This is a genomic window from Photobacterium sagamiensis, from assembly GCF_050337085.1.
Classification (GTDB): domain Bacteria; phylum Pseudomonadota; class Gammaproteobacteria; order Enterobacterales; family Vibrionaceae; genus Photobacterium; species Photobacterium sagamiensis.
The window spans coordinates 1-44392 of the sequence record NZ_JAKJSP010000058.1 but is presented as its reverse complement, the minus strand read 5'-3'; the positions used below and the strand labels follow the sequence as shown (position 1 = coordinate 44392).

General features: G+C 42.6%; 35 protein-coding genes and 1 pseudogene. 13 read left to right on the top strand and 23 right to left on the bottom strand.

Annotated elements, in window-relative coordinates:
* The coding region (locus tag L4D76_RS23475; protein WP_428443288.1) for a transposase at positions 1 to 299 on the top strand (299 nt) is incomplete at its 5' end.
* Between the two features lie 93 nt (positions 300 to 392).
* Here the strand turns inward: L4D76_RS23475 and L4D76_RS23470 are convergent.
* Positions 393 to 668, bottom strand: a complete 276-nt coding sequence (locus L4D76_RS23470; RefSeq protein WP_428443287.1) for a hypothetical protein — start codon at positions 666 to 668, stop codon at positions 393 to 395.
* Positions 669 to 1073: 405 nt separating this feature from the next.
* Here L4D76_RS23470 and L4D76_RS23465 point away from each other — a divergent pair, with 405 nt between their 5' ends.
* A complete protein-coding gene (locus L4D76_RS23465) occupies positions 1074 to 2135 on the top strand; it encodes a hypothetical protein (RefSeq protein ID WP_428443286.1) in 1062 nt (353 codons plus the stop codon).
* A 69-nt stretch (positions 2136 to 2204) separates the two neighbouring features.
* On the opposite strand, the gene L4D76_RS23460 is transcribed toward L4D76_RS23465, so the two are convergent.
* A complete protein-coding gene (locus L4D76_RS23460; RefSeq protein WP_428443285.1) occupies positions 2205 to 3467 on the bottom strand; it encodes an autotransporter domain-containing protein in 1263 nt (420 codons plus the stop codon).
* A 458-nt stretch (positions 3468 to 3925) separates the two neighbouring features.
* On the opposite strand from L4D76_RS23460, the gene L4D76_RS23455 reads away from it, so the two are divergent.
* Both L4D76_RS23455 and L4D76_RS23450 read left to right on the top strand, forming a co-directional pair.
* A complete protein-coding gene (locus tag L4D76_RS23455) occupies positions 3926 to 5239 on the top strand; it encodes a winged helix-turn-helix domain-containing protein (RefSeq protein ID WP_428443284.1) in 1314 nt (437 codons plus the stop codon).
* Between the two features lie 103 nt (positions 5240 to 5342).
* Entirely contained in the window at positions 5343 to 5540 is a 198-nt protein-coding gene (locus tag L4D76_RS23450) for a hypothetical protein (RefSeq protein ID WP_428443283.1), read from the top strand.
* 553 nt (positions 5541 to 6093) lie between these two features.
* Here L4D76_RS23450 and L4D76_RS23445 read toward each other — a convergent pair.
* From L4D76_RS23445 to ppiC, 3 genes are all read right to left on the bottom strand, one after another.
* On the bottom strand, positions 6094 to 6333 hold the full coding sequence (locus L4D76_RS23445; protein ID WP_428443282.1) for a hypothetical protein: 240 nt from the start codon (positions 6331 to 6333) through the stop codon (positions 6094 to 6096).
* A 255-nt stretch (positions 6334 to 6588) separates the two neighbouring features.
* Complete coding sequence (locus L4D76_RS23440; RefSeq protein WP_428443291.1) at positions 6589 to 8418, bottom strand: methyl-accepting chemotaxis protein; 1830 nt, start codon at positions 8416 to 8418, stop codon at positions 6589 to 6591.
* An 892-nt stretch (positions 8419 to 9310) separates the two neighbouring features.
* Positions 9311 to 9592, bottom strand: a complete 282-nt coding sequence (ppiC, locus tag L4D76_RS23435) for a peptidylprolyl isomerase PpiC (protein WP_107283071.1) — start codon at positions 9590 to 9592, stop codon at positions 9311 to 9313.
* 215 nt (positions 9593 to 9807) lie between these two features.
* On the opposite strand from ppiC, the gene L4D76_RS23430 reads away from it, so the two are divergent.
* From L4D76_RS23430 to L4D76_RS23420, 3 genes are read left to right on the top strand one after another with little or no spacing between them, the layout of a single operon-like run.
* A complete protein-coding gene (locus tag L4D76_RS23430; protein ID WP_428443281.1) occupies positions 9808 to 10158 on the top strand; it encodes a PepSY domain-containing protein in 351 nt (116 codons plus the stop codon).
* A complete protein-coding gene (locus L4D76_RS23425) occupies positions 10155 to 10814 on the top strand; it encodes a response regulator transcription factor (protein ID WP_428443280.1) in 660 nt (219 codons plus the stop codon). Before L4D76_RS23430 ends, L4D76_RS23425 begins: the two co-directional genes overlap by 4 nt.
* Complete coding sequence (locus L4D76_RS23420; RefSeq protein ID WP_428443279.1) at positions 10804 to 12141, top strand: ATP-binding protein; 1338 nt, start codon at positions 10804 to 10806, stop codon at positions 12139 to 12141. The genes L4D76_RS23425 and L4D76_RS23420 overlap by 11 nt, the downstream gene beginning before the upstream one ends.
* A gap of 93 nt (positions 12142 to 12234) precedes the next feature.
* Here L4D76_RS23420 and L4D76_RS23415 read toward each other — a convergent pair whose 3' ends face one another.
* The gene (locus L4D76_RS23415) at positions 12235 to 12477 is read right to left on the bottom strand and encodes a hypothetical protein (RefSeq protein ID WP_428443278.1); all 243 of its coding nucleotides are present in this window, start codon (positions 12475 to 12477) and stop codon (positions 12235 to 12237) included.
* Between the two features lie 276 nt (positions 12478 to 12753).
* Here L4D76_RS23415 and L4D76_RS23410 point away from each other — a divergent pair, with 276 nt between their 5' ends.
* Positions 12754 to 14400 (top strand): P-loop domain-containing protein, encoded by a 1647-nt coding sequence (locus L4D76_RS23410; protein WP_428443277.1) that lies wholly within the window; start codon positions 12754 to 12756, stop codon positions 14398 to 14400.
* A 121-nt stretch (positions 14401 to 14521) separates the two neighbouring features.
* Here L4D76_RS23410 and glgB read toward each other — a convergent pair whose 3' ends face one another.
* The 3 genes from glgB to L4D76_RS23395 form a co-directional block, all read right to left on the bottom strand.
* Positions 14522 to 16669 (bottom strand): 1,4-alpha-glucan branching protein GlgB, encoded by a 2148-nt coding sequence (gene glgB / locus L4D76_RS23405; protein ID WP_428443290.1) that lies wholly within the window; start codon positions 16667 to 16669, stop codon positions 14522 to 14524.
* 356 nt (positions 16670 to 17025) lie between these two features.
* The gene (gene malQ / locus L4D76_RS23400; protein ID WP_428443276.1) at positions 17026 to 19212 is read right to left on the bottom strand and encodes a 4-alpha-glucanotransferase; all 2187 of its coding nucleotides are present in this window, start codon (positions 19210 to 19212) and stop codon (positions 17026 to 17028) included.
* A gap of 149 nt (positions 19213 to 19361) precedes the next feature.
* Positions 19362 to 21824 carry a glycogen/starch/alpha-glucan phosphorylase gene (locus tag L4D76_RS23395; RefSeq protein WP_428443275.1) on the bottom strand — a complete coding sequence of 821 codons (2463 nt, stop codon included), beginning with the start codon at positions 21822 to 21824 and terminating at the stop codon, positions 19362 to 19364.
* A 482-nt stretch (positions 21825 to 22306) separates the two neighbouring features.
* Here L4D76_RS23395 and malT point away from each other — a divergent pair, with 482 nt between their 5' ends.
* The 3 genes from malT (at position 22307) to L4D76_RS23380 (ending at position 26307) form a co-directional block, all read left to right on the top strand.
* Complete coding sequence (gene malT / locus L4D76_RS23390; RefSeq protein ID WP_428443274.1) at positions 22307 to 25015, top strand: HTH-type transcriptional regulator MalT; 2709 nt, start codon at positions 22307 to 22309, stop codon at positions 25013 to 25015.
* 51 nt (positions 25016 to 25066) lie between these two features.
* Complete coding sequence (locus L4D76_RS23385; protein WP_428443273.1) at positions 25067 to 25765, top strand: DUF4336 domain-containing protein; 699 nt, start codon at positions 25067 to 25069, stop codon at positions 25763 to 25765.
* Between the two features lie 341 nt (positions 25766 to 26106).
* Positions 26107 to 26307 carry a D-fructose-6-phosphate amidotransferase gene (locus tag L4D76_RS23380; RefSeq protein ID WP_428443272.1) on the top strand — a complete coding sequence of 67 codons (201 nt, stop codon included), beginning with the start codon at positions 26107 to 26109 and terminating at the stop codon, positions 26305 to 26307.
* 291 nt (positions 26308 to 26598) lie between these two features.
* Here the strand turns inward: L4D76_RS23380 and L4D76_RS23375 are convergent, their stop codons facing one another.
* The 3 genes from L4D76_RS23375 to L4D76_RS23365 form a co-directional block, all read right to left on the bottom strand.
* A complete protein-coding gene (locus tag L4D76_RS23375) occupies positions 26599 to 28302 on the bottom strand; it encodes a M16 family metallopeptidase (RefSeq protein ID WP_428443271.1) in 1704 nt (567 codons plus the stop codon).
* The gene (locus L4D76_RS23370) at positions 28302 to 29621 is read right to left on the bottom strand and encodes a M16 family metallopeptidase (protein ID WP_428443270.1); all 1320 of its coding nucleotides are present in this window, start codon (positions 29619 to 29621) and stop codon (positions 28302 to 28304) included. The genes L4D76_RS23375 and L4D76_RS23370 overlap by 1 nt, the downstream gene beginning before the upstream one ends.
* A gap of 473 nt (positions 29622 to 30094) precedes the next feature.
* Positions 30095 to 30748 (bottom strand): CAP domain-containing protein, encoded by a 654-nt coding sequence (locus L4D76_RS23365; protein WP_428443269.1) that lies wholly within the window; start codon positions 30746 to 30748, stop codon positions 30095 to 30097.
* A 655-nt stretch (positions 30749 to 31403) separates the two neighbouring features.
* On the opposite strand from L4D76_RS23365, the gene L4D76_RS23360 reads away from it, so the two are divergent.
* Positions 31404 to 32528 carry a hypothetical protein gene (locus L4D76_RS23360; protein ID WP_428443268.1) on the top strand — a complete coding sequence of 375 codons (1125 nt, stop codon included), beginning with the start codon at positions 31404 to 31406 and terminating at the stop codon, positions 32526 to 32528.
* A gap of 9 nt (positions 32529 to 32537) precedes the next feature.
* On the opposite strand, the gene modC is transcribed toward L4D76_RS23360, so the two are convergent.
* The 6 genes from modC to L4D76_RS23330 all read right to left on the bottom strand — a co-directional run bounded on the left by modC (position 32538) and on the right by L4D76_RS23330 (position 40334).
* A complete protein-coding gene (gene modC / locus L4D76_RS23355; RefSeq protein ID WP_428443289.1) occupies positions 32538 to 33617 on the bottom strand; it encodes a molybdenum ABC transporter ATP-binding protein ModC in 1080 nt (359 codons plus the stop codon).
* 35 nt (positions 33618 to 33652) lie between these two features.
* Complete coding sequence (gene modB / locus L4D76_RS23350; RefSeq protein WP_428443267.1) at positions 33653 to 34339, bottom strand: molybdate ABC transporter permease subunit; 687 nt, start codon at positions 34337 to 34339, stop codon at positions 33653 to 33655.
* Positions 34339 to 35154 carry a molybdate ABC transporter substrate-binding protein gene (gene modA, locus L4D76_RS23345; protein WP_428443266.1) on the bottom strand — a complete coding sequence of 272 codons (816 nt, stop codon included), beginning with the start codon at positions 35152 to 35154 and terminating at the stop codon, positions 34339 to 34341. Before modA ends, modB begins: the two co-directional genes overlap by 1 nt.
* Before the next feature lie 963 nt (positions 35155 to 36117).
* Positions 36118 to 37902 carry a BCCT family transporter gene (locus tag L4D76_RS23340; protein ID WP_428443265.1) on the bottom strand — a complete coding sequence of 595 codons (1785 nt, stop codon included), beginning with the start codon at positions 37900 to 37902 and terminating at the stop codon, positions 36118 to 36120.
* Positions 37841 to 38965, bottom strand: a complete 1125-nt coding sequence (locus L4D76_RS23335) for a mandelate racemase/muconate lactonizing enzyme family protein (protein WP_428443264.1) — start codon at positions 38963 to 38965, stop codon at positions 37841 to 37843. The genes L4D76_RS23340 and L4D76_RS23335 overlap by 62 nt, the downstream gene beginning before the upstream one ends.
* A 13-nt stretch (positions 38966 to 38978) precedes the next feature.
* The gene (locus L4D76_RS23330) at positions 38979 to 40334 is read right to left on the bottom strand and encodes an FAD-dependent oxidoreductase (RefSeq protein WP_428443263.1); all 1356 of its coding nucleotides are present in this window, start codon (positions 40332 to 40334) and stop codon (positions 38979 to 38981) included.
* 146 nt (positions 40335 to 40480) lie between these two features.
* Here L4D76_RS23330 and L4D76_RS23325 point away from each other — a divergent pair, with 146 nt between their 5' ends.
* Positions 40481 to 41134 carry a GntR family transcriptional regulator gene (locus L4D76_RS23325; protein ID WP_428443262.1) on the top strand — a complete coding sequence of 218 codons (654 nt, stop codon included), beginning with the start codon at positions 40481 to 40483 and terminating at the stop codon, positions 41132 to 41134.
* Positions 41135 to 41535: 401 nt separating this feature from the next.
* Here the strand turns inward: L4D76_RS23325 and L4D76_RS23320 are convergent, their stop codons facing one another.
* The 5 genes and pseudogenes from L4D76_RS23320 to L4D76_RS23300 all read right to left on the bottom strand — a co-directional run.
* Entirely contained in the window at positions 41536 to 41697 is a 162-nt protein-coding gene (locus L4D76_RS23320) for a hypothetical protein (protein ID WP_170107620.1), read from the bottom strand.
* A 268-nt stretch (positions 41698 to 41965) separates the two neighbouring features.
* Positions 41966 to 42685 (bottom strand): methyltransferase family protein, encoded by a 720-nt coding sequence (locus tag L4D76_RS23315; RefSeq protein WP_428443261.1) that lies wholly within the window; start codon positions 42683 to 42685, stop codon positions 41966 to 41968.
* Positions 42686 to 43308: 623 nt separating this feature from the next.
* On the bottom strand, positions 43309 to 43599 hold the full coding sequence (locus tag L4D76_RS23310) for a hypothetical protein (protein ID WP_428443260.1): 291 nt from the start codon (positions 43597 to 43599) through the stop codon (positions 43309 to 43311).
* 219 nt (positions 43600 to 43818) lie between these two features.
* A pseudogene (locus L4D76_RS23305) lies at positions 43819 to 44070 on the bottom strand (MBL fold metallo-hydrolase); the annotation flags it as partial.
* 92 nt (positions 44071 to 44162) lie between these two features.
* A partial coding sequence (locus tag L4D76_RS23300; RefSeq protein WP_428443259.1) for a DUF2459 domain-containing protein occupies positions 44163 to 44392 on the bottom strand: 230 nt, incomplete at its 5' end.

Below are 44392 nucleotides of genomic sequence, written 5' to 3'. Positions count from 1 at the left end.
TCCATATCATCTTAGATGGGGCGGGATATCACCGTAGTGATTTGGTCAGGGATGCGGCTTTCGTTCTCAATATTAAGCTTCATTATCTTCCGCCTTACAGTCCGAACCTTAATCCGATAGAACGACTTTGGAAAGTGATGAACGAAAAGTCGAGGAATAACGTTTACTTCAAAAGTAAACGTGACTTCAAGGAAGCTATAGACCAATTTTTTACTGTCACTCTTCCAGAGATCGCAGGCTCATTGACGTCTCGACTTAATGATAACTTTCAGGTACTCAAGTCTGCATCTTCAAGTTGATTGGGTATAACTACCCTCTCGATCAGTAGCTACCACCAAAAAGCTAAGTAACCTAATTTGTTACCAGCAAGGGCCGACTAAATAGATATATTATTAATAAGAGCGTAGAAAACGTTGTTCCGCTTCTAGTTCATTTACCGCACGCCAAAGATCCTGCTCTCTTAACTCTTGTTTATCAAAGCTTTTTTTTATTCCTTCGACAGTCAGATCATCTAGCGGGCCTAAATATTGCTCCGCGTGATTTGAAAATATAGTACTAAACTCTTCGACTGTAGGTAATCTATTATTATTTTCTTCAAAATTTTCAAAAATATCGTTTACAGTCAATGAGATCTCACGCTTTATTCCATCAAGATCTGAACTAACCATCTTATCCTCACTGATAATTTAGCAACACTATAAACCTTTACTTTGATGTACAGGTTTAGATTAGATTTAATTGTAGCTGAATTTTTATGATATAATTGTTATTTATTTTACTTGCTCATAAGCACCTATATACTAAGGAAAAATAGTACTTTGCATTAAAAGTGCAAAAAATTAACACTAAAAACTTCTCATTTAAATATTATATTTAGATGAAAAGCTTGATAGAGCTCTCCTTTTAGGGATAAATTGCCCGCCTTTCAGACCGTCAGCCTATATGCTTCTATACTTAAGCTAGTATAATAATGAAATATATAGCTTTTTGCTTGAGGCTATGGGATGGGAATTGGATCGTGTTTGTATGTTAGAAATACATCTTTAACGTATCGTTTCAAACGAGTATCGTTCTTGTGTTTTACATTTACCGCTTGCCTCTTCTGTTCTGGCTTAGCTCATTCTAATACCATTTTTGAGCCCAATATTAATTTCATATCTAACTCACTTGATATAGAACAAACTGAAAACCAAGATGATAGTATCTTACTCAGCTGGTTAGATGAATCACAATACTCGGTATCTGATACGATCAATGAATATAGCACTTCAGTCGACCATTTCATTGGAAAAAAAGAAGATGAAGAAGCTTTAACGAACCGCAGCTATTTACGAATTCGATTTAGACCAAGATACACACACAGAGAATATTTTGATTTTGATCCAAACATTTACCTTAAGCTAGACCTTCCTCACACTAAAAAAAACTGGAAACTAATTCTTGAAACCGATCCTGATGATTATGACAGTCTCGAAAACAAGCAACGTGGCATATCAGAAAATAGTGATAGTGGGATTGGTGGTGCTATCGGTGGAGTTAGTCTGCAAGACAAGCAACTGGGGCAATGGAAAGTCGATTTTGGTGTTGGCTTAAAGATAAAACTGCCACTGGATCCCTTTACTAAAGCTAACCTGCAGCGTATTGATGCATTAAGCGAAAACTGGACCAGTAGAATTTTTCAAGAAATATTTTACTATCACACTAAAGGTCCTGGATTATTAACGTCTCTGGATTTTTATTATGCTGTCAACAAAGAACACTCAAAAATCATCAAATCAAGTACCAGTGGCCAATTTCTTGATTCCGACAATAACTGGGAGTTAGTTCAACAGCTTGAATATTATCACCGGGTAAATGAAAACAATTCAATTGAATATGAAATAGGTGTCAGTGTTGATACCGGTGGTGAAGAAGAAAATACAAACTATTGGATATCTACAGCATGGAAACAGCGTTTATATAAGGACTGGCTTTATTTAAAGATAAGCCCTGATATAAATTTCCAAAACAAGTTTGATTATAAAGCAAATCCTGGGATCATGATGGAGTTGGAGCTTTTCTTCGCTGTTAATGGCGATATAGACCGATTAAATAAATACATCCCCCAACCAGATCAGATCGATTCAGAGCAATAAACACTACGATAAGCCATTTTCACACATCATAATAAAATGGCAATTTACAATTATTATAATGTGTCAAAATCAATCGAGATCAATACTCACCCCAATCATAAATGTATATGCTGACAGATCATCTAACCCGATTAAAGAACTCGCTTCTGCGTAGCCATGCCAGTCATTATTAAATGCTCCCGAAATACCAAGATGCATACGGCCATATAGCTGATCATCCGATTGGGTAATTATAGGTAATATGGCACCTGAATTGTCAGCCTGAAGTTGGCTGATAACTTTTTCTGAACTGGCATCAAAATCATAATGTACGTAACTCCTCAGATATGGCTGAAATACTCCCAAGCTTGTACGGAATGGATAAAAGAAGCTTGCACCCGCAATAAACACGGTCGATTCCAAATCATTGATATCATCCACTTTCGATATCAGGTAGTTAGAATTACCTTTTGAAGGCCGTTCAGTATACCTGTCGGTATCAGAGACTGTATGTTGAATCGAACTTTCAAGCGCGACATTCCAATATTTATCGTGGATCAGATAACCTGAACCCAGAGAAAACACCCAGATATCTGAATCAACATCATCAACATTAGTAATAACACTATCACTGTAATGAGTGATTTTACGTTCGATGTCGGTGTCAACTAAAGCGTAACTTGCCGTAAAATCAAGATACCAATTATCATGAAAATAACTAAAATATCCGGAGGCAACTAAGCCATCAATTTCACTTTCTGTATTCTCTTCATCTGAGTCGTACAAAGGTAAACCGAGAGCTAAACCAAAAAGATAATGATCATAAAAGAGATAATCACCACCAAGGGTAACCGATGAACCTTCGCGATCATAATCCTTATCTATGCTTAATGTGTCTTTTTCAGAACCATAGCTATCCTGTTCAACACGAACATATGCTCCTAGCCTTGAGTAGCTCTCTTCACCCAAATAACCATTTTGGTATAACGTCAATTCTGAAGATTGAGGGATCGAAGGTTGCGGTTGTAGTTTAACTTTTGCAGCCTGCCTGACATTGTTTGCTCTCGCAGTTAATTCAGCAGTATTTAAATTATTCTGGTGCAGCAGTGTATTTTTACTTAAGCCGGAAGCACGACGCTCCAGTTTCTTTTGCGTAAATTTATCTCCTCGAAAATCAGAGCCTAATCCCTTCATCGTTGATATTGTTGCGGCATAAATTTCCTGTGTCAGGCTTGCAAATTCAGTCTTAGTGTTGCTAACTTCCTCAGCAGAAATCGCCGCCATAGGGATAAATACAGCCGTTATAACAACAGTTAGCGCCAACCCGAAGATAAAAAAACTTTTATTATGCATATCCCCCCCTAATAATCATTGGCACTTTCACGCTGTATATTTTTATGTTGTGCACAGCATGTGTTCATCGCTTTTTAATCATAGAAAAGGAGTAATTTTTCCGGTGTCGCAAAAGTAATTATATCAACAAAAAAATCAGATCACTTTAAAACATACAGATAAACTGATTATCAACAATGACTTAGGTGTTATCCATTGTTCTAATAAAAACATTTTTCTACTGGACAAATTTGCCATGGCCTCGACACAAAGTGACACTGCCAATTCATCCATAGCCCTCTCAAAATTATTCGATAAAGCAATAAATACAATCAAATAGCCGTCATTACCATCTGGTATAAAAATGTGAGGTATGGCATTATTGTTCTAACAGACTGACAAACTTCATCTTACGAAGTAATTTATGATAAAAACCAGATTTCAATCACTCTAAAATCAATTTTTTGAGCAATCAATACATGCCTAATAACAATGATACAACAAATACAGTCAAATTAGGAAAAGGGTTTAAGTTTGACTGCTCAAAAAAACAGCTATTCAATGGGCAGTATTGCATAGAATTAAACCGTGCTGAGAGAGATATTTTATGCTATTTAATTCAACATTCGCCTCGGGTTGTATCTAAAAAAGAGCTCATAAATATTGGTTGGAGCCAAAAAGAAATAACAAATACATCTCTATTCCAGACCATTCGTATATTACGAATAAAGCTTAAAGAAGAAGAAAAAGGGCAAATCATTGAAACAGTCCCTCGTCTCGGATATATAATAAAGGTTACTCCTATAGAGCCAATCAATCCACATGATGAAAATACTGCAAAATCTAATACATCTAAAAAACGATTTAATTACAAATACCTATTCGTTATTATTTTGGCGTTCTTTATAACCAGTATTTGTCTATATACATTCACCCACAAAAAAACATCGTACTATCATGAAATAAGTTATGACCACGACAATAACACCTTCATTTATCTGACAAAAAATGAAGATGACTTGACTTTTTTACGATCCTATGGCAAAACGTATATCACACCAACTGAAATGGATAACAAGTTATTTTTTATTGCTAAGATAGATAAATATTACTCTGTTGCCTTTTGTGACAAAAATGAACAAGGTAGTTGCATCCCTTCCAGTTCACGCGCAGTTACTTTTGACCAATTTGAACTGGAATTATTCTGGCCGATATTATCTTCGCATACAAACTCTATTCAATCAGTTTCATTACTTAAACATGACAATATAAGTAGCACAACGGCTAAAACATATAACCTATATGTTGAGGATGGCAAGCTCTCCCCCAACCTAGTACAATCTTCTTTGCAAAAAATCAGTGATTTGAAATGGTCTTTCAGCAGTATCAGTTATAAAATTAATCAAGAAAAAACAGAATTAACTCCTGTTTATTTTAAGGGTGGCGAATTTACCTTATTTAAAACAAACACAGCACCTTTTATTGCCGAAATATCGACAACACCGAAATATTTTAATTGGGTGATGTCAGAGAGCGAATTGGAACGAAGTGGCATAAGTAAGCCAGGTAAAATGCAAACTAATTTAAATGCGATTTTTGAAAAACAAAAAAAACATACAAGCTATATTGTTTTCCGCCAACAAGAACTTATTTTATGGTTTTCAACAGATATTGGGTTCTATTGGTTTAACAAAGATCAAATCGAAAACTCCAACTTCTCTGAACTGAGTGACTTTGAAAAATGTAAGGATATTCTAGGATTGAATCCACGACCTGACTGTAATATAAAATAGCATCAATTCATCACCGTATAGTGACAATTACCAACGCCCCGTCAAGTCGACTATAATCTTTAGACTCAATACCCTCACCTTCAAAGTGTTCGTGGAGTTAGCCATGAAAATACGATTTTTCCTAATTGCAGGGGCAGTACTTATCTTACCTTCATCTCTCTTTGCAGAATCGGCGCTAAATGCTGCAGCAGACGATGCTGACAAGAACTTACAGCAAGAAGTGATAAACCTGACTAATGAAAAATGTCCGAACCCGGCTCTTGAATTCAAAACCCTTCAGAAGTCTTCTGACGTCAATTAACCTCACTTCCAAATAAATTACCGTATTCTTAACTGTCTTACTGGTACACGAACTTCAAATGTTGCATTATTGTTAACTTGACGCATTCGGAAGGAATTATGCCATGAGGATACTAAAACAGGGACTATTTCCCTTACTCATCAACCTTAAATCATTTTTCTATCTATCCTACCCTATGTTACAAGCACTGTGTGGTTTAGGTATCACCATTGGGCTACTGCTCAGCTCTACCCCTTCAAATGTTAGAGAACACGGCTATCTAATTATATTGGCTTTTACAGGCTTTGCTATGTACTTGTTTTGTCTTAAATACTATTACCAGAATGCACTTGCATGGTCAGATACCCGTTCAACAAATATAGTCACTATTAAGTTAAAATAGCCAGGTCGGCTAATAATGCTTTTGGTTAATAAAACTCATTGCCGCATTTGGCACATTTGTAATGGCTGGTGTCATGACTGGCTTGCGATGCGCTACTTAATATGTCAATAAACAAGCCAATAACTTTGTTCATTGCTTTAAGATAGACATTTGATGACCCCATATTTTGAGCTACACCGTATTGACAATACCGATAGTCAAAAGTAGGAAGGCAATCGTAGCAAGACCAAGAAGATTGATTTTTAACCGACTATCATCATCGATAGGTTTTTTTGGGTATTTGCCAAAAGTAATTACAGTTATGGTGAATCGACCGACATTGAAACATAATGCATCAACAAACCATAACCCTATAATAAACCTAGCCAACATCAGAAGTAACCGAAGCAACCCTGTGATAAATTCTTCCATTTCTTTTCCTTGAAATTACAAAATCCACGGTAATTTTTTTAGCTTATAGAGCAATTAAGCGGTGCACAACGTTGAACCAAAAAAGCTTCAAATGAAGCTGCCGAGTATAACTAAACCGCTAGAGTAAATAATGACTTCTTTTTTGTAAATATGCGAAAGGCCACTACAAAGTGGCCTTTCAATAGATGTTGCTACTCGATTGGTGAAGACTAGATATCTATACCGGCTAGCATATTTCTTTGTCTAATAGACGTCTTACTGCAATCTGAATTTACTAACAACAGATTTCAATTGACTGTTCGCAGCAGCAAGATTGATGGTTTCATTTGCTGTAGCTTCTCCATTTGTCGATAACTCCCCCACTATTTCACGAATAGCAGCCATGTTACGGGTAATTTCATCCGCAACAGTACTCTGCTGTTCGGCAGCGGTAGCAATCTGCGTATTTAAGTCATTAATATGCGTCACAGATTGAGCGATAGTATCGAGGTCATTTGCGATCAAAGACGTATTTTCCACCGTTTGCTCACATGTTGCTTTAGTGATGTCCATTGCAGAAATTGCTGCACTTGATCCATTACGTAACTTATTTAGCGTCTGTTCAATCTCAGCTGTACTGGTTTGCGTTCTGGCAGCAAGCGCCCTGACTTCATCGGCGACAACGGCAAAACCGCGACCTTGCTCTCCGGCTCGGGCCGCTTCGATGGCAGCATTTAACGCAAGCAAGTTCGTTTGGTCTGCAATTTCACCGATTACTTGCAGTACATTGGTGATATCTGAGGTGTCTTTTCCAATTTCTACAATGCTGCTAGACGTGTTTTCAACTTCTTCAACGAGTTGAGAGACCGTATTTGTAGCACTGGTTACAACATTCTTTGAGTCCGTAACTTGCGAGTTTGTATTATGAGTGAACTGGGACGCTTCAGATGCATTACTCGCTACATCATTTGCAGTGGCACTCATTTCCTCAATAGCGGCAACAATTTGTGTAGTTTCCGTTGTGTGAGCTGTCAGTACTTGGTTGTTCGCGTCTGTTTGGTTTTTAAGTTCATCAACGCTGCTAGCAATGTGTTCAGAAGACTGCGAGACTTCCAGCATCAAAGATTGCAAGTTTGCAATAAAGGCATTGATCCCTCCTGAAATTTGACCCAAGTCATCATCGCTGGTAACCGGCAGTCGTCGAGTGAGATCGCCGTTGCCTTTTGATAGATCGAGCACGACTTCTTTGAGTGTGACTATTGGACGATACAGAACATTTAATATTGCAATGACAAGAATAATCGCAATGGCAAGCATAACCAGTGAAGATATGATCGCATCAGTCAGCGCCTCATCGACGGCGGCATAGGCGATTGACTTATCAATTCCGATAAATAGATGCCATTTCTGCCCATTAGCTAACTCTATCTTTTTGGTGAAAGACAGCTTATCAACGCCATTAAGCGTATAAGGCTGAACGCTCTCGTCTTGAGATAGCATTGCATTATGTACTTCTGCCATTCCAACCTCGGTAAATCGAGTTCCTACAGTTAGTGCTGATGAGTTGGACGCTAACCCTTTCCCTGTTTCGTCTAAAATTGCAGTTACTGCACCGGGGAAGTTAACGTTTTTTACGGTATCGGCAAGGATAGACAGTTCAATGTCTCCCAAAACTACACCATTTCCAAATTTTTTCACAATAGAAACAACAGGTTTTCCTGTAGTTGCATCATTATAGACATCCGTTAAATCTAAACCATTTGCATCCTTTCCTTGTTGATACCAAGGACGAGTGCGGGGGTCATACTCATCAGGATCTTCAACGCCATCATTCGAGTATGAACGGCCATCATCAAAGCCGTACATCACCGTAGTTAGAGCGCTGGCATCTTTGGTTAATTGGGCTGTTTCTACATAGCGTTCACTCGGCTGACCAGCTTTATAGTGGTTAACCAGTGAGTCGATTGCGCGAGTTTTGCTTTTAAACCATGTTTCAATTTTATTAGCTTCATACCTGACTGTGGATATTGATTGCGCATTTATGTTCTGAATCGTGTGATCTCTTAGATCGGCATAAGAAAGCCAGTTAGCTGCCAACAAGCACACGCTAACTAACACTATTACCGAGGTTATTATAGTAGTTTTGAATCCTAGAGATTTCATTTTTTACTTGACCTATATCAGGATGAAAAATGGTAAAACCACAAGTGTTATCAGACCTGTCGGTTCGGGGGGAGTGAATAAAGCGGAAGATAATATGCGATCACAGATGGGAGAGATAGGTCTATTTTCAACAAGCATTAAATTTGTGAAGCAGTATCAACATCGAGAATTGGTTACTTTGTTTTGAAATATTACCAAGAAAAAAGTAACGCTCGAAGTTGTACCACGTAAGGTAATGATAAACCTAAAAAGATACGAATATTTCCTCCTATCAATGTAGCCAGAGCGAGTGCACCAGCACCAATATGATTATTTTTCCTTTTATTTTTAGTGTGTTAACTCTATTTCATTAATTCTGCTCAAATAAAACACAACGCTAGATTTTGGGGTGGCAGAAATACGACATTCTCGTACATGTAAATCATTTACATCAAATTTCTATCAGCCTATTAGGGGGTGAGCACACTTTGTAAAAAGCTGGAACAAGTGCTTGGCGCACAATCATTCAGCGCATTTTATACCCGAACGGCATAAGCATTAAAACAGAGCGAACGCATTTATATTCACTTAATAATTCTAAGTACGCATTGTTAAAGCACTTTAACCATGGATAGAGTTGGCAACGCCAACATCGTTTAGTAAATAGAGTATTTAGCAGTTATGTATCGATTGTTGATATTACCTGAAGGGTGAATAGATGAGGCCTGAATCAAAATCAGAGCCAAATAAAATGTGCTCTGAAATGGAGAAGATTGAGCACAATAGCAATCAAATTGCCCCAATCTTTCCCCATGAAATCAGCAAACGTACATAGCCGATTGATTTTAAATATTATTCAGGTGCGATATAACACCTTGATAATGTGATAGCCAAACTTGGTTTTAACCGGACCGATTGGCTCAAGTACTTTTCCGGAAAACACCGCTTTATCAAATGCAGGGACCATTGCCCCTTTACGAAATTCACCTAAATCACCACCACGGTTCTTGGATGGACACGTGGAGTATTTTTTCGCTAGGGTTTGAAACTTTGCACCTTTCTTCAACTGTTGAAGAATGTCATCTGCTTGTTCTTTATGCTTCACTAAAATATGAAGCGCTGCTGCTGTTGAAGCCATAATTTACGACCCAATGTTACTGTAAACAATTTATACCCAAACTACTTCAAGATGCATGATTCAGAGTTCCAGAGACGCTCCCAAGGGGCAAGTTCCGTGGTTTGAGTATGTCCGAATTCAGCGAGAAAGTGTGCGATAAATCACTAAAAGTAGCAAGCTTAAACATCAGTACGAATTCATTCTCTGTTCAGATTACTTAAGATAAACTATGAGGTATGAAAATACACAATCGATTTCTCTACATCCTTGGTTTTCTCTGTCTACTGGCTTTTAATGCCAGTGCCTCCCCGACGTTGGAAATTGAAGAAGATCATGACGAAGTCATGGAAGCCGTTCAACAAGGTTTAATCCAGCCTTTCTCAGCCCTGCAAGCAAAAGTCAATGCTCAGCTGAATGGACGGATCATCAGAGTTGAATTAGAAGAAGATGATGACATTTGGATTTATGACTTAAAGCTACTTGATCCCCATAACAACATTGTCAGAGTCGAATACGAAGCACGCACATTATCAATCATTGAAATTAAAGGCCGCGGGCTTGAAAACATCATCAAGGTATCAGAATGAAAATACTCGTTGTTGAAGATGAACTCACACTGGGTGAACAAATTGTCGCGGGTTTAGAACAAAATGGTTGGGTTGCAGAACTCTCTGCTGATGGCATTGATGCACTCTATCGGGCTACATCTGAACCTTGGGATGCCATTGTCCTCGATTTAGGCCTGCCTAAACTTGATGGACTTACGGTGCTTAAAAGTCTCCGAGATGAAAACGTTAATACCCCTGTTGTTATTTTAAGTGCCCGGAATGAGTTAACTCAGCGGGTTGATGGTCTGAATGCAGGTGCCGACGACTACCTGACTAAACCTTTCCAGATGGTTGAACTGATCGCACGTTTGCGTGCGCAATTACGTCGCGCTTCGGGCAATGCCTCCCCTGTTATTCAAGTAAGTGATCTCAGCCTCGATACCCGCACGTCTAAAGTCACAAAACAAGGCCAGGTGGTTGACCTTACTGCACTGGAGTTTAAGGTTTTATCGTATTTAATGCATAACACCGATAAGGTAATTTCTCGTTCAGTGCTTGTTGAGCATATTTATAAGCAAGATTTCGACCGTGACTCCAATACCATCGAAGTATTCATTGGCCGTATTCGCCGAAAGATTGGTAACGATGTCATAAAAACAGTCCGTGGTCTTGGATATCGTATCAATGCCGATTAATTATCGAGACAAGCACCTTCCAAGCATTCGCAGCCGCTTGCTTATTGCAGCGGCTGTGTGGCTACTGGCAATTACACTTTCAGCGGGATATCTACTTCCCAGCTTCATTAAAAGCTATTTGGTTGATCAGGAAAAGCAACAGCTATATCTATATCTTGATGAATTAACCGCGCGCGTTGATGTTAACCAAAGTGGCAAGATCACCTTGTCTGATAAGCTTTCCAATCCAAGATTTCAATCACCCTACAGTGGGCTTTACTGGTCACTAACAGTAAATAACCAGAAGCTTCGTTCACGATCGTTATGGGATACACAGATTAATGGCAATGAATATGAAGGTTATAAAGGCCCAGACAAACAATCACTGATTGTCGTGACAAGAAATTTTTTGCTGCCGGAGCTGGATGATCCTGTCGAACTATCTGTTGCCGTCAATCAGGATAAATTAGCAAATACCCTTGAACAGCTAACCCATGGATTATGGTTAATTCTGTTTACCATGGCGATGGGAATGCTGGCCTTAACCTGGTTGCAGGTTAGCTGGTCATTATGGCCACTGAGAAAGTTACAAAACAACCTGAAAAGTGTACGCGATGGTAGTGTGAGTGAGTTGACTGGTTTTTACCCATCGGAAGTAAAGCCTGTTATTGATGATCTCAACGCCCTGCTGTTCCACTACCAGGAGTTATTAGAGCGTGCGAGAAATCATTCAGGAAATCTTTCCCATGCGCTGAAAACCCCAATCGCAATTCTGAATAACGAAGTAACCTTGTTAAATGAGCCTGACAAGCAAAAGCTTTCACCGATTATTCAGCAGCTTCAGCAACACATTGACTACCATTTAGCACAGGCAAGAATGGCTGGTGCCGCTAATATTTTAGCTGCAAAAACAGCACCTTCCACACGTGTCGATGCTATATCTATGGCAATGGATAAGATCTATGCACAACGCAATGTTGTACTCGTAAATGAACTCGATAGTGAATTAATGGTTGCCGTTGAAAAACGCGATCTCGATGAGATTATCGGTAACCTTATCGAAAACGGTTACAAGTGGGCGAATAGTTTGATTCGAATCCATCATCAGTACAGTGACGATCAGCAAATCTACATAGTGATCGAAGATGATGGCCCGGGTATTGCCGAAAGCGAATGTGAAGAAGTGCTAAAACGTGGTGTAAGATTAGATGAGACAACATCCGGCACTGGCCTTGGGCTCAATATTACCTATGAACTGGCACATAGCTACCGAGGTAAACTGACATTAAGCAGAAGTGCGCTTGGCGGACTGAAAGCGGTATTAGTGCTGCCGGCACCGAGGAATTAAACCAAGAGACACATGTTTAGGATCTTCAACTATTCATCATTTATGTGAAGAGAACTAACCTTGTCTCTCATATCCGGCCACATTCCTCTCTAGTTAGAATTGAGGCCAGAAAATCATATTAGCGATACGAATGACAACGCCAACGACAAAACAGCCGACACCCAATCGGTACCAACGATATTCGGCAGCATCCATACCGACGCGCTTAACAATCATAATCGCCACACCCGACCAGTCTCTGGTGCGCAGCCCGTATTGAAACATACTCTTAACGATAAGCAGCAAGCCCGTTACCAAGAGTATTACTTCAGCAAAATTCATAGTTGTTTGCAGCATAGTGGCCATCCTTCTATCTTAGAATCCTTTTCAACTACCCTCGAACAACACGGAATAACATTAAATCTCGACGACAATCATGTTGAGCGGATAACTAAACGACTACTTTCATAAGATACAAGATCAGGATATAGGCTCAATTAGACCTTAGTGTAATCTTGCAACAGCTCGTACAGACAGAAGAATTCCTTTTTATAGCCAAAGTTTGAATGCTAACGGTCAGACTTTAGTGTAAAATCCAGCCCCCAGAATTATAACGCACGATATCGAGACGACATGCAATTACTCGAAGCCAAATTACACAAAATCGACCGTCACAACTACCGCAGCTACTCTAGTATGCGTGGCGAATACAACTTCGTTGACTTCGACTTTTATATCGACACTATTCAAGCAGACCCATACGCACCTGCTTCTCGTGTTCGTGCTCGTCGTAAATGGGCTCTGACAGATTTAGCCTGGTTGAAAGATCAATCTCAGGATTATCAACGTGCAGCACGTGATTTCATTGCACGTCAATTTGCCGACCTTTCCCAGCAAGAAAATGCGATTCAAATTGATCGTCCTGGTCAGGTTATTCTTGATCGCACCGCTGTTGTCTTTAATGAAGAAGGTATCGAGCTACGCTTTCGCGTTAACCTACCCGCTGACAACCGTAAGATCATTGCTAAAAAAGCAATGAACCTGCTGACGTTCACTATGCCTAAAATCATTCGTCGTTCTACGATTGCACGTGAACTACCGATTGAAGAAATGAAGCGTCACTGTGAAGCGGTTGAAGATCAGGTCGCTCTGCGCAGCCAGCTAAAAGAAAACAACTTACTTGCATTTGTTGCCGATGGCAGCGTATTACCTCGCCTTGCCGGAAACGTCGACTTACCAATGGCGGATGCCATTCCATTCGTTAGCCCCGACGCACTGGCTATTGAACTTGAAGCGCCACATAAAGGCAAAATACGTGGAATGGGAATCCCTGAAGGGATCACCATGATTGTGGGCGGCGGCTTCCACGGTAAATCAACCCTGTTGAATGCGATTGAAAACTCGGTATATGACCATATTCCGGGCGATGGTCGTGAATACATTGTTACCAATGATACTGCGACTAAAATCAGGGCTGAAGATGGCCGTTGTGTGCACAATGTTGATTTGTCACCGTACATCAGCAATCTGCCAATGGGTAAAGATACAAACTCATTTAGCACACAAGATGCATCTGGTTCTACGTCTCAGGCTTCATGGCTGCAGGAATCACTAGAAGCAGGTGCTCAAGCTCTACTTATTGATGAAGATACATCAGCATCTAACTTTATGATCCGTGACGAGCGCATGCAGGCACTGATTGCAAAAAATGATGAGCCCATTACGCCATTAGTCGATCGCATTTCACTTCTTCGAGATCAACTGAATATTTCTGTATTACTGGTGATGGGTGGCTCTGGTGATTACCTAGATGTCGCTGATACTGTTATCCAAATGCACAACTATCAAGCAATTGATGTCACAGAAAAAGCAAAAGAAGTAATTGCAACACACCCGACTCGTCGTGCTCACGAAGGTACTGAAATACTGTCATTACCTCGTACACGCCAGGTAAACCGTAGTACGTTAAAGGCCATGCTGGAAGACGGTAAATTCCGTATTCAGGTAAAAGACAAGACATCGTTACGTTTTGGACGTGAGCTAATTGACCTAAAGGCATTAGAACAAATTGCTGATTCAAGCCAGCTATATGCTGTTGGTTGGTTGTGGTTCCAGCTTGCTCAAGGTAAAGGCTGGGAAAAGAGCCCATCAAAAGCATTTGAGCAGATGCTGAATGATGACTGGTTCCGTTCAATGCCACACTACGGCGACTTAGCGAAACCTCGGGCTATTGATGTGATGGCCGTACTGAGCCGTATGCGTAAAGCTGACTTTAAGTAAGCAAAAAACTTACATCTATTCAAAACGAAATAAACTTTGCCCAAACGCTGAGTTCTATAAAAAAGCCCGTAACATTCGTTACGGGCTTTTTCGTTAAGTTTGTGATGATTCTGATAACACTTTATTTCTTGGTAAATACCATGAACATTGTTGATAGCGGAGGTAAGTTCAAACGGATTGAATGATCTAATCCGTGGCTTGCTACTTTCTCTGTTGCCACAACAGGCTTAACTGGCGCATTACTACCCCAATATTTATCATCATCAGTGTTCAGTATTAGTTCATATTCGCCCTCAGTTGGTACACCTAATGTGTAACCTTCGCGAGGTACTGGCGTGAAATTAGAAATAACTAATACTTTGTCGCCATTCAGTGCAATACGTTCATGCGCTAATACACTTGTTTCGGCATCATCTTGAACACGCCATTCAAAACCTTCTGGTGAACAATCTTGCTCATGCAATGCTGGTGTTGAGGTGTATAGCTTATTCAGATCACTCACTAACGCTTTCATACCGCTATGACGAGGATACTGTAACCAGTGCCACTCTAATTGACCTTCATGTGCCCATTCTGCGCTTTGTGCAATCTCTGCACCCATGAAGTTCAGCTTCTTACCTGGCTGGCCATACATGTAACCCATGTAAGCACGCAGGTTAGCGGTTTTCTGCCACTCATCACCCGGCATCTTATTCAGTAATGAACCTTTGCCATAAACCACTTCATCATGCGACAAAGACAGTACGTAATTCTCACTGAATGCATAAATTAGCGGGAAGGTAATCGTGTTGTGGTGGTATTTACGGTGCACTGGCTCTTCTTGAATATAAGAAAGGCTGTCGTGCATCCATCCCATATTCCATTTAAATCCAAAGCCTAAACCACCCATATCAGTCGGACGAGAGACACCAGAAAAAGCGGTAGATTCTTCAGCAATCGTCATCGCATTCGGATAATGAGAATAGACCTCTTCGTTCATCCAGCGCAGCAGGCTAATGGCATCGTAGTTCTCGTTGCCACCATCATGGTTAGGGATCCACTGGTCGTGTTCACGCGAATAGTCGAGGTACAACATAGACGCGACTGCATCAACACGCAGACCATCGATATGATAATGCTCAAACCAGAACAGTGCATTCGATACTAAGAAACGACGAACATGTTCACGGCCGTAGTCATAGATATAGCTCTTCCAGTCCTGATGCCAGCCACGACGTGGATCGGAGTCGTTATACAGCGCTGTGCCATCAAAATTTGCAAGGCCGTGATCATCTGAAGGGAAGTGAGCTGGAACCCAATCAAGTACAACACCGATACCTGCCTGGTGGCATTGATCGACGAAATATTTGAAATCATCAGGCGTCCCGAATCGGCTCGTTGGAGAGAACAAACCAATTGGTTGATAGCCCCATGATCCATAGAACGGATGCTCAGAAACGGGCATCAATTCAAGGTGGGTATACCCCATCTCAGACAGGTACGGAATCAGCTCTTCCGCAAGCTCACGATACGTTAAGAAGTCACCATTGTCTTTCTTGCGCCAAGAGCCAGCGTGAAGTTCGTAGAATGACAATGCTTCTTGATGTTTGACTGTGACCGGGCGCGTCTGCCAAGCTTTATCTTGCCATTGGTAACGCGACTGGTCATAAACAATAGAAGTAAAAGACGGGTACTGTTCAGATGAATAGCCCCATGGATCGGCTTTATGAGGCAACCCTTTTCCGTCACTGTCTTTTAATTCAAATTTGTACTGTGTACCTTCTTCCAATCCTGGAATAAACAGTCCCCAAAGACCGTCATCCAGACGCTGCATCGGGTGACGGCGACCATCCCAGGCATTAAAATGCCCGATCACACTCACAGCAGAAGCATTCGGAGCGAAAGTCAGAAAACGAACACCAGAAACCGGCTTATTACCTTTCTTTAAGGTGATCAGTTGTGCACCCATTTCGCTATGCATTTGCGAAGGGGTCGTTAAGGCATCACCTGAAGGTAAAAGTGTGTGGAATTGATATGGGTCGTTAATGGTTTGCTCGCCGTTTAGCCAGCCGATATGTAACTTATAAGCTGCAGTGGTAAAGTCTTGCTCTCCCTCTAAAACGAAGCCACTTTCGGCCTCTCTTGTCAGAGAGAATAGCTCACCATTTTCAGTTTCAGCTTTAACAGAATCAGCACCCGGCATCCACACACGAAGTGCGATATCGTTTGACTGATACTGAGGGCCCAAGAATGAAAACGGGTCTGAAAACGCAGCGCTTTCGAGCTGCATATATTCCTTCTCACTGCGTGTCACTGTCATGGTGTCCAACGCACTACTCCTGATTAGTTTCTCTGACTATTAATATGAGTGAATGAACGTTCTTCATGGCTAAAACGGTCAACTACTACGTGGTGAAATTGCAATAATTAGTACTCTTTCACATAAATTATTCATAGTTGAAGCCCCTAAACACGTCATCCCGGAATCGAGGTACGAGATATCCGGGATCCAGCTCTAACCGTGTGCGCCTTAGATTCCGTATAAGTTCGTTCCTCACTTTACGGAATGACGAAGTACTAGTGGTTCTAATTATAAAATTTTCAACACGGTATTTGACCGTTTTTTCTCATGAATAATCAGCTCAATTACTTACCCCGACTGACATTTGCTCGTGTCTCTGTTAAACGACGAGTTAAGTCAATGATGTCCTGTCGTGTAAATAAATCATCTAGGGTGGTAGAAAGCTTACGGCGCCAGTTCGGATACTCATCAACCGTGCCAGGAATATTGACCGGCTTATCCATTTCCAACCAGTCTTCCAATTGCAGGCTCAGCAATGCGCTTGAACTTGCAGCCAAATGCATCTGCATACCTTCACTCAGGTTGCGATCCATTGGTACATACCTCGCATCGTGGCCTACCCCTTCAGGAAGATAACCATGCCAGTTCAAACTATCAAGAATTTTTTGCTTACTTTCGGCACGACTGTCAAATAATCCAGACAATTGCTCTTTGTCTGGGTAAAGACCTAATTCTTCACCCATTCTCAGATCATCACAGTGCCAGAAACCACGTAGGGTTGGCATATCATGTGTACACAATGCCGCCATTGACTGAGCCGGATAATGGCCAGGAGATAGGAAACCACCATCTTCTGCTGTTTCAAAGAAGAACACCTTGTAAGAATGAACACCTGCCGTTGACAGTTTTTCAACAATCTCATCAGGTACAGTACCCAAATCTTCACCGATCACAGTGCACTGATAACGGTGACTTTCCAACGCAAGGATTGCCATCAGGTCATCAACCGGGTAGTACATGTATGCACCGCTCTTCGCAGATTCGCCTTTAGGGATCCACCAAAGACGCAAAAGACCTAATACATGGTCAATACGCAGTGCGCCGCAGTTACGCATGTTTGCACGCAGTAACTGGATGTACGGTTCGTACGCTGTTTCTTTCAGTACCAGTGGATCTAACGGAGGCAAACCCCAGTTTTGGCCTAACGGACCAAGAACATCTGGCGGAGCACCAACACTTACGTCCTGGCATAGCGCGCCGTGATCAGCCCATGTTTCGGCACCGGAATCACACACACCAACAGCAAGGTCACGGTACAGACCCATTGCCATGCCTTTTTCTTCGGCAAGATCATTCACTTCTGCCAGCTGAGTATCAGCTAGCCACTGAAGGTACATATACAGTTGAACTTGCTTGAAGTTGTTTTTGATAAAGGCTTTAACCGCTGCATTATCAAAGTGACGGTATTCTTCAGGGAATGCCGGCCAGCCCCAGGTGCTGTCATCTTCTTTTTTCAATGTTGCATGCAATGCATCAAATGCGGCCTGATGAAGCAGGCTATCGCCACCCTCTTCAACAAACTGCAGGAATTTCTGAGCACGTGCTGTTTTTTTGTCTAGATGACGCTCAGTAAATGTCTCAAACAATAATGGCAGCACGGCCATTTTCAGGCATGACACTTCACTGTAGTTCACCCAGTTAGTATTACGTGCTTCAACCAGGCGCTGCTGGAATTCTGAACTGCCAACTAATTGCTGTGCAGCATCACATAGTGCAAACTCAGGAGCCGAGCTTACATCAATATACATAAGGTTTAGCCAACGGCGAGAAGACGGGCTATATGGGCTTGCGCCATCAGGGTTTGCGGGGAATAGTGAGTGAATTGGGTTAAGGCCCACAAAATCACCACCACGTGCAGCAATGTCAGAAACCAGTTGTTTCAGATCACCAAAATCACCAATACCCCAGTTATGGTTGGTACGAACAGAGTACAACTGAACACTGGTGCCCCAAAGCTTCTTGTCATCCAACAACGCGGGTTGTTTATAGCAAGACTCTGGTGTCACGATCAGTGTCATTTCAAACGGAGATTTACGACGCTTACGGAAGACTTCAAGCTTGTGATAACCCATTTCCAGATCATCAGGCAAAGCAAAAACAAGCGGACCGCCACTTTCACGATCATCTGAAATTAATTGCGATTGCAACCAACCTTCCATTACTTTGCCTTGCTCGGTGTGCAGACGCCAGCTGAAGTCGCTCATACGAGCACTGACACCAAGGTGTAAGGTAATGTGCATTGGTTGTTCATCACGACGAACGACCTGCACAGGCGCAAGTACGTCAGGGCGGTGCTTTTTACGGGCAGATTCTAACAGGGCTTCGTCATTTTTAGTATCGTAGCCAAGTGCCGCTAATAAACGCAGAATCGTTTCATCTTCAACTTTAGCTTCATCGCCCCAAGCACTGACATAGCGGTCTGCTATCCCAACCATTTCAGCAACTTGTTTTAATACATTATCTTCTTTCATCGTTCTCTCCGATAGCGGCCTTGCGGCCGCTACGATGTTAGTTTTTGCTGATATCTATAAAGAATATTAATTACCAGCTATGGGTTAACTCAATTAGATTGCTAACTAGCAATAAGAGTTAACAAACAAGTGGTATTAACGCGCTACGCTTACTTTTTTATAACTGGTTTTAAGTTCCAGATATTGTTTGCATAATCACGGATACTGCGGTCTGAGCTAAATTTGCTCATCAAAGCAGTGTTAAGAATCGCCTTACGCGCCCAGTTTGCCTGGTCACGGTATTCAGCATCAATTTTCTCGTGAGTCTTCGCATAATCAGCAAAGTCTGCTAGTACCAGGTACGGATCACCACCGTCCAGCAAGTTATGGCGAATTGCCGCCAGCTGGCCAGGCTTACCTGGTGTGAACTCATCAGTTTCCAACAGATCCAGTGAGGCGCGCAGTAAACTATCAGCATGATAGTAGCGGTATGGGTCGTAACCCTCTTCCAGTAGTTTTTGTACTTCATCAACGAGTAGTCCGAAGATGAAGATATTCTCATCACCCACTTCTTCACGCATCTCAACGTTTGCACCATCCATCGTACCGATCGTTAAGGCACCATTTAGGGCAAACTTCATGTTACCGGTACCTGATGCTTCTTTACCTGCAGTAGAGATCTGCTCAGAAACATCGGCAGCCGGGAACAGAATTTCTGCAAGACTTACGCGATAATCAGGGATAAACACAACCTTCAGCTTGCCACCAAGGCGAGGATCATTATTCACCTTGTCAGCAACTTTATTGATTGCGAAGATGATGTCTTTAGCAAGCGCATAGCCTGGTGCTGCTTTTGCGCCAAAGAAGAATACGCGCGGGTGCATGTCAAATGTCGGATCATTGATCAGACGGTGATACAGCGACAGAATATGAATCAGATTCAGGTGCTGACGCTTGTATTCGTGCAGGCGTTTGATTTGAATATCAAAGATGGCATCAGTATCTAGCTCGATACCCATGTTCTCTTCAACCCAGTTAGCCAAACGCTGTTTGTTTTCTTTCTTCACTGCCATGTAACGCTTCTGGAAAGCTTTATCGTCAGCGAATTTTTCCAGCCCTGCTATTTTTTCTAGCTTCAGTGGCCAGTCATCACCCACTTTTTCGCTAATCAACGCAGACAGGCCAGGGTTACAGTATTTCACCCAACGACGCGGGGTAACACCATTGGTTACGTTGTGAAGACGTCCTGGGAATAATTCGTGGAATTCAGGGAACAAGTCACGCTTAACCAGAGCTGAGTGAAGGGCTGCTACACCGTTTACGGCATAGGTGCTCACTACACAAAGGTTAGCCATGCGTACCATGCGCTGCGGGCCTTCTTCAATGATCGACAGCTTGCGCTTGATTTCATTGTTACCAGGCCATTTCTCTTCAACCAGACTCATAAAGCGATGGTTGATTTCAAAGATGATTTCCATGTGGCGTGGCAGCATCTCTGCAATAAGCGCTTCGCTCCACGTTTCCAGTGCTTCTGGAAGCAAGGTGTGGTTAGTATAAGCAAACGTCTTAGAAGAAATTGCCCATGCCGCATCCCAATCAAGTTTGTGCTCATCAAGAAGAATGCGCATCAGCTCAGGAATAGCGATCGTTGGGTGGGTATCATTTAGCTGAATCGCTTCAAGCTTCGCAAAATCTTCAATCTTGTGACCGGCCGCGAAATGACGACGCAGAATATCTGCTACTGAACAGGCACAGTGGAAGTACTGTTGCATCAGACGTAGTGCTTTACCCTGATCATGATTATCATTCGGATAAAGAACTTTCGTCACGTTACCCGCTTCTAACTGACTGTACTGAGCACCTACGTAATCACCGTCGTTAAAACGAGCCAGGTTAAATGGTGCAGGTGAACGACACTCCCACAAACGCAGTGGATAAACGCTCTTATTATCATAACCAATTAGAGGAAGGTCCCAGGCAATACCTTCAACGGTCATCGCGGGTACCCAACGGCGGCAGTTCTCACCGTCTTCATTGATATATGATTCAACACGACCATATAGGCCAACCGTCTGATTCAATTCTGGACGAAGAACTTCCCAAGGGTAACCTTCAATGCCACGCCATGCATCCGGCGCTTCAACCTGACGACCATTTTCAAAAGACTGACGGAACAGACCGTACTCATAGTGCAGGCCGTAACCCACAGCCGGATATTCTTGAGCGGCTAACGAATCCATGAAACAAGCAGCAAGACGGCCTAAACCACCATTACCTAAAGCAGGATCTCGCTCTTCTTCCAGAAGGTCGGATAAGTTCAGACCAAGTTCTTCTACCGCACCGCTCACATCTTCATAAAGACCCATACTGATTAGGTTGTTACCCGTCAGACGGCCGATTAAGAATTCAAGTGAAAGGTAGTTAACACTACGTGCATTGCTTTCAGCTACAAACTTTTCTGTTTCAAGCAAGCTACCAGTACTGATTTCTGCCAATGCACGGCCAACTGCAAGATACCAGCTACGTGTGTCTGCAGTTTCTGCCGTTTTTGCGTAAGTAGTAACTAAGTGTTTTTGTACTGCCGCTTTAAAAGCCGCTTTATCAAATTGTTGTGTCTGACCACGTGTTGTCATGGTTCTTTCTCTCTCTGGGATTATTCCAACTGCTGTCTATGCTGCCTGTATTTGTCTTTAAAAACATCCTCCCGCCCCTTGGAGGATGAGGGATGAGTCAGAGGGGCGTAGGTAATGAAACCCCGTGTTTTTTGTGACCTTGGCCATAGTTTCAGGGTGGAGACAAAAGTTCAGACTGTCATGTATGCAACATAACTCACATTTGTTATGTATAAAACTCATGTGCAACTATGACCTTAATCATTATTCTTAGATGTTATATCTGTGAGCTGGCTCATAATTTTGGGGAGGAGATGCGATAGATATACCTTTTCATCGACTTAGAAAGGTAAAGTTATGGGCAAGGTCAAATGATGTGAAAGCAATTTCGTGCATCATTTTATTTCTTCGCGGCATACTTGCCATGAAGATGATCTATTCCTGGTACAAGACTTACCAGAAATCAAATTGGATTTTGAAACCTTACAAAAGATAACAAGACTATGTGGATACCATCGAAACTGACTAAACCGGCACGCCTTCATAATGCAATTCTTCGCCCGCGTTTGCTGGAAAGCCTCGACCAAGCACCTTTTTATCGTCTTGTACTGTTTCGTTCTCCTGCCGGTTATGGAAAAACCACGATGGCTGCTCAGTGGTTGAACGAGCATCCTCATACTGGTTGGTTCAATATCGACGAGAGCGATAACGATACCTTCAGGTTTGCAAATTACTTACTGCAATCCATCAACAAGGCAACGAACAGCGCGTGCTTAAAAACCCAGGCAATGGCAGAGCGTCGCCAATTTGCCTGCCTGACGACCCTGTTTAGTGAACTATTTGGTGAACTTACAGATTATCACGAGCAAACCTACTTAGTTCTTGATGATTACCATGTCATCACCAACGACGACATTCATGAAGGCATGCGTTTCTTCCTTAAGCACATGCCCGACAACCTGACCCTAGTTGTAACCAGCCGTACTCAGCCCCCTCTCGGAACCGCGAATCTTCGTGTTCGTGATCTTCTCATTGAGGTCGATAACCAGTTACTGGCTTTCGATCAGGAAGAGACCGAACGATTTTTCCATAAGCGTATTGCAGAAGACGTAGAAAGTACCGTTCTTAATTCCTTGCGAGAGCAAGTAGAAGGCTGGCCATCAGCATTACAATTAATCGCACTTCACGCCCAGCAAACGCCAAATAACCTGGCGGAATCGGCTCTTTCAATGGCCAATTTCAACCGTGGCCATTTATGGGATTACCTGGCAGAAGAAGTCTTCGATCAGCTAGATCGAGACATACAGCAATTCTTACTGCAATGCTCTGTACTTGATATGTTCAATGCAGAACTCGTTACGGATCTAACAGGCCGTAATGATGCTTTAGCCTTACTGGAATCACTCAACCGTTTTGGTCTGTTCCTCAATACCCTGGAAGGTGCTGATAACTGGTACCGTTTCCATAATCTTTTTGCCGAATTCTTGCGTCACCAGCGTTATTCGCAGATACCTCAACAGCGTTCAGAATTGCACACTTGTGCTGCCAAAGCCTGGTTGAAGCAAAACCGCCCACAACAAGCATTAGTCCATGCCTTAAAAAGTGAAAATGAAGATCTCACCATAGAGATCCTCACCAATCATGGCTGGGGTATGTTCCACCATGGCGAATTAAAGCTGCTGGAAGATTCCATTGCTGCATTAAGTAAAGACAAACTGTTCAGCACACCTCGCCTGACTTTATTACGTGCGTGGCTTGCACAAAGTCAGCATCGTTACAACGATGTGGGCGAACTAATTGCAGAATCTGAAGCCGAAATGCATCAGCGTGATCTGGTATTAGATGATGCACTTCAGGGTGAGTTCAATGCGCTTCGCGCTCAGGTAGCGATCAATCAAAGTAAGCCAGAAGATGCCTTGATATTGTCAGAACAAGCATTGGGGCAATTACCATCGACGACTTACCGAAGCCGTATTGTTGCCACTTCTGTCGTGGGCGAAGTACATCACTGTTTAGGCAATCTGAGCCGGGCGTTACCTATGATGCAGCAAACTGAGAAAATGGCACGTCAGTACCATGTTTATCATCAGGCGCTGTGGGCGTTGCTGCAGCAAAGTGAAATTCTGGTTGCTCAAGGTTATGTGCAGTCTGCATTCGAATTACTCGATCAGGCATACAAACTGGTAAAAGAGCAACATTTACAACAAGTGCCGCTGCATGAGTTTCTTCTCCGCCTGCGTGCGCAAATTCTATGGTGCTGGAACCGACTGGATGAAGCTGAAGAGTGTGCACATAAGAGCTTAGAAGTACTTGCGCCATTCGATGAAACAAAATCATTACATGCCTACTCTATGCTGGCAAAAATAGCGATAACCCGCGGCGAATTAGACAAGGCGGCTCGTTATTTAGAGCTCTGTAACAGCCTGATGAAACGCTCGGTTTACCACATTGACTGGAAAGCCAATGCCGATTTAGCTAACTTGCTTTACTGGCAGGCCAAGGGCGAAACTGACAAAATCGCTGACTGGCTTAAACAGGCTGAGCGTCCAGAGGGAGCCTGTAACCACTTCCAGCAACTTCAATGGCGTAACATTGCCCGTGCAAGCCTGATAGTAAATAATCTTGATCAAGCACAAGAAGTATTATCCATGCTTCAGGAAGGTAGTGAAGAGCATAACCTCGTCACAGACAGAAACCGAAACCTTATACTGGAATCTGTGCTCTGCAAAATGCAGGGGCAGCGAGAAAAAGCGCTTAACCACCTGAAAGAAGCGTTAATTCTGACTAACAGTACGGGCATGATCGGAAATTTCTTGTGTGATGCAAATGAAATCTGCGATTTGCTTCAGGAACTGGTTGAAACAAAACAACTGGGTGAACTGGAACTTCATCGTGCACAACAATTACTGCGCGAGATGACCAGTAAAGAACGTACACGCTCAGTACATTTCGATGAGAATTTTGTTGAAAAACTGCTGAACTTGCCAAATATTCCGGAATTGATCAGAACCAGTCCGCTGACACAACGAGAATGGCAGGTACTGGGGCTGATTTATGCCGGTTACAGTAACGAGCAAATTGCATCGGAGTTAGATGTGGCTTCCACCACGATCAAAACTCATATCCGTAATTTGTACCAGAAACTGAATATTGCGAATCGGCAACAAGCAATAGAAACTGCAGAAAACTTATTGAAACTAATGGGCTTTTGATGGCATAACTAATTGAATAACCACACAAGGAAAACAGGTTAAGGATAACCTATGATCGAATGGAGTCGAGGTCGCATCTGGTATCAGGACATGCCGCTCAAGGTGAGTGGCATACCTGTCGGCGGTCGCATGACTATTATTCGATTAGATAACGATAAATTACTGATACATTCCCCGGTTGAGCTAACTACCCAGCTTCAGCTTGAATTAACCAAGCTCGGTCAGATACAAGCCGTTGTGACACCAAATATGAGCCACCACTTATTTCTGTCTGAGTGGTGGCTTGCCTACCCTGAAGCCTATTTTTTTGCTCCTCCAGGATTACAAAACAAACGAACAGATCTGGTATTTGATGATGCGCTCAGCGCAAATACACCGGAACTTTGGCGTCACCAGTTATTACAAACATTGGTACGCGGCAGCGATAAAATGGAAGAAGTTGTTTTTTGCGATCCTCAATCTAAAACCCTGATCGTCGGTGACACATTAGCATGGATGGCTGACAGCCATAATATACTCACAATTGGCCTGGCAATACTTAACGGCTGCTACCAAAAGCCTGCCATGCCTTATTACTGGCGGCTGTCTTTCACTGACAAAACCCGTCTTCGTCAATCGCTGCAAGAAATTCTGACCTGGCCTTTTGACCGCATTATTCTGGCCCATGGCAAAGTAATACCTGAAGGTGGAAAAGAAATATTCTACAACGCTTTTCACTGGGCATTGCAAGGTGACATAAACGTGTCTTAGTCTCAGCATCATAAAATTTCACACCCTAATCGCAAGCTTATCAATCACCTCTGATACCAATCAGGCACACTTTCGTATGATGTAAGTCAAAATACACATCTAAATGAAGCGTATATTTGATCTTAAAGCAAAGCCAAATTGCCAGTTCATCACCACATGACATGAAATCGCATAACAATTGCAATTATATTAAGTAATACCAATCGTGATAACAGTTCATGCAGCGGGAATAATGCGCTATTTCATGCAATTGATATAAGGAGTAACATAAATTGAATGCTGCCAAGATTTATTTTCGTGACCTTCTAGGGCTAACTCTTATTATCTTCTCGGTGTTAACAATGCTAGGTGTAATTTTTGGTTTTCTGGCACTGCTTAATAATATCAATAATGAAGATGCATTAGCCGCAACCTATCTTTACGAATCAATTCCGCTACTGCTCTGTGTGTTCCCCACGTTCATTCTAGGCAAAATTATTAACCGCCCAGCCTGGGTTAGCGCAACAGAGGAATATCATCTTCAGGCAGCAAAGAAACTGTAACTTGTGAAATATAGTAAAAACCAGTGCCGGACATGATTTACCTTTAGACGACCCAATATGGCGCCGCCGTGTTGCAAAACAGTTTTTTTAACCAACCCGCTAGTACTTCAGCACAGAAGTTTTGACGATTTAGTAACCAAACATCGTCATTCCGTAAAGTGAGGAACGAACTTATACGGAATCTAAAGATCACACGGCTAGAGCTGGATCCCGGATATCTCGTTCCTCAATTCCGGGATGACGTGTTTAGGTCCTTCAACTATTCATAATTTATGTGAAAGAGTACTAGCATCAGCCACCAAATCCTGTTTCAGTGATATTTAACGTTTTCACAGAGCCATATTTTCCGACAAATGGCGTCAACTCATTCGCCTTACCTATCATCACAAACTGCAAGTTTTTATTAGGGAAATACTTATTGACCAGCGATTGTGTTTCTTCCAGTGTTAATGCATCCACTTTGCTTTCAAAACGATTGACATAGCTATCATCAATACCGAAGACAAACATGTCTCCTAGCATGTCGGCAAGCTGCTCAGACGTTTCATAACGGGGTGGAAACTGCCCTTTCAGGTATGCTTTAGCTGAATCTAATGTCGCTTGATCCACACCTTTTTGCCACAAACGATCATAAGTCGCCAGCGCAAGATCAACCGCTTGCTCTGTCGATGCGGTCTGAGTAAACGAACTAATCGAAAATATTCCCGATTGCGACCAAGCACTAAATCCTGAATCCGCTCCATAGGTTAAACCCGAATTCACCCTCAGTTCATCATTAAGCCATGATGTAAAACGACCACCTAAAATGGTATTGATTAGCTGAATACCAATGTAATCAGGGTTACCTTTTGCAACTCCGAGTCCGCCAAACATAAAGGTCGTTTCAGTAGCATTATCTTTATTTACCACCAATACCCGGCTTTGTTCCATGACAGGTACAGCATAGTTAAGGTCAATCTGCGGTACAGGCTGAGTATTCTTCCATTCAGAAAATAGTACTTCTAACTCCAGCTTCATCAAGTTGGCATTAAAGTCTCCTACCACAGTGATAGCGGTATTCACCGGCTGGTAAAACATCCCATGGAAATTAATCAGCTGAGTCGGTGTTAATGTTGAAATAGAGTGCGGGTCACCGTCAATTGGGTTGGAGTAAGCATGCTTATCGAACACAAATTTTGAGTAATAGCCACCAATGACTTTCTTCGGGCTTTCTTTACGTTGGGCTAACAGTGCCATATTTTTCTTCTGAAATTTAGCAAACTCCTCTTTATCAAAGCTCGGCTCAATTAAAACCGATCTGATAACATCGAACATAACATCGGAATCTTTTGCTAAGAAGTCGGCTGTAATAAAGCTAGACTCCTTATTCGAACCTGAGTCAAAACCTGCGCCAATATCATCGGTGATCTGTTCAATCTGCTTCTTGTTGTATTTTTTCGTGCCCAGCAACAAACCTTCAGCTGTCATTGATGCCATACCTGAAATAGGATCATTCACCGCACCGGCCTTCACGACGGCTTTGACCGTAATCAGCGGTATATCATGTTTCTCAAGCAAGTAAACCGTCATACCATTCGACAATACCGTCTTTGTATAACTCGGAAACTTAAACAATCCTTTAGATGCCACCGCAGAGTCCTCTTCATGACCAATAAATGCTTGGTTTTGAGCACCTGCTAGACGCTCCGTGTCGGTCTTATCTTCAAAAATAAAAGGTGATTGAGCCGTCCCCGAAGATATTGAACTTGTTTCTCCCCTAATTTCAACCTGTTGTACCCTCGTCTGTGCTTGCTGATCTGTCGGTAGTGGTGCGGCCAATATTGTAGATTGTATTGAAGGTTGCCCTGCTGACTGTTCCGTTAATTGCTCTGAGGGTATTGTATTGCACGCTGCCAGTAACACCCCAGAAATAAGTATTACGGGTAGCAAGCAACGAGAACGAATTGACGCCCGAGTTGTCTGCAGTTTGGCCAATTGAGTTAATTTTATTTTCATTAGTCTCGATCCTCCTTAGCCGCTAATACACCAACCGTGCGGTTAGATTTACGAAAATAGATATGAGCAACACGCTTAATGTCATCAACCGTTATTTTCTCTAACGCCTCAGGAACGTTAAACAGTGCTTCGTAATTACCAAAAAATAGTTCATAGGTACCTATGTTACTTGATTTCCCATTTATGGTTTCCTGTTCACGGTAGAAATCCATTAATTTCATATTCTTTGCTTTGGTCAGCTCTCGCTCTGAAACACCATTAGCTATCAAATCATTAATTTGAGCAACAAACGCCTGTTCAATTTCTTCAATACCTATTCCCTCGCTGGCAACCAAATAAAAATAAAACAGGTTCGGGTCAATTGACATCGACATATGAGTATCCGCTGAAATGACCAGACCTTTATCGACCAGACTTCGTTCAAGACGGGAACTATTTCCCCAGCCTAGAATGGTTTCTAACAGAGATAAGGCGTAAAAATCCTGATGCATTGCATGCGGTACATGATATGCCACCATCATATTTGGAGTACTAACCGAGGACTTTTGAACATAAACGCGACGTTCACCTTTCTGCTCTGGCTCAATGGTAAGGACATCGCGGGGTTTAGGTTGCGCCTGTATTGGTGCAAAATATTTGTCAGCTAACTTTTTAACCTGTTCAAACTCTACCGCCCCCGAAATAACCACTATCGCATTATTCGGCGTATAGTACGTTTTATGGTATTCAATCAGATCATCGAGTTTCCAGTTCATAATATCCGATTCATGCCCGATCACTGACCAGCTGTAGGGGTGTGCGCGAAATGCTGCAGCTTTCACCTCTTCATTCAACACCCGCCAATTAGAATTTTCCAGTCCGGTTCGGCGTTCAGACATAACCACATCACGTTCACTTTCTAGTACTTCAGCATTAATATCTAAATTCGCAATACGATCCGCTTCTAATTCAAACATCGTTTCTAATGAGCTTGCCGGAAACCAGTCAGTATATGCCGTTAAATTTTCAGTGGTATAGGCATTGTTTGCACCGCCAGCCGCTTCCATCACCCGGTCAAACATCTTCGGACCATACTTTTTTGCACCATTGAACATCATGTGCTCAAAAAAATGTGAAAGCCCGGTAATGCCTGGCACTTCGTTACGAGATCCTACTTTCCAAAACAGATACATATTGGCGTTAGGGATGGTGTAATCCTCAACCACGATTATTTTCATGCCATTTTCTAAGGTGAACAATTTTACATCTTCAGCTTTCATAGCTTGTGAGGATCCTATTAAGCCAAAGAAAAAGACGAGCGCTGTGAACAAACGCTTCATATCTACTCCTTGATACTTTCTGAGTGAACAGACAATTCACCGTACTAATTAATCTTGTTTAAGTTGTTGAATTCGAACCCAACTATATAAATATAGTGATAATAAATGCATATCGCTAACTATAATTTATATTTCGCATCGAAAATAATCAGTTCCACGACACCAGCAACGAAAGTGTCACGTAGCAACTGCGCCAACGTAGAGAATGCTTAGAAAGAGCTTGAACTCAGAAAGGTTTCACCCGGCAATAACTGGTAGTAAAGCTACAGATGTGGTTAGGGAAAGAGAGGCAGTGGCTTAGCAATGTTGTAAAGATAGGTAGAAGCAGAGTGTTTCTGAGCCTTGCAATATAAACTGGACCTAGAGTTATTAATTAAAAAAGCCGCCACTATTTCAGTGACGGCCCGATGGCGCTGATAGAGGTTCTGATAGTCATTAATACCAATAGGGATAACAATCAGCGCTCAATAATATTAGCTGCTTGGAGCCGCAAATACCTGAGTCCAGTAAATGCCATATTGCGTGCTAGAGTTATTCACAAATGATGCGCCCATCTGAGTGAAATTAGCACTCATGATGTTTTTACAGTGGCCTGGACTGTTTAACCAACCCGTCATTACAGCGTTAACATCGTCCTGACCCGCAGCGATATTTTCTCCGACTGCACGCCAGCTATAACCTTGATTTGTTACGCGGTCACTTACACTTAAGCCATCTTGACCCGTGTGACTAAAGAAGTTGTAGTTAGCCATGTTGCTAGAGTGCACAAATGCAGCTTGCTCAAGATCAGCATCCCAAGTCAACGGCGCTACCGCCGGCATAAAGGTTCCACCACAGTCATATCCGGTAGCTCGTGCTGCATTAACCGCTGTCAGCATTTCTTGCTCGAAACCTTCGATTGGTGTTGGATCTGACTCCGTACCTGACCCGCCATTACCAGGATCAACCGGGCCTTGAATACTGTCATTATCCTCATCCGGGTTTGATGGTGTTCCATTGAAATCACCGGAATTTGAAATGTCGCTTCCTGAGTTAGAGACGCTGTCCTGTCCGCTGTCTGAGCCACCACCAGAACCACATCCTGAAATCAAGAACATAGAAACAAATAATAATGAGAATAATCGCATGGGTACTTCCAATTTAATCGTATTTATCTATTTAATATCAATCAATATTTTGAGTAGTAAAATACTATTCAAAATTATTTTAATGATCCGAAATTAACCCCTTAATGGAATTTTTAGCCGCTGATATAAAAGCACGGCTAATATACCCGTAATTGATTTCATGTTTCAACAAGCATCGGTCAAAAAACAGACGAATTGACAAAAGTCTGACATAGCCAGAATAAAAATAGCCTAATTAATTCGTATGGCTTTGATTCTATGGGTTTTACACAGTAGAAAGCTTATATCACAGACTGTAATCAAAACTAAAATCTACGACAAAATGCAATCAAACACATATTAACCGAAGCATAAGGTATTTCTAATCTAATAAGAATATGGCAGTTACCATTATATAATTAACGGCAATTATGACGATAATATAACAAAACAATAATACGCACATTTGATAGTTAACTGTCATTCGATATTTTCGGTCAACTAAAAATCCAGCTTATCGTTATTCATCAACTTTTCATGCTCGCCAGTATATATAGTTTCTTTTATGAAAATTACGACAAGAAGATACTTTCGTATCCTTCATCCTATTTTTTTACAATGCAGCTCTATTTTTCAACTACTATTATCTTAATAATAAAAAAGGGCAGGTATTGTCATGGAAGCACAAAACATCACATTAGCAGAAACTGATATTACTCCAGCTACTACAATTAATTATGAACAATTCAAGCTCCTGATAAGATTCCCAAACACCACCCTGTTAACTGATTTAATACAAGAACTTAAACCGTCTGAGCATGTCCTTCCACAGCATTGTTTTGATGACACTGCTCACTGCTTTTTCGATGTAATACAATCAGAATTTAAATCTGCATTTAATGTTATAAATGATATTTCAGCAAACACATTTCATGAAAAAAGGATTTTTGTTATCGATATTTTGGATGATATTAACCAATCAATTTCTAATAAACTTACAGCCTTTCACCCTGAAAAATCCCATGACGACCAATATATCAATTTCAGCATATCATCTCATTTGTTACTCGATTCTATCCTTCGTCGTTATCAAGTTATGAAGTCAAATCCTATCTCACATAGTCAATATTCCATATGGCTGAATCAACTTATTCACTTCGTAATCTGGTATCAAATCGAACAAGAAGACCAACAAGCAAGCCAATACTATACGGCTGATGCTGATACTGATACTGATACTGATACTGATACTGATACTGATAGAGAAACACATTTAAATCTGTGGGGGCAATTTGATCCAAGCGATGAGAATAATCAACACTGGCCACTTTGGCTCGTATTCGCCAATTTTCGCTATGAAGGTATTGCCACATTAACTCAATGGCTTTGCGATCAGGGTTCTCCTCAGTTATTAGGGATTTCTGCCGCAGTTAAAGCTTTTCACCATCAGATCCATCCAGAACTACGATATTTAGAGTACAGTACGACCAATAAAAACACGAAAAACAACCAACTTGTAATATACGAAAACAGTGGTGTTCTCTTTTACCAGTCTCAGCGAATCGGCCCGTGGATGGTCCTGGATGCGGCCTGTCATCACTCAGATCAAGAGATCAGATCCATCGCCATGAATCTAATCCATAATCACAAAACATACGGTAGCTGGAGGATAAAAACAAGTGAACGAAACTACCTCATAAATACCCTAATTAATCAGAACCTTTCAGAATTCATTAATGGGTTAACCAATGAAGATTTAGACAGACCATGGGGAACATTTCTGAAACTCGATAACCTGTAAAAATAGAGGCTACGCTAAATCGTCTTTAGTCACACTCACACCTTTGATTTGCGCGTAGACCTCGTCACCAACCTTCAGGTTCAACTCGTCGGCTGCCCAGAGTGTAATATTGGCCCACAAATGCGTTTCACCGACTCGCAACTTAATTTCCACCTTTTGCTCTTCCTGATCATGTTGGATCTTATCGATTCGTGCCGACAAAATATTACGAATACTGGTTTGCTGTGGTTTGGATTTCGTTAACGATACATCATTGGAATGGATACGCACCCTTATCCACTCTCCCCTTTGATGTGGCAATCGACTCACCCACAAATAGGCATTATGGCTTAGCATAACCTGGGTTAACGCATAGTGAGGATGATTGACGTTAACCCGGGCACTAATTAGTGAGCTTTGCTCTTTTGAAGGCAGCCAAGGGCGCATTTCCGGTGATCCCCAAACACTGTTGACATGCCCAGACACAACAACTTTACCTTGGTTAATCATGACCATATGATCGGCCAGACGCAATATCTCATCCAAGCTATGGGTCACATAAAGAATAGGGATATTCACTTCTTTCGCCAGTCTTTCCAGATAGGGCATAAGTTCTTGCTTGCGCGGCTGATCCAGCGAGGCTAAAGGCTCATCCATCAGCAGCATATCTGGTTTTGTCAGCAACGCCCGGCCAATCGCAACACGTTGTCTTTCACCACCAGACAAGGATGACGGATAACGCTTTAATAGATGTTTAATTCCCAGTAGCGCCACAACATCGTCAAAATGCTGCTGATCTTTATGCTGGCAACCATAGTTAAGATTCCCAATCACGGTATAATGAGGAAATAAACGAGCATCCTGAAAAACATAGCCAATACGACGCTGTTCGGGAGGTAAATATATCCTTTTCCCACTGTCGTATAATACTCGCTCTCCAAGTGCGATGTATCCTTCATCTGGCTGGCTCAACCCACTTAACACGTTAATGAGAGAGGTTTTACCTGCTCCGGAACGGCCAAATATCGAGGTGATCCCCGTCATTGGCAAGTCGAGTTTAAGATCCATCACCAGCTCACCAAGCTGCTGCTTTATATTTATTTTCAACATACTTTCTCTGCTCATGGTGCCATCTTTTGTCAACATTAAGCCTCCAAACGCTTTCGGGCAATTCGCGTTAGCCATTCAGAAACCATCAGCGACATTAGCGCTATCACAATCGCAATGACACAAAGCCGTGCGGCTTCATTCTCCGCCCCGGGCGTTTCGATAAATGAGTACATCGCTAGGGGGATGGTTTGCGTTTCTCCAGGGATATTCGACACAAAAGTAATGGTTGCGCCGAACTCGCCCAGTGCACGGGCAAAAGCCAAAATCGTACCAGTGAGAATACCAGGAAGTGTTAATGGCAATGTTATTGTAAAAAAAACCTTTAACGGGCTAGCGCCCAGCGTACGCGCCGCCTGCTCTAATTTTCGATCAACACTTTCCAGTGCCAGACGAATAGACCGCACCATTAACGGGAATGAAACAAGGGCAACCGCCAGTGCTGCACCACGCCAGCTAAAGCTGAATGTCAGCCCAAACCATTCATATAACCACTTCCCCACGAAACCCTGACGTCCCATTGCTAGCAACAACAAATAACCAATAACGACCGGTGGTAACACTAACGGAAGATGCACTAAGCCATCAAGAAGTGACTTACCAACAAACTGACATCGAGCTAACAACCAAGCGCAAAAAATGCCAAGTGGCAGGCTAAAAATCACGGCCACACTTGCGATTTTCAGACTAAGCATCAACGCCTGTAACTCATATTCAGTTAACACTATTGATATACCCCAAAACCGTATTTTGAAAAGACCGCTATCGCTTGCTCTGATTGTAAGAACTGATAGAAGTCTTTAACCTCTGGCCGTGACTTCTCTTTAACAATTGCCACAGGGTATTCAATCGGTTGATGACTGTTCGCCGGTATATCTGCTATCAGCTTTACCTGCTTAGAAATTAAAGCATCCGTTTTATAGACCAGGCCAAGCATTGCTTCTCCTCTTTCCACCAGAACTAATGCTGAACGAACATTATTGGCCCTTGCTAACAGAGGCTCTGCTTGTTGCCACAATCCTAATGTTTGTAATGATTCTTTGGCATAACGTCCGGCAGGAACATGCGCCGGGTCACCGACCGCTAGACGTGTCCCTTGAAGGGCCTGACTGAGATCCCAACTGGCTGTCACTTCAATCTTGTCATCGGAATAATACTTAGGCGCAACCCATACCAGTGAGTTCGTTAACAGCGATTGGCGTGTTTCAGGCTCCATCACTTGCTGCTGGAACACATAATCCATCCATTTATTGTTCGCTGAGAGATAGATATCCGCCGGTGCACCTTGCGCAATTTGCCTTGCCAGGGTTGAAGAAGAAGCAAAAGACAACCTCGTGCGAATACCTGTTTTGTCTCTATACAACTCTGCCACTTCGGTAATCGCATTAGTCAGAGAAGAAGCTGCAAAAACAGTGATTTTTTCAGCAGCATAAGAAGGCGCTATCGATATCACCAGGCAGGTCGCTGAAACAAGAGCTCTTTTTGAAACCAGACGACTAGCTGAAACGACGAACGAGACAAACTTCTTAACCGTTCCCATCACTTTATCCTCACCACCAAAATATCGATATATAGTAAAGTATATATCGACACATGAAAATGATTAACGACTCTCTATTTATGTAGATAAAAGGGCAATAAACCGGAAATCGATACAAAATACCGGAAGGACTTCTAGACATCTCACGACACAGCAAGAATAAGTTTGTCATTTAAAACAAGAACTTATAAAAAACTCCTTGCGATAATTTCGGAAGAGCAAGGAATACTATTGCTCTAATGGCGCTAACCTGTTGGTATAAGGGAATTTTCTAGATTTGTGATGTTAACCGATCGGATTACATCTTCACGTGATATTAGTTAGCAGAGACATGTATACATAGCTCGCTTGCGGGAAGTGTGCGAAGTAATCTACCTTGAAACGGGACATAAATGAGTTAGAGTTAATGGCCTAATGATGCCCTTTGCCATAAGCAAAAGTATTTCACATCGAGCAGTATTTACCTCAGCTACCGACTTTGTAATACACACTAAAACGCTTGCTAACGGGAAGGAGTGCGCATCTTTAATTCCACATATCCAGATCAATAAATGCAGAAACGACGGCTAGCTATGCAGTTCATAATCAGCCTGTCTAAGACGCTTAAGGATAGGAACGAGTTAGTGTTTTTGACCTAAATATCACTCTTTAGATAAGAAAAATATGGTACAAGCTCTTCACCTTGAAATCGTGGACTATTAGTTCCTAATTTTCTATGGCCCACTAGATGTTTGATGAAGTGCCTTAGAAGGTAATAGATGGTAGGCCTCAACAAAATCAAGGCATTCATCAAGGTAGCGGAGTGGTAAGTATGATGCACTGCTGAGGTGGCTGGCGAAGTATGACGGGGGATTGGCTTGTGGGGGAGAGGTCAACCTTATTAATCACACGATGAGAACAACCCCAGCAAAAAGCAAGGGTTGTTCTTATTGGTAGAACAGCTAACACTGTGCTGATTATTTACTACGCCTGTTGGTGGCTTTCTGTTAAAGCGACCTCAACAGCTTCTGGCACTTTCTGCTCTTCTTCGGCTTCAAGCGCAAGTTTATGCATGGCCTGAATTTCCATCACATTAAGATGTGAGTAGTCTTCACGCATATAGCCAACTGTTTGATATAACATATAAGAGGTTAATAGCAGAATCGGCAATGCAAAGATTAGAATTGCTGATTGCATTGACTGCACCGGAGCATTAACAGTAATAAAGATGGTTGGCAGCGCGACGATAACCAAGCACCAGAATATTTTCAAATAGGTTGATGGGTTATTCTTTTCATCCAATTTCTTCTGCGTATTACAAGCAACGGTAAATACAGAACCATCCAGGGTAGTAACCAGCAACAAGAATGTGGAAATAATGAATACAACCAGTATTACTGAAGATAGCGGTAATGTATCAAGTGCTTTAACAATGGCTTCACTCGCCTGGCCATCTGACACCATCTGACTAATATCGACCTTTCCATCAAGTTGCGTCTTCATCATGAACGAACCCACAATCGAGAAGAGTGCTGCAATACCTGCTGTACCACCACCAATCATGCAAACAACAACTTCACGAATGGTTCGGCCTTTTGAGACCTTAGTAACAAACACACACATTAGCGGGATGAAGATCATCCAATATGCCCAGAAGTAAGCAGTCCAAGACTGAGGGAATTTAGCTTGATTGATAGCATCCGTATACAGACTCATCTTAATGAAGTTCTGCGCCCAGATTGCAATTGATGAGCTAGTGTTTTCAAGAATAAATTGAGTAGGGCCAAAAATTAGAATGTACAGAGCTAAAGCAACGACAAAGTAGGTACCATTATTACTGATTTTTTGCATGCCTTTCTCAATGCCAAAGAAAGAACTTGCAATCAATAACGCTGCAACAATAGCAATCATTGATAATTTAAGAAGTAAGGTATTTGCAATACCAAAAAGCAATGATACCGCAGCCGAAATAATTGGCACACCAAGAGACAGTACGATGATTAATCCAAATATAAGCGCAATTGGATACATCACATCAATAACACGACCAACAATTTTGGCTGTTGCTTGGTTTTTGATCATCGGCATAACAACGTCACTGATCTTCAATGAGCGATTCTTTCTGATATAAAAAGAGTACATAACTGGAATTGCTGTAATAGCATAGATAGCCCAGGCAATGATCCCCCAGTGATGCAGGCTGTAGGTAACCGCCCATTCAGCCGCTGTTACAGAACCAGCTTCAATAGCGAATGGTGGTGTCTTGATGTAATAAGACCATTCTAAGAATGCCCAATACACAGTGCCTGAACCTACACCAGCCAGTGCCATCATTGCAATATAGGAAAATGTAGAAAACTCTGGTTTCTCATTCCCCATACGAATATGGCCATATTTACTAAATACAAAAAAAGCGGCAAGAATAACAAGTCCGAAAGCATACCAAAGAATGGGAGTTCCAAAGTTATATGCAATAAGGGTAAATATATCGCCAGCAATTTTTATTGCTTGATCAGGGTTGGTTAAAAAGAAAACGGATATCATTGATACAATAACTAAGGAGCTTATAATACTAAACTTATCAAAGTTACTTCTTTCTGTCGTACTCTTCATCTTGATGTGTCCCTTTAGGATGAAATCACTTCCATATTGTCTCAGAGGTAAGATATGGAAGTGATAAATTCCATTACAAATTAAGATATATTTATTATTCGAAGATATAATGACCAATAGCGTTTTCGCGGATAATATCCCAATCCATTTCAACACCTAGGCCTGGTTTTTCTGGTGCGTGCACATACCCTTCCTTATCAGTGCGAATTACGTTCTTCGCTCCTAGCTCAAAGTTCTCATACGGGTAGGCTTGCTCAAAGAAACGGCAGTTATTGTGAGCCAGTGCGACATGTAGGTTTGCTGCCTGGGTAATGGTGTAGCCCCAGCTCTGGATCTCCAAATTTTTGCCATGAGCTTCAGCAAGAGCAAAGCACTTGTTCAGTGGCGTAATACCACCACAGACGGTAGCGTCTTGGCGAACGTCTGACCACATGTTGTTGGCCAGTGCATAAGCCACTTCTTGAAGGGTCAGCAGGCAGTTACCATGACTTGAAATTTCAAGGTTGGTCTCTTTGACTAAGCGCTTATAAGTGTTGTAATCGTAATCAGATACCGGCGCTTCGAACCAAGCCCAGCCATACTCATCCAGCAACTTGGCCATATTCAATGCCTCTTGCTGGTTGTAGAAAGTTGCCGTATCCAGCATTAAGGCAATGCCAGAATCTTTATAGCGCTCCTGCACCGCTTTAACTAGCTTAAGATCTTTTTTATACACGCAGTAGCAGTGAAGCTTGATGGCTTTAAAACCGTGATCAATACAGCCATCAATAAATGGGAAGTACTCTTCAACCGTGTCGAACATTGGAGTAGAGGCATAAGACAGCATTTTGTTACGCGCTCCACCCAGCATCATGTATAACGGCATGCCCGCTTTTTTGCCTTTAATATCCCAGGCTGCAATATCAATCGGAGATTTAGCAATCAGACCGCCCCATGAACAGCGGTTCATCAGCCAACTGTTGATCTCCTCTGTCATCAGGGCATTTTTACCAATCAGGCCCGGTACTATGGTACGCATCGCTTCTAAAATGCAGCGATCGTAGTCGTTTTCGGTATAGCTGATGGTGGCACCCACACCTTCCAAGCCATCTTCAGTGATCAGGCGAACAATGTTGTTGGTATAGAGTAGCGGCTCCTGATTATCTGCCCAAGGCAGGCTTTCTGCGTTGCGGTCGGCAACTGCGTAAATCTCAACTCGTTTAATGATGGACTCTTTCATGACCTTTCCTTAATTATAATTTGCTGCCATTGGTAATCATTACTTTGCGAACCTCATGCACAGAGATATCGCGAATTCGTTTATCCTCATCGATGGCCTTCACTGCCGCGATACCGGCTGCGTGTCCGTACTCGAAGCACTGAGCTGTAACACGAGCGGAAGCTAGCGCTTCGTGTTCTGCGCTGAGGCACCGACCGGCAACAATGATGTTCTCACCTACAACTGGGACTAATGTGTTGAACGGTACGTCATAATAGTCATCAATCAACCAGTGCAATTTAGGTTTGTCGCCTGAGTGCAACTCAATTGGCCAGGGTGTGCGACAGATACCATCTTCTCGTTTGCGGCAGTTCACGACATCGTCATTGGTAAGTGTTTCTACACCCACGATTGAGCGGGTTTGGCGAATGCCTACCTCAACGCCGGTATCCACCACATAGCTGTTTTCGCACCCTGGTACATAGTTGTTAAGGAACTTGGCGTAGTCACGGACTTGGCGGCGGCCAAAGATTTCTGCTTCGGTAAAATCTTTCGGATCAATGACGTTTAACATGCGACCATCCTGTCCCGCCAAGCGTGTCGCGTTCACCATCAATTCACCCGGTCGAGTGGTCGGGAAGATCCAGATCTTGTGACGGGGCAGGTCATACTTGGCACTTTGGTTAGCTGCCAGAATATTTTCAGTGACTTTAGGCGGGCAGATGGTGTCATCACCGTAATACCCAAGATATTTGTCCATATCGACACCTGCAATACGGAAGAACATGGTCGGGTTTTGGATACGACCGTTATCACCGAAGTAATGATCCATCCCTGCACGGGCGATAACAGCAGCATCGCCAGAGGCATCCACAATCATCTTGGAAAGGATCACGCTTTGACCTGCGTTAGATTCGATCACTACGCCATGGAAAGCATCGCCATCCATGATCACGCCAGTGACGGCAGTATGGAATAAGGTAGTAACACCGGCCTGCTCTAAGAAATCATCAGCGATTTCACGCCACACCAGAGGATCATGGGTCACAGTGAAGGTTTTGCCATAGCGCTGAGGCCCAGTTACGCCACCTTTGTCGGCAAGCGCCTGGCGGAAACGTTCGGTAAAGCCAAATACGACCTGCTCTGGCTGAGCATTTGGATCGTCACTTGCCATGTACATTCCGCAGATAGTACCTGATAGCCCAGCCACTGCCGCGCCACCACAGAAGCCGTATTTCTCTATTAGCCAAGTGTTCTTACCCATGCGACCAGCTGTTTCCGCTGCTGCCACACCTGCTGCACCGCCACCAATGATCAGGACGTCGACTTCAGCCAAGATCGGCAGATCCGGTACGGCTTCAAAACGGTGAACAATTTCCCAATCTTTCATTATTACCTCGCTAATAGACTACTGATGTACACCTGATATATCAGCTGTGTGTTTTTAATATATTCCTGATTCTTGTGTGATACAATTGCAAATGTTCTTATCGTGAGATCGCTCACTAAAATATTACCTGAGGGAATAAGATAAAAATGACTATGGGTTCAGTGAATAAGACAGATGTTGCATACAATCAATTAGAGCGCATGATTATTTTTCGCGAGCTGGAGCCTGGGAGTATGGTGAGTGAAAAGCAGCTGGCTGAAAGCTTAGATCTGGGAAGAACACCGGTAAGAGAGGCGCTGCAAAGGTTGTCTTATGAAAGGATGGCAGAAATTCATCCGCGTCGCGGGATTCAAATTCCCGCGATTTCTGTAGAAAGCCAGTTAAAAATCTTAGAAGTGCGCCGGGATATCGAAGCGCTTTGTGTCAGCTATGCCGCATCTCGTGCGACGGTACAAGAAAAACAGCAAATGCTCGAACTGGCGTCAAGCCTGGAAGAATGTGCAAAAAATAAAGATGATCTTACTTATGCAGCGCTTCTAAAGCAGATCCATAATTTGTTGGTAAAGGCGGCAAACAATGAATATCTCCAGCTTGCGATGGCACCACTGCAAGGCCTGTCACGCCGGTTTTGGTTTGCCTACAAAAATGATACGTCGGATCTAACTGAAGCTTCATCCTTACATGCTGCGGTACTAAGAGCGGTGAGCCACACTGATGCAGAAGAAGCGGTGGCAGCATCACACCGGCTGAATGACTACTTGACCGATATGGCTTACCGAAGCCTTACTGCCAGAAAATAGTTATCTATAAATCCGCAATAAAGGCGGATTTTTTCATGGCTCATCTACATTGAGTCATAAGATAGATACGATCTTATACTGTTACTGCGTCACTCGGTATGGGGCATGAGTCAGTCAGGGTTCCTCTCCTTCGACTGCATAACCATTCATGTAGACCGTTTGGACTAAAAACACCGATTTTGCACGCGACTAGGAGCTTTCGAGCGTTCTACCCAATCAAATAACGGATTAGCTCAGATATGGTCAAATCAGGTTAACAGGTTATGAGTGAGCTTTTGCACTAACAAACTTTGGGGCAGATCCGTGTCAGCCGCAAATTCGCTAACGCCGAAGTACAAAGTATAAGCTCTGGATTGCTAATTATCCTAAAGCGACTCAACTAAACCGCTTTCTGGCATGAGCTACTTCGATTTTGACTTTACCAACAAAGCAAGAGGAATTGCCAAGGGGCCTATAATTGCAGCAATAATCACCCAGTGCATTGGTTTTAATCCACGTTTCTTCGCTATATAGTGGCATACCATCATGCTGATAATCGTGACCGCAAAAAGAACATAAGCCATTACTATCACCTCCATAGCGACTTTTCACATAACTTTATACAGTTATAAATTTAGCAGAATCCTTTCTTTGCGCGGAGCTGGGAGAAACCGTGCATCGGCAGTGTGCGGTTTGCCATAAGGAAAAGTCGGGCAAACTTCTAACGAGGAAGCCCACCGTTTTGTTGCGCAAAATTGCTTTGGGGCAGAAATGATTCAGCCTAGTAAGGCGGCGCGCAACTCTTTCTGTTGGACCTCAATCTCTGATCTGGGACATCACCACTCAGGTCTCTCAGTATATCCCAGGAATCAACCGATAGCGCACGCGTCGTGCATAGTCTCGATAGCCCGGCAACTCTTCCTGTAAAGTCTGGTCTTCAAGTACGGTTCTAATCACCGCGATGATTGATGCCACCGCCGCAGGAATCAGTGTCCATACCGAGCTCAGAGCAAGAACAATACCGAACAGTGCAAGAATATTTCCGGCATAACCCGGATGCCGCACAAACCGGTATGGGCCACTGTCACACACCACATGCCCTCGATCCGTCTGAATGCGCACCACGCTGGAGAAAAAGCGGTTCTCTGCCAATGCCCATGCAGCGAAAGCGTATCCGAGCGAGATCAAAATGAAGCCAATTCCGATGAGCCATAGCGCAAATTCGGAGGACCAGTTATAGCGGTGGTCCAGCCCTGCCACAATGACCATAGGAAACCCGACACTCACCGCCATCAGTGGAGCAAGCACTCTGTCCCAGGCTTTTGCGTTTTTGATATTTTCAATATTTTGTCTTTCGGCTGTTAATCCGGGATGTCGTTGTTCCGCCCACATGCGCCCACCAATACCAGCGGCCAAGATCAGCATGGAAAATAGCCACGCCTGCCACCAGCCGAGGTCCCCACCGCATATAAATAAAATCAGCGGGATTAAGAGATACACCACAACTAATCTGATCCACTGGCGTGGGGATACTGTTTGGGCTGCCTCTTCATTAACCGTCTTTGCTGACATGTCATTCCCCAAAATAAAATGGATTTGAGTGTGTGCCTAACGCTCCGCTCAGGCGTCACCAGCCAGAGCGGGATTGACCTGCACCCAACTTTCTAGCCCACTGATAGGTTAGAGCTTTAATCAACTAAATACATAATGAAGCATTAGATAATTTAGGACAATTAACAGACAAGTCCATTGTAGGGAGCTATTACTCTAAATTGATAAGGGGCAGAAGCGACTCAGCGTTATCGTGCTAGTAATGCATGACCATTCATTTTTGCTTAATGGAAAAAAGCGCCGCTCTTGCAAGCTTATGGGAGAAATGCGAGCTGTCGCTTGCAGCTTGACATAACCAGCAACAGGATATCAATGTGTTAGAAAGCGATTCGCACCATAAGTTGACATAAAATTGAACCGAACGATGACATAAAGTACCGCTGACTCCATGTTGCCCATTTAGTGATGTTGTAAATTTACAAACCTGACCATCGAGGGCATGGGCTCACTAAAAACCGTTTCAACCCAAACCGGACGTCCACAAACTTGCTCGCTTTTTTGCCCATAAAGCCGTGATCAATATTGGTTACCTACAACAATGAGTGGCATAGTGAATGGTTGTTCAATCATGTATGTCTACAAGTTTACTGAGTTTTATTGATAAATGGTTTCCACCATGCATCACGGCCACCTACCTGCCCATAAATGACGACCTCTCCAATTTTAGGTGTAAGGTAATTGATATCTGCTTGATTAGCTGCTCTCAAAAACCGCTCGATCGGTTCATGCCAAGCGAACAGTGCAAGATCAAATGTGCCCCAGCCGCTAGGCACCATCAGTTGCCCCCTTACGGCCAAGTGTGCATTGACAGCCTGTTCGGGGGTGTAATGGACCTCCTTCCAACCTTTCTGTTCACCATAGGCTCCTATACCCAAGTAACCTCAAGATGCTCGTTTCAGCGAGAATTTCCAGGCGCTAAGGTCAGGCGCTGATTTGCTGATATAGTCGCTCTACATCAAAAATCAGCAACGCAACATTAGTACCTGGAAAACTCGCCCTTCGGGAGTGATCCAGCCAGCCCACTTCTGTGTCAAATGCACTCGAAAGGACCTGTCATTCCTTCGCACATTTTCCTTGAATTGAACTGGCTGGTATCACTCTGAATCCTGCATCTTGAGGTAACTTGGGTATATATCAAAGAAGGTCATATTGAAAGGTCCTAGTCGTTTCCCTATCTCGTAGAGCCCTTTATGCCAACCAGAGTCTCCACTAAGGTATAAGTTATGTTTCTGCCCTTGAATACCATAGGAGACCCAAAGCGTTTTGTTTTTATCGAACATTCCTCGCTCGGAAGTGTGTTTGGCAGGCGCTGCGGTAATGGTTAAACCATCAATGGATTTTATCTTCCACCAATCAAGGAGATCTGCATAAGGAGAAAAACAATAAGGAAGATGTTATTCATTACTAGTCACTTTCTTGATTGCACTTTTTATCTCGGTTACAGAGCTAACGTCGGCAATAACCGGCAAGCCGTAGTGGCGTTTGAATTGTGCAAGTTGATTGCCCTTGTTAGGGCCGAATTATTCGCTGCCACATACTTCATAACACTGCCAGCGGTTAATTTAAATGTTGGCGATATATCCATTCCGGTACTTTTAAGCCCTTTGGCAGTCCATTGATTACACGTATTCATTAAATGGTAATCACCAACCCCTTTATAAAATTGAC

What these genes read in the sequence shown, in the direction of transcription:
- L4D76_RS23365 (WP_428443269.1), bottom strand. Translation starts at nt 30,748, where the DNA reads ATGCGATTATTCTCATTATTATTTGTTTCTATGTTCTTGATTTCAGGA.
- modC (WP_428443289.1), bottom strand. Translation starts at nt 33,617, where the DNA reads ATGTTGAAAATAAATATAAAGCAGCAGCTTGGTGAGCTGGTGATGGAT.
- L4D76_RS23395 (WP_428443275.1), bottom strand. Translation starts at nt 21,824, where the DNA reads ATGACAACACGTGGTCAGACACAACAATTTGATAAAGCGGCTTTTAAA.
- L4D76_RS23385 (WP_428443273.1), top strand. Translation starts at nt 25,067, where the DNA reads ATGATCGAATGGAGTCGAGGTCGCATCTGGTATCAGGACATGCCGCTC.
- L4D76_RS23380 (WP_428443272.1), top strand. Translation starts at nt 26,107, where the DNA reads ATGCTAGGTGTAATTTTTGGTTTTCTGGCACTGCTTAATAATATCAAT.
- L4D76_RS23325 (WP_428443262.1), top strand. Translation starts at nt 40,481, where the DNA reads ATGACTATGGGTTCAGTGAATAAGACAGATGTTGCATACAATCAATTA.
- modA (WP_428443266.1), bottom strand. Translation starts at nt 35,154, where the DNA reads ATGGGAACGGTTAAGAAGTTTGTCTCGTTCGTCGTTTCAGCTAGTCGT.
- L4D76_RS23455 (WP_428443284.1), top strand. Translation starts at nt 3,926, where the DNA reads ATGCCTAATAACAATGATACAACAAATACAGTCAAATTAGGAAAAGGG.
- L4D76_RS23415 (WP_428443278.1), bottom strand. Translation starts at nt 12,477, where the DNA reads ATGCTGCAAACAACTATGAATTTTGCTGAAGTAATACTCTTGGTAACG.
- malQ (WP_428443276.1), bottom strand. Translation starts at nt 19,212, where the DNA reads ATGAAAGAAGATAATGTATTAAAACAAGTTGCTGAAATGGTTGGGATA.
- L4D76_RS23445 (WP_428443282.1), bottom strand. Translation starts at nt 6,333, where the DNA reads ATGGAAGAATTTATCACAGGGTTGCTTCGGTTACTTCTGATGTTGGCT.
- L4D76_RS23470 (WP_428443287.1), bottom strand. Translation starts at nt 668, where the DNA reads ATGGTTAGTTCAGATCTTGATGGAATAAAGCGTGAGATCTCATTGACT.
- ppiC (WP_107283071.1), bottom strand. Translation starts at nt 9,592, where the DNA reads ATGGCTTCAACAGCAGCAGCGCTTCATATTTTAGTGAAGCATAAAGAA.
- glgB (WP_428443290.1), bottom strand. Translation starts at nt 16,669, where the DNA reads ATGCAGCTCGAAAGCGCTGCGTTTTCAGACCCGTTTTCATTCTTGGGC.
- L4D76_RS23370 (WP_428443270.1), bottom strand. Translation starts at nt 29,621, where the DNA reads ATGAAGCGTTTGTTCACAGCGCTCGTCTTTTTCTTTGGCTTAATAGGA.
- L4D76_RS23430 (WP_428443281.1), top strand. Translation starts at nt 9,808, where the DNA reads ATGAAAATACACAATCGATTTCTCTACATCCTTGGTTTTCTCTGTCTA.
- malT (WP_428443274.1), top strand. Translation starts at nt 22,307, where the DNA reads ATGTGGATACCATCGAAACTGACTAAACCGGCACGCCTTCATAATGCA.
- L4D76_RS23460 (WP_428443285.1), bottom strand. Translation starts at nt 3,467, where the DNA reads ATGCATAATAAAAGTTTTTTTATCTTCGGGTTGGCGCTAACTGTTGTT.
- L4D76_RS23360 (WP_428443268.1), top strand. Translation starts at nt 31,404, where the DNA reads ATGGAAGCACAAAACATCACATTAGCAGAAACTGATATTACTCCAGCT.
- L4D76_RS23375 (WP_428443271.1), bottom strand. Translation starts at nt 28,302, where the DNA reads ATGAAAATAAAATTAACTCAATTGGCCAAACTGCAGACAACTCGGGCG.
- L4D76_RS23330 (WP_428443263.1), bottom strand. Translation starts at nt 40,334, where the DNA reads ATGAAAGATTGGGAAATTGTTCACCGTTTTGAAGCCGTACCGGATCTG.
- L4D76_RS23335 (WP_428443264.1), bottom strand. Translation starts at nt 38,965, where the DNA reads ATGAAAGAGTCCATCATTAAACGAGTTGAGATTTACGCAGTTGCCGAC.
- L4D76_RS23425 (WP_428443280.1), top strand. Translation starts at nt 10,155, where the DNA reads ATGAAAATACTCGTTGTTGAAGATGAACTCACACTGGGTGAACAAATT.
- L4D76_RS23450 (WP_428443283.1), top strand. Translation starts at nt 5,343, where the DNA reads ATGAAAATACGATTTTTCCTAATTGCAGGGGCAGTACTTATCTTACCT.
- L4D76_RS23420 (WP_428443279.1), top strand. Translation starts at nt 10,804, where the DNA reads ATGCCGATTAATTATCGAGACAAGCACCTTCCAAGCATTCGCAGCCGC.
- L4D76_RS23320 (WP_170107620.1), bottom strand. Translation starts at nt 41,697, where the DNA reads ATGGCTTATGTTCTTTTTGCGGTCACGATTATCAGCATGATGGTATGC.
- L4D76_RS23410 (WP_428443277.1), top strand. Translation starts at nt 12,754, where the DNA reads ATGCAATTACTCGAAGCCAAATTACACAAAATCGACCGTCACAACTAC.
- L4D76_RS23315 (WP_428443261.1), bottom strand. Translation starts at nt 42,685, where the DNA reads ATGTCAGCAAAGACGGTTAATGAAGAGGCAGCCCAAACAGTATCCCCA.